Source organism: Desulfosporosinus metallidurans (assembly GCF_001936615.1).
Lineage (GTDB): Bacteria > Bacillota > Desulfitobacteriia > Desulfitobacteriales > Desulfitobacteriaceae > Desulfosporosinus > Desulfosporosinus metallidurans.
In genome coordinates this window covers 173,015-230,685 of the sequence record NZ_MLBF01000003.1, presented here as the reverse complement: position 1 = coordinate 230,685, position 57,671 = coordinate 173,015, and the positions used below count along the sequence as shown (strand labels likewise).

At 45.3% G+C, this 57,671-nt stretch carries 63 protein-coding genes (2 of these 63 running past the window's edge); 62 read left to right on the top strand and 1 reads right to left on the bottom strand.

Features of this window, described 5'->3' with window-relative positions:
• The 61 genes from DSOL_RS03845 to mobB all read left to right on the top strand — a co-directional run.
• Positions 1-255, top strand: the 3' portion of a protein-coding gene (locus tag DSOL_RS03845) for a motility associated factor glycosyltransferase family protein (RefSeq protein ID WP_075363562.1). The gene continues 1,614 nt to the left of window position 1, outside the view; 255 of the gene's 1,869 nt are visible here — the last part of the coding sequence; the start codon falls outside the window, past its left edge; it ends in the stop codon at positions 253-255.
• 107 nt (positions 256-362) lie between these two features.
• Positions 363-1,346, top strand: coding sequence for an NAD-dependent 4,6-dehydratase LegB (locus tag DSOL_RS03840; protein WP_075363561.1), 984 nt, complete (start codon positions 363-365; stop codon positions 1,344-1,346).
• Between the two features lie 20 nt (positions 1,347-1,366).
• Positions 1,367-2,533: a LegC family aminotransferase gene (locus DSOL_RS03835; protein ID WP_075363560.1), complete on the top strand. Its 1,167-nt coding sequence runs from the start codon at positions 1,367-1,369 to the stop codon at positions 2,531-2,533.
• Between the two features lie 8 nt (positions 2,534-2,541).
• Positions 2,542-3,591, top strand: coding sequence for a sugar phosphate nucleotidyltransferase (locus tag DSOL_RS03830; RefSeq protein WP_345788357.1), 1,050 nt, complete (start codon positions 2,542-2,544; stop codon positions 3,589-3,591).
• Positions 3,592-3,595: 4 nt separating this feature from the next.
• Positions 3,596-4,240 carry an acetyltransferase gene (locus tag DSOL_RS03825; RefSeq protein ID WP_075363558.1) on the top strand — a complete coding sequence of 215 codons (645 nt, stop codon included), beginning with the start codon at positions 3,596-3,598 and terminating at the stop codon, positions 4,238-4,240.
• Complete coding sequence (gene neuB / locus DSOL_RS03820; protein WP_075363557.1) at positions 4,233-5,231, top strand: N-acetylneuraminate synthase; 999 nt, start codon at positions 4,233-4,235, stop codon at positions 5,229-5,231. The genes DSOL_RS03825 and neuB overlap by 8 nt, the downstream gene beginning before the upstream one ends.
• On the top strand, positions 5,228-6,394 hold the full coding sequence (neuC, locus tag DSOL_RS03815; RefSeq protein ID WP_075363556.1) for a UDP-N-acetylglucosamine 2-epimerase: 1,167 nt from the start codon (positions 5,228-5,230) through the stop codon (positions 6,392-6,394). The genes neuB and neuC overlap by 4 nt, the downstream gene beginning before the upstream one ends.
• A gap of 4 nt (positions 6,395-6,398) precedes the next feature.
• The gene (locus DSOL_RS03810) at positions 6,399-7,145 is read left to right on the top strand and encodes an acylneuraminate cytidylyltransferase family protein (protein WP_075363555.1); all 747 of its coding nucleotides are present in this window, start codon (positions 6,399-6,401) and stop codon (positions 7,143-7,145) included.
• A gap of 199 nt (positions 7,146-7,344) precedes the next feature.
• Entirely contained in the window at positions 7,345-8,865 is a 1,521-nt protein-coding gene (locus DSOL_RS29435) for a flagellin N-terminal helical domain-containing protein (protein WP_075363554.1), read from the top strand.
• Positions 8,866-8,971: 106 nt separating this feature from the next.
• Complete coding sequence (locus DSOL_RS03800; protein WP_075363553.1) at positions 8,972-9,340, top strand: flagellar protein FlaG; 369 nt, start codon at positions 8,972-8,974, stop codon at positions 9,338-9,340.
• Between the two features lie 14 nt (positions 9,341-9,354).
• The gene (gene fliD, locus DSOL_RS03795) at positions 9,355-10,815 is read left to right on the top strand and encodes a flagellar filament capping protein FliD (protein WP_075363552.1); all 1,461 of its coding nucleotides are present in this window, start codon (positions 9,355-9,357) and stop codon (positions 10,813-10,815) included.
• Positions 10,816-10,829: 14 nt separating this feature from the next.
• Complete coding sequence (gene fliS / locus DSOL_RS03790) at positions 10,830-11,231, top strand: flagellar export chaperone FliS (RefSeq protein ID WP_075363551.1); 402 nt, start codon at positions 10,830-10,832, stop codon at positions 11,229-11,231.
• On the top strand, positions 11,231-11,845 hold the full coding sequence (locus DSOL_RS03785; protein WP_075363550.1) for a hypothetical protein: 615 nt from the start codon (positions 11,231-11,233) through the stop codon (positions 11,843-11,845). The genes fliS and DSOL_RS03785 overlap by 1 nt, the downstream gene beginning before the upstream one ends.
• Before the next feature lie 207 nt (positions 11,846-12,052).
• On the top strand, positions 12,053-14,248 hold the full coding sequence (locus DSOL_RS03780) for a chemotaxis protein CheA (protein WP_075363549.1): 2,196 nt from the start codon (positions 12,053-12,055) through the stop codon (positions 14,246-14,248).
• Positions 14,249-14,315: 67 nt separating this feature from the next.
• Positions 14,316-14,762, top strand: a complete 447-nt coding sequence (locus DSOL_RS03775; RefSeq protein ID WP_075363548.1) for a chemotaxis protein CheW — start codon at positions 14,316-14,318, stop codon at positions 14,760-14,762.
• Positions 14,746-15,918 (top strand): protein-glutamate methylesterase/protein-glutamine glutaminase, encoded by a 1,173-nt coding sequence (locus DSOL_RS03770; protein WP_075363547.1) that lies wholly within the window; start codon positions 14,746-14,748, stop codon positions 15,916-15,918. The genes DSOL_RS03775 and DSOL_RS03770 overlap by 17 nt, the downstream gene beginning before the upstream one ends.
• Before the next feature lie 5 nt (positions 15,919-15,923).
• Entirely contained in the window at positions 15,924-16,412 is a 489-nt protein-coding gene (gene flgC, locus DSOL_RS03765) for a flagellar basal body rod protein FlgC (protein ID WP_075363546.1), read from the top strand.
• 7 nt (positions 16,413-16,419) lie between these two features.
• Complete coding sequence (gene fliE / locus DSOL_RS03760) at positions 16,420-16,731, top strand: flagellar hook-basal body complex protein FliE (protein ID WP_075363545.1); 312 nt, start codon at positions 16,420-16,422, stop codon at positions 16,729-16,731.
• 98 nt (positions 16,732-16,829) lie between these two features.
• The gene (gene fliF, locus DSOL_RS03755) at positions 16,830-18,422 is read left to right on the top strand and encodes a flagellar basal-body MS-ring/collar protein FliF (protein ID WP_075363544.1); all 1,593 of its coding nucleotides are present in this window, start codon (positions 16,830-16,832) and stop codon (positions 18,420-18,422) included.
• Complete coding sequence (gene fliG, locus DSOL_RS03750; RefSeq protein WP_075363543.1) at positions 18,423-19,427, top strand: flagellar motor switch protein FliG; 1,005 nt, start codon at positions 18,423-18,425, stop codon at positions 19,425-19,427.
• Positions 19,411-20,235 carry a FliH/SctL family protein gene (locus DSOL_RS03745; protein ID WP_075363542.1) on the top strand — a complete coding sequence of 275 codons (825 nt, stop codon included), beginning with the start codon at positions 19,411-19,413 and terminating at the stop codon, positions 20,233-20,235. The genes fliG and DSOL_RS03745 overlap by 17 nt, the downstream gene beginning before the upstream one ends.
• Positions 20,192-21,499 carry a flagellar protein export ATPase FliI gene (fliI, locus tag DSOL_RS03740; RefSeq protein WP_075363541.1) on the top strand — a complete coding sequence of 436 codons (1,308 nt, stop codon included), beginning with the start codon at positions 20,192-20,194 and terminating at the stop codon, positions 21,497-21,499. The genes DSOL_RS03745 and fliI overlap by 44 nt, the downstream gene beginning before the upstream one ends.
• Before the next feature lie 63 nt (positions 21,500-21,562).
• Positions 21,563-22,015 carry a flagellar export protein FliJ gene (locus DSOL_RS03735; protein ID WP_075363540.1) on the top strand — a complete coding sequence of 151 codons (453 nt, stop codon included), beginning with the start codon at positions 21,563-21,565 and terminating at the stop codon, positions 22,013-22,015.
• Positions 22,016-22,042: 27 nt separating this feature from the next.
• The gene (locus DSOL_RS03730; RefSeq protein ID WP_075363539.1) at positions 22,043-22,255 is read left to right on the top strand and encodes a flagellar FlbD family protein; all 213 of its coding nucleotides are present in this window, start codon (positions 22,043-22,045) and stop codon (positions 22,253-22,255) included.
• Positions 22,252-22,689 carry a flagellar basal body-associated FliL family protein gene (locus DSOL_RS03725; protein WP_075363538.1) on the top strand — a complete coding sequence of 146 codons (438 nt, stop codon included), beginning with the start codon at positions 22,252-22,254 and terminating at the stop codon, positions 22,687-22,689. The genes DSOL_RS03730 and DSOL_RS03725 overlap by 4 nt, the downstream gene beginning before the upstream one ends.
• Positions 22,690-22,764: 75 nt before the next feature.
• Positions 22,765-23,760, top strand: a complete 996-nt coding sequence (gene fliM, locus DSOL_RS03720) for a flagellar motor switch protein FliM (RefSeq protein WP_075363537.1) — start codon at positions 22,765-22,767, stop codon at positions 23,758-23,760.
• Positions 23,753-24,901: a flagellar motor switch phosphatase FliY gene (fliY, locus tag DSOL_RS03715; RefSeq protein ID WP_075363536.1), complete on the top strand. Its 1,149-nt coding sequence runs from the start codon at positions 23,753-23,755 to the stop codon at positions 24,899-24,901. The genes fliM and fliY overlap by 8 nt, the downstream gene beginning before the upstream one ends.
• Before the next feature lie 14 nt (positions 24,902-24,915).
• A complete protein-coding gene (locus tag DSOL_RS03710; protein WP_075363535.1) occupies positions 24,916-25,278 on the top strand; it encodes a response regulator in 363 nt (120 codons plus the stop codon).
• 1 nt (position 25,279) lies between these two features.
• Positions 25,280-25,753 carry a flagellar biosynthetic protein FliO gene (locus tag DSOL_RS03705; protein ID WP_075363534.1) on the top strand — a complete coding sequence of 158 codons (474 nt, stop codon included), beginning with the start codon at positions 25,280-25,282 and terminating at the stop codon, positions 25,751-25,753.
• Between the two features lie 53 nt (positions 25,754-25,806).
• On the top strand, positions 25,807-26,520 hold the full coding sequence (gene fliP / locus DSOL_RS03700) for a flagellar type III secretion system pore protein FliP (protein ID WP_139314374.1): 714 nt from the start codon (positions 25,807-25,809) through the stop codon (positions 26,518-26,520).
• A 30-nt stretch (positions 26,521-26,550) separates the two neighbouring features.
• Entirely contained in the window at positions 26,551-26,823 is a 273-nt protein-coding gene (gene fliQ, locus DSOL_RS03695) for a flagellar biosynthesis protein FliQ (RefSeq protein ID WP_075363533.1), read from the top strand.
• A 34-nt stretch (positions 26,824-26,857) separates the two neighbouring features.
• Positions 26,858-27,637 carry a flagellar biosynthetic protein FliR gene (gene fliR / locus DSOL_RS03690; protein ID WP_075363532.1) on the top strand — a complete coding sequence of 260 codons (780 nt, stop codon included), beginning with the start codon at positions 26,858-26,860 and terminating at the stop codon, positions 27,635-27,637.
• Positions 27,634-28,683 carry a flagellar biosynthesis protein FlhB gene (gene flhB, locus DSOL_RS03685; protein ID WP_075363531.1) on the top strand — a complete coding sequence of 350 codons (1,050 nt, stop codon included), beginning with the start codon at positions 27,634-27,636 and terminating at the stop codon, positions 28,681-28,683. Before fliR ends, flhB begins: the two co-directional genes overlap by 4 nt.
• A gap of 202 nt (positions 28,684-28,885) precedes the next feature.
• A complete protein-coding gene (flhA, locus tag DSOL_RS03680; RefSeq protein ID WP_075363530.1) occupies positions 28,886-30,955 on the top strand; it encodes a flagellar biosynthesis protein FlhA in 2,070 nt (689 codons plus the stop codon).
• Positions 30,945-32,096: a flagellar biosynthesis GTPase FlhF gene (gene flhF, locus DSOL_RS03675; RefSeq protein ID WP_075363529.1), complete on the top strand. Its 1,152-nt coding sequence runs from the start codon at positions 30,945-30,947 to the stop codon at positions 32,094-32,096. Before flhA ends, flhF begins: the two co-directional genes overlap by 11 nt.
• Complete coding sequence (locus DSOL_RS03670; protein ID WP_075363528.1) at positions 32,089-32,949, top strand: MinD/ParA family protein; 861 nt, start codon at positions 32,089-32,091, stop codon at positions 32,947-32,949. Before flhF ends, DSOL_RS03670 begins: the two co-directional genes overlap by 8 nt.
• A gap of 51 nt (positions 32,950-33,000) precedes the next feature.
• Positions 33,001-33,645 carry a flagellar brake protein gene (locus tag DSOL_RS03665; protein ID WP_075363527.1) on the top strand — a complete coding sequence of 215 codons (645 nt, stop codon included), beginning with the start codon at positions 33,001-33,003 and terminating at the stop codon, positions 33,643-33,645.
• A 3-nt stretch (positions 33,646-33,648) separates the two neighbouring features.
• Complete coding sequence (locus DSOL_RS03660; protein WP_075363526.1) at positions 33,649-34,245, top strand: chemotaxis protein CheC; 597 nt, start codon at positions 33,649-33,651, stop codon at positions 34,243-34,245.
• On the top strand, positions 34,242-34,724 hold the full coding sequence (locus DSOL_RS03655; RefSeq protein WP_075363525.1) for a chemotaxis protein CheD: 483 nt from the start codon (positions 34,242-34,244) through the stop codon (positions 34,722-34,724). The genes DSOL_RS03660 and DSOL_RS03655 overlap by 4 nt, the downstream gene beginning before the upstream one ends.
• A complete protein-coding gene (locus tag DSOL_RS03650; protein WP_075363524.1) occupies positions 34,724-35,116 on the top strand; it encodes a hypothetical protein in 393 nt (130 codons plus the stop codon). Before DSOL_RS03655 ends, DSOL_RS03650 begins: the two co-directional genes overlap by 1 nt.
• A 19-nt stretch (positions 35,117-35,135) precedes the next feature.
• Positions 35,136-35,888 carry a FliA/WhiG family RNA polymerase sigma factor gene (locus DSOL_RS03645; RefSeq protein WP_075363523.1) on the top strand — a complete coding sequence of 251 codons (753 nt, stop codon included), beginning with the start codon at positions 35,136-35,138 and terminating at the stop codon, positions 35,886-35,888.
• Between the two features lie 73 nt (positions 35,889-35,961).
• Positions 35,962-37,710 carry a flagellar hook-length control protein FliK gene (locus tag DSOL_RS03640; RefSeq protein WP_075363522.1) on the top strand — a complete coding sequence of 583 codons (1,749 nt, stop codon included), beginning with the start codon at positions 35,962-35,964 and terminating at the stop codon, positions 37,708-37,710.
• Positions 37,711-37,718: 8 nt separating this feature from the next.
• Positions 37,719-38,174 (top strand): flagellar hook capping FlgD N-terminal domain-containing protein, encoded by a 456-nt coding sequence (locus DSOL_RS03635; RefSeq protein ID WP_075363521.1) that lies wholly within the window; start codon positions 37,719-37,721, stop codon positions 38,172-38,174.
• A gap of 94 nt (positions 38,175-38,268) precedes the next feature.
• On the top strand, positions 38,269-39,105 hold the full coding sequence (locus tag DSOL_RS03630; RefSeq protein WP_075363520.1) for a flagellar hook-basal body complex protein: 837 nt from the start codon (positions 38,269-38,271) through the stop codon (positions 39,103-39,105).
• Between the two features lie 86 nt (positions 39,106-39,191).
• Positions 39,192-39,980 carry a flagellar hook-basal body protein gene (locus DSOL_RS03625; protein ID WP_075363519.1) on the top strand — a complete coding sequence of 263 codons (789 nt, stop codon included), beginning with the start codon at positions 39,192-39,194 and terminating at the stop codon, positions 39,978-39,980.
• 5 nt (positions 39,981-39,985) lie between these two features.
• Positions 39,986-40,384: a flagellar basal body rod protein FlgB gene (flgB, locus tag DSOL_RS03620; protein WP_075363518.1), complete on the top strand. Its 399-nt coding sequence runs from the start codon at positions 39,986-39,988 to the stop codon at positions 40,382-40,384.
• Between the two features lie 30 nt (positions 40,385-40,414).
• Entirely contained in the window at positions 40,415-41,158 is a 744-nt protein-coding gene (flgF, locus tag DSOL_RS03615; protein ID WP_075363517.1) for a flagellar basal-body rod protein FlgF, read from the top strand.
• Between the two features lie 17 nt (positions 41,159-41,175).
• Positions 41,176-41,610: a chemotaxis protein CheW gene (locus tag DSOL_RS03610; protein ID WP_075363516.1), complete on the top strand. Its 435-nt coding sequence runs from the start codon at positions 41,176-41,178 to the stop codon at positions 41,608-41,610.
• A gap of 54 nt (positions 41,611-41,664) precedes the next feature.
• Positions 41,665-42,321: a lytic transglycosylase domain-containing protein gene (locus DSOL_RS03605; protein WP_075363515.1), complete on the top strand. Its 657-nt coding sequence runs from the start codon at positions 41,665-41,667 to the stop codon at positions 42,319-42,321.
• Between the two features lie 32 nt (positions 42,322-42,353).
• Positions 42,354-43,634 (top strand): Ig-like domain-containing domain, encoded by a 1,281-nt coding sequence (locus tag DSOL_RS03600; protein ID WP_075363514.1) that lies wholly within the window; start codon positions 42,354-42,356, stop codon positions 43,632-43,634.
• 174 nt (positions 43,635-43,808) lie between these two features.
• Entirely contained in the window at positions 43,809-43,919 is a 111-nt protein-coding gene (locus tag DSOL_RS03595) for an RCKP-type rubredoxin-like domain-containing protein (protein WP_075363513.1), read from the top strand.
• 17 nt (positions 43,920-43,936) lie between these two features.
• Positions 43,937-44,383 (top strand): hypothetical protein, encoded by a 447-nt coding sequence (locus DSOL_RS03590; RefSeq protein ID WP_075363512.1) that lies wholly within the window; start codon positions 43,937-43,939, stop codon positions 44,381-44,383.
• A 47-nt stretch (positions 44,384-44,430) separates the two neighbouring features.
• Positions 44,431-45,540: a DUF362 domain-containing protein gene (locus DSOL_RS03585; protein ID WP_075363511.1), complete on the top strand. Its 1,110-nt coding sequence runs from the start codon at positions 44,431-44,433 to the stop codon at positions 45,538-45,540.
• A 99-nt stretch (positions 45,541-45,639) separates the two neighbouring features.
• Entirely contained in the window at positions 45,640-46,233 is a 594-nt protein-coding gene (locus tag DSOL_RS03580) for an adaptor protein MecA (RefSeq protein ID WP_075363510.1), read from the top strand.
• A 424-nt stretch (positions 46,234-46,657) separates the two neighbouring features.
• Positions 46,658-48,073 carry an L-seryl-tRNA(Sec) selenium transferase gene (selA, locus tag DSOL_RS03570; protein WP_075363508.1) on the top strand — a complete coding sequence of 472 codons (1,416 nt, stop codon included), beginning with the start codon at positions 46,658-46,660 and terminating at the stop codon, positions 48,071-48,073.
• A gap of 224 nt (positions 48,074-48,297) precedes the next feature.
• Entirely contained in the window at positions 48,298-49,365 is a 1,068-nt protein-coding gene (gene selD / locus DSOL_RS03565) for a selenide, water dikinase SelD (RefSeq protein WP_207649597.1), read from the top strand.
• Positions 49,366-49,406: 41 nt separating this feature from the next.
• Positions 49,407-50,987 carry a bacillithiol biosynthesis cysteine-adding enzyme BshC gene (gene bshC, locus DSOL_RS03560; protein ID WP_075363507.1) on the top strand — a complete coding sequence of 527 codons (1,581 nt, stop codon included), beginning with the start codon at positions 49,407-49,409 and terminating at the stop codon, positions 50,985-50,987.
• A gap of 136 nt (positions 50,988-51,123) precedes the next feature.
• Entirely contained in the window at positions 51,124-52,158 is a 1,035-nt protein-coding gene (locus tag DSOL_RS03555; RefSeq protein WP_083642289.1) for an LCP family protein, read from the top strand.
• 107 nt (positions 52,159-52,265) lie between these two features.
• Positions 52,266-54,203: a FapA family protein gene (locus tag DSOL_RS03550; protein WP_083642296.1), complete on the top strand. Its 1,938-nt coding sequence runs from the start codon at positions 52,266-52,268 to the stop codon at positions 54,201-54,203.
• A 149-nt stretch (positions 54,204-54,352) separates the two neighbouring features.
• On the top strand, positions 54,353-55,567 hold the full coding sequence (locus tag DSOL_RS03545; RefSeq protein ID WP_075363506.1) for a molybdopterin molybdotransferase MoeA: 1,215 nt from the start codon (positions 54,353-54,355) through the stop codon (positions 55,565-55,567).
• Between the two features lies 1 nt (position 55,568).
• The gene (mobB, locus tag DSOL_RS03540) at positions 55,569-56,093 is read left to right on the top strand and encodes a molybdopterin-guanine dinucleotide biosynthesis protein B (protein WP_075363505.1); all 525 of its coding nucleotides are present in this window, start codon (positions 55,569-55,571) and stop codon (positions 56,091-56,093) included.
• 36 nt (positions 56,094-56,129) lie between these two features.
• Here the strand turns inward: mobB and DSOL_RS03535 are convergent, their stop codons facing one another.
• On the bottom strand, positions 56,130-57,116 hold the full coding sequence (locus tag DSOL_RS03535; protein WP_282433521.1) for a Na/Pi cotransporter family protein: 987 nt from the start codon (positions 57,114-57,116) through the stop codon (positions 56,130-56,132).
• A 151-nt stretch (positions 57,117-57,267) separates the two neighbouring features.
• Here DSOL_RS03535 and DSOL_RS03530 point away from each other — a divergent pair, with 151 nt between their 5' ends.
• On the top strand, positions 57,268-57,671 hold the 5' portion of the coding sequence (locus tag DSOL_RS03530; RefSeq protein WP_075363504.1) for a GNAT family N-acetyltransferase. It continues 118 nt past the right edge of the window; 404 of the gene's 522 nt are visible here — the first part of the coding sequence; it begins with the start codon at positions 57,268-57,270; the stop codon falls past the right edge of the window.

Genomic DNA, 57,671 nt, shown 5'->3' with positions numbered 1-57,671 from the left:
GATAGGGAATTTACTAAAATTAGAAATAATAAGTTTTATCAGACGTTTATACTACCAATGAATCGCGTTCAAAATGACTTAACTATAAAAACAATTCAAGATGTTCGCTTTGAACGTGAACAAATTATTAAAGGGGAAAAAGTTTTAAAGGCTATGGGAAGTTATATTTATGAATGCAAGAAAGATTTAGAACAAGTCGTTGTTGCGGCATGGAAACATGTTGCTACGCAATTAAATACGACAAATAAGTTGTAAAAAGGGAATTAGCAACTGGATCTTGGAGTTTCAACCTTTCACAAAGTACTACCTTCCTGTCCATCCTTCCCCCTATGGGATATCATCACAACAAAGGAGGTCAGTATATGTCTAAAAGAATATTGGTCACCGGTGCCGATGGCTTTATAGGTAGCCATCTAGTAGAACAACTTATAAAAAAAGGTAAAAAAGTAAAGGCCTTTGTTTACTATAATTCATTTAATAGCTGGGGATGGCTTGATACGTTCCCAAAAGAGTTGTTGGATGAAATTGAAATATTTGCTGGGGATATCCGTGATCCCAACGGCGTTAGAGCAGCAATGAAAGAGGTAGATGAGGTTTTCCATCTTGCGGCTTTAATAGCAATTCCATTTAGCTATCACTCGCCTGATTCGTATGTTGATACAAATATTAAAGGTACACTGAATGTGCTCCAGGCAGCAAGAGATTGGGGAACAAATAGAGTCCTCGTAACCTCTACTTCAGAGGTCTATGGCACGGCACAGTATGTTCCCATCGATGAGTTGCACCCGTTCCAAGGGCAATCACCTTATTCAGCGACTAAAATAGGGGCTGACAGACTTGCAGAGAGCTTTTATCGTAGCTTTGAAATGCCCATTACCATTGTACGTCCGTTTAACACCTATGGACCGCGTCAATCCGCTCGGGCAGTGATTCCAACCGTTATTACTCAGCTTTTATCGGGAATGACGGAAATAAAGCTGGGCTCGCTTACTCCAACTCGAGATTTTAATTATGTAAAAGATACCGCTCAGGGCTTTATTGAAATTGCCCGGTCGGATAAAACAATAGGGCAGGAGATTAATATAGCATCCCAGCAAGAGATCTCAATCGGTCAACTTGCACAGGAATTAATTGATCAGATTAACCCTCAAGCAAGGATAATTTGTGACGAGCAAAGACTGCGTCCGGAAAAAAGCGAGATAAACAGGCTATTAGGCTCAAATGAAAAAATTAAAGAACTTACAGGCTGGGAGCCCGAGTACAGTTTAAAAGAGGGGCTGGCCGAGACTATTGTGTTTCTTAAGGAGAATTTAAGCCGATATAAAGCAGATATTTATAACCTGTAATAAATGTAGGAAGTGATCCTTTGGATAAGTTCATACCTTTATCAGTTCCCAACCTAAAGGGCAACGAGCTGAAATATGTAACTGATGCAGTAGAAACCGAATGGGTGTCTACTGGCGGGGCATACATTGACAGATATGAAGCAGAATTTGCTAATTATGTAAACGCAGGAACGGCCGTTGCCTGTCAAAGTGGAACCGCGGGCTTACATTTAGCATTAATTCTATCAGGTGTGGAAAAATATCATGAGGTAATAGTGCCAACGCTAACATTTATAGCTGCTGTAAATCCAGTGAAATATTTAAACGCCTATCCTGTTTTTATGGATTGTGATGATTCTATGTGCATGGATATGGCTAAATTGAAGGAGTTTTGTAAGACAGAGTGTACTTTAATAGACAATAAACTAATTAATAATTCATCTGGAAGACATATAAAAGCAGTGGTTGTTGTGCATGTTTTTGGCAACATGGTAGATATGCCAGCTGTTATGGATATCGCTAAGGAATATAACCTCAAAGTCATTGAGGATGCTACAGAGGCATTAGGAACCTACTACCTAGATGGTAGATATAAGGGTAAATATGCTGGGACAATTGCCGATATAGGAGTGTATTCCTTCAATGGCAATAAAATTATTACTACTGGTGGCGGGGGAATGATGGTCTCTAGTGATACAGGCATTATGAAAAGAGCCAAATATCTGTCTACACAGGCCAAGGACGATGCCGTCGATTTTATACATAATGAGGTTGGCTATAATTATAGAATGACCAACCTGCAGGCAGCATTAGGGGTCGCACAACTGGAACAGCTTGAGCACTTTATTTCTATAAAGAAAGAAAACTATAGTATATACAAAAGTAGGATAAATGATGACATTAACGGTTTGAGGATGTTGGGCTTCCGAGACGATATAAGGCCAAATTATTGGTTTTATTCCGTCTATATAGTAAATACTGAAAAATACTCCCGCAAGAAGATAATTGAAAGCTTGGCGAACGATCATATACAAACCCGCCCTATATGGGGACTTATTCATGAACAAAAACCATATATGCATGCCCAAACTTATAAGATTGAGAGGGCATTTGACTATTATAACAGGGTAGTCAATCTTCCCTGTAGTAGCAATTTATCCGCTGACGATGTGTATAAGGTAATTGAAAAGATAAGTGCTATTTCATAAAAGAGGGGGTGGGGCTATTGGATATAGAGACATTGTTTATTGCTGAAGAGCGAAGTGTACTGGAAGCGATGAAACAGATAGAGGCAACAGGTAGGCAAATGCTGATGGTTGCTGAAAACAATACATTGAAAGCAATTATTACTGACGGAGACGTTAGAAGGCATTTGTTGCGCGGAGGAAAGTTAGGGGACAAAGTAAAAGATATTGCCAATTATAATCCGCGGTTTATATATGAAAAAGATAAGGATCATTATCGAGAAATAATGAAGAAATGGTCAATATTATCGTTGCCGATTGTCAATGAAAAGCACGAAATACAATCCATTGTTTTTGTGCATGATTACGAGATTGGGCGTAACCATTCTATCATTGCACCTGTCGTAATAATGGCAGGTGGATTAGGGACGAGGCTTCATCCTTATACAAAGATATTACCGAAGCCACTCATCCCCATTGGAGAAATCCCCATCACGGAGCATATAATTAATCATTTTATGGAGTATCATTGCAATGAGTTTCATTTGATTGTCAATCATAAAAAAAATATGATAAAGGCTTACTTTAACGAAACGGAAAAAGATTATAAACTAGAATTCCATGATGAGAGCATGCCTTTAGGCACGGGTGGAGGGCTTAGCCTACTTAAGGGGAAGGTGGGGAATACCTTCTTTCTTACTAATTGTGATGTACTAATTAGAGCCAATTATAAGGAAATCTATGACTTTCATAAACAAAATGGAAACATGATTACGATTGTTGCAGCATATAAACATTTCACGATTCCATACGGAATAATAAATTTAGACAGCAACGGTGAAATAGATACAATGTTAGAAAAACCCGAATACTCTTTTTTGACCAATACTGGCTTTTATGTTGTGGAACCCGATGTTGTAGATAGGCTTGAGGATGATAAGGCAGTAGGCTTCCCTGATATAATTGAGCAGCATAAAATTTTGGGCGAAAAGATAGGCGTTTTCCCAGTGAGCGAAAAATGCTGGCTCGATATGGGACAGATGGAAGAGTTGGAGGTAATGAGGAAAGAATTGGGGGTGTGAGTCTATGAATAAAATTGTTCTCGTAGGTGCAGGTGGACATGCCCTCAGTGTCATAGATAGCATCCAATCAAATGGGAAATACGAAATCGTTGGAATAACTGACGCGGGCGCTGTTGTCGGTGAGAAGGTATTAGGCTATGAAGTTATAGGTAATGATGCCATATTAACGTCAGTATTTGATAACGGAGTTGAGTATGCTTTTGTTACAGTTGGAAGTATAGGCAACACTTCGTTGAGAGAAAAACTGTTTTATATGCTTAAGAGTAAAGGATTTTGCTTACCTGCGATAATCGATAATTCTTCAAAGATCGGAAGTAATGTATGGCTTGGCGAGGGTATTTACGTAGGAAAGAATACGGTAGTTAATGCAAAGAGTACTATCGGAGATATGGCGATTATAAATACTGGTGCTATTATCGAACATGGTTGTTGTATTGATAATTTTACACACATAGGGCCTGGCGCAGTTATCTGCGGTGACGTTAAAATAGGCGCTGGTACCCATGTAGGCGCAAATGCAACGGTTATTCAAGGTGTAACTATTGGAGACAACAGCTTAATAGGAGCTGGAAGTAATGTTGTCCATGATGTGACAAGCAAGGTCATTGCTTATGGTAATCCGTGTAAAGTGGTGAGAACTATTGAGTGACATTTTTATTATAGCCGAGGCTGGAGTAAACCATAATGGCGATATCAAACTAGCTAAAAAATTGATAGATGCCGCAAAAAATGCAGGTGTAGATGCAGTCAAATTTCAAACTTTTAAAGCAGAGAGTCTTGTGTCAAGAGTGGCGCAAAAAGCTGATTATCAAAAGCAAGCTACTGAGACGGGCGAAAGTCAGCTGGAAATGGTCAAGAAACTTGAGCTATCTTTTTGCGATTTCAGGGAACTCAAAAATTATTGTGACGAAAAGGAGATATCATTTCTCTCGACCCCCTTTGATTTCGAGAGCATAGATTTTTTAGAAAGTCTTGAAATGCCTATATACAAAGTGCCATCAGGAGAGATAACTAACCTGCCGTACCTGATAAAAATTGCAAACACTGGTAAGCCGGTGATAATGTCAACGGGGATGAGTGATTTAGATGAGGTGGGGTTGGCATTAGATGTGCTTCGGGATAATGGTGCAGGGTTGATAACGCTGTTACACTGCAATACACAGTACCCTACTCCTTTTGAGGATGCCAACATCATGGCAATGCTAACCTTGAAAGAACGTTTCGGTGTTGCAGTTGGTTATTCAGATCATACATTAGGGATTGAAGCTCCCATTGCGGCTATAGCGCTAGGAGCTTCAGTGATTGAAAAGCACTTTACGCTTGATAAAAGTTTAGAGGGCCCAGATCATAAGGCGAGCCTTAATCCGCAGGAACTCAAAGCTATGGTGACAGCTATCAGGAATATTGAAATTGCTTTAGGGGATGGTATAAAACGACCATCAGTATCCGAAATACCGAATAAAGAAGTAGCTCGCAAAAGCATTGTCGCCAAACGAAATATAGTTAAAGATGAAATCTTTACTGAAGATAATATAACGGTCAAGCGTCCCGGGAATGGGATTTCTCCTATGAAATGGTTTGAAGTACTAGGGACGAAGGCAGAACGTGATTTTTGCGAGGATGAGTTGATAGAGTTATGAAAAAAACAATTTGTATAGTGACTGGCTCACGAGCTGAGTATGGTCTATTAAGGTCTATTATAAAGCAAGTTATTGCTACTAATAGTTTTGAGGTAAGAATAGTGGCAACGGGTATGCACTTATCTGAAGATTTTGGTCTTACTTATAAGGAGATAGAATCAGATGGCATTTTTATAGATGCTAAAATTGATGTATTGCAAAATGATGATTCAAATAAGGCTATGTCCAAGGCCATTGGGATTGGAGTTATAGGGTTTGCAGAGTATTTTGATAGAAACCAACCTGATATGGTAATCGTGTTAGGGGACCGTTTTGAAATATTTTCTGCAGTTATTGCTGCTTCAGTTGCTTGTATACCAATTGCTCATCTTTATGGTGGAGAAACAACAGAGGGGGCGATTGATGAGTTTTTTCGTCACTCAATAAGCAAAATGAGCTATTTGCACTTTACTTCGACCGAGCAATATAGGCAGCGTGTTATAAATATGGGGGAAACACCGGATCGGGTATTCAATGTTGGAGCAATTGGTGTGGAAAATATTTTGAGTATGCCTCTTTTGACCAAAGATGAGTTGGCACGAAGCATAAGCTTTGATTTGAATCGGCCATATGCCCTTGTGACATTTCATCCGGTAACATTGGAAAAAGATACTTCGACAAAACAAATTGAAGAGATTCTATCAGCTCTTGATGAGACCAACGGGTTGAATTACATTTTTACAAAAGTGAATGCTGATGCAAATGGTCGGGCAATAAATAACAAAATAGGCGCCTATTGCGAGGAAAAAGAAAATGCGATTGCTTTTACTTCGATGGGCGTTTTACGATACCTTTCTGCAATGAAATATTGTGAAATGGTCATTGGCAATTCTTCCAGCGGAATCATGGAAACCCCAAGTTTCAAAAAACCTACTATCAATATAGGAGACAGGCAAAAAGGCAGGATTTGTGCAAAATCTGTCATATCTTGTGAACCGGAAAAGCACGCTATAATCAAGAGTATTGATAAGGCAAGGTCGCAGCAGTTTTTGCAAGAAATTGCTAATCAGATAAGTCCCTATGGCGATGGGAAAACTTCTAAAAAAATTGTAGCTGTCATTAAGGATTTTCTGGATAATGACAAGATAAACCTTAAAAAGAGCTTTTACGATGTGAGGGAATAATGCTATGTTCAATGATCATCGAATAATTGCAATAATACCTGCGCGTAGCGGATCTAAGGGCTTACCTGACAAGAATATACGCATTCTTAATGGGAAGCCTTTGATTGCTTATAGTATAGTTCAGGCCCAGGAGGCGGGTATTTTCGATGAAATATTCCTTTCAACAGATTCCCAAGAATATGCGAATATTGCAGTGCAATATGGGGCAAATGTTCCATTTTTAAGATCAGATAAGCTGGCTACAGATACAGCTTCGACATGGGATTGTGTCAAGGAAGCACTTGACCAATATTATACAATCGGCAAGAAATTTGATATCTTTGTTCTTTTGCAACCGACGTCGCCTCTAAGAACATCTCAGGATATTGTCGCAGCAGTCGAAACATTAATGTTAAGGAATGCGGATGCTGTTGTTTCAGTTAGTGAGGCTGATCATTCTCCCTTGTGGTACAATGTATTGCCAGAAAGTAAATCGCTCAATGGATTTCTGCGTCAGGAAGCTTTAAACAAAAACAGACAGGAATTGCCGACATACTACAGGATTAACGGAGCTGTTTATGTCGTGAAAACAGAGTGTTTTTTGCGATCACAAAATATATATGATTACAACTCTTTTGCTTACATAATGCCAAGGGAAAATTCAGTTGATATAGATACCATGCTTGATTTTTCTATTGCGGAGTACCTCCTTATGCAAAGGGATAAAATGAAAATAAAGCAAAGGAAAAATAAGAAATATTTTATAAAATAGGATGTGTGAGGATCTATTTACTAGAAAATAGGCAAAAAATCTAGAGTTTTAGAAAGAAACAAGGTAATACGGGGTTTTTATATATAGCTAAATCTTCGATAACTAGTGTGTAAGAAGTTCTCCACTTGCCGGCAGGTGGACTGAACGAAAAAACGTTTCACATGGATGTGAGACGAATAAAAACATGGAGGAATATATTATGTCGAGTATCAACACTAATATGGGGAGCATTAATGCTCAATCCAACCTTGCAGCCACTCAAAAAGCAGTTCAGAATTCTTTGTCTAAACTTTCCTCAGGTTATCGTATCACCAAAGCAGCTGACGATGCTGCTGGTCTCGCGATTTCTGAAAAAATGCGGGGACAAATCAGTGGCTTGAAACAAGCATCCAGCAATGCACAAAGCGCAATCTCTTTGATTCAAACTGGTGAAGGTGGCTTGAGTGAAACTCAAAGTATTCTTCAACGTATGCGTGAGCTCGCAGTTCAGTCAGCGTCTGATACCAATACAGCAGATGATCGTAAGAAAATCCAATCTGAAGTAGATCAACTAGGCAAGGAAATCACGCGTATCTCCAACACTACAGAATTCAATACCCAGAACCTCTTAGCTGGTGGATTAAAAAACACGTTCCAAATCGGTGCCAATAAAGACCAAAACATCACGTTAAGTGTTGGAGCTATGGACGCTCAATCGCTCGGAGTAGCTGGCGACTCCGTTTTATACGGTCTAGGCACTGCTACTACAGGTGTTTCAGCCATCACTGCAGCGGGTCATGATTTGGTAGCGGGCGATAAAATTTCTACTCTGGCTGAAGTTGCGGCTACGAAATCAAGTGGTATTATAGCTACAACAGCTACTAAAAGCAATGGTTCTGCTGGAGCTTTAACTGGAACAACTGCAGGAGCTTATAACGGTGCTAGTGATGCAACTTTGACCGTAAGAGTTGACTCGATTGTTACTACTGGTAGCGTTGGCTCCGGAAATCTAAAGCAAACAGTATCGGCGGCTTCTGTATCGACTGACGGCGGTAATAGCTATACAAAAGTTGCTGTCACCGGTTCTGGTGCTTTTTCTTACGCGGGAATGAATTTAGCAATTGCAGCTACTACAAATACAACGGGTGGCGGTAATGCGGTAGGAGATACACAATCTTTCAAAGTTACAGCTGAGTATAAAAAGTTGCAGTTAACTAACAGTTCAGGTACAGCTATCGGAGGAATCGTTAACGTTTACAATAACATGACCAGTGCGGTTATCGGTCAAGGAGACCATACTGCTTCAGTTACGTTTAATTTTACTGGACTTGATAGTGCTGGCGGAAAGAGCGATGCTATTACTAAAACCTCAACGGCATCCACTGCAGCTCAGCTGTCGGCTGATGGAACTGTTTCAAGTAATGCTATCACCCAAAAGGGAATTAACGTTTCTACGCAAACAGATGCCAATCTTGCCATTAAAGCTATCGATCAAGCTATTAACACGGTTTCCCAAGAACGTTCCAAGCTTGGTGCGATGCAAAACCGTTTAGAGCATACGATTGCAAACCTTGGTACCTCTTCTGAAAACCTCACTTCAGCCGAATCCAACATCCGTGATGTTGACATGGCTGCGGAAATGTCGAAGTTCACCAAGAACCAAGTTCTTGCTCAAGCAGGCGTCGCTATGTTGGCTCAAGCGAACCAAGCTCCTCAAACTATTCTCAAACTCTTACAATAATCGCTTATCTAAGAGGGCTTTGGAGCCGGCTGGCGCACTGCCGGTCGGCTTCTCTTGTATCGATTCTTATTAGCTTGATGTGGCATGTAAGTAGGAGGGCTAGGCCATGCTCAATCCAATTCAACCAAATTCTCAGTCCACCACGATCCCATTGGATGCTTTTCCTGGACAAAAGCTGGAACGTTCTCAAGAAGCTCCTCGTCCGGTGGTCGATCGTAAGCAAGAAATTCCCTCTGCACGTGAAGAGATTCCACGCGAAAAAGTAGAAAAGGCCACGGAAAAGCTCAATCGGCTGATGGGAATCATTGATAAGCGTTTAGAGTTTAGTGTCCATGAAAAATCTCATCGTGTTATGGTTAAGATTATTGATCAAGTAACCGGAGAAGTACTGGACGAAATACCGCCGAAAAGGGTTCTGGATATGATGAATTCATTCAGTCAAATGGTCGGCTTGATGGTCGATAAACGAGTCTAAAAGGGGGCTAAACTATGTCCGTCAGCTCATCAACCTCAACAAATGTATCTAATGCTTTGTCTGGGATCTCTGGGTATGATTTTTCTGGAATTGTGGATAGTCTCGTTGCAGCATACAAACTTCCGGAAAACCAGATGGTAACTAAGCAAACTACGATTCAAACACAAAAGGACGCATGGCGAGACGTCAACACGCGGATGTCTGCTTTGGAAGCTACCCTCACAGGTTTATCTGATTCTACGACTTGGACGGCAACACAGGCCTCATCGAGTAATACGAATCTCCTAAGTGCCACTACGGGGATTAATGCCGTACAAGGGGTTTATAATATTAAGGTCATAAATACTGCGCAAGCGCAATCAGTTACAAGTGCACTTCAAAATGTTAGCAGTGCGACTGCGGCAACTACGCTTGCAGCAGGAAGTTTTACCATAACGACAGGTGGAGTCGCCAAAACGGTAACAGTTGCGGCGGGAGACAGCCTACAAACTATTGCTGATTCGATCAATAATGCCAAGGCTGGGGTGAGTGCGACGGTCGTTCAGGTGACTGGGGGATATCAGCTAGCTATCACGGCGAGGCAAACCGGTACAGCGAATGCTGCAAGTTTTGCGAATGTCACTGGCACGGTTTTGACAGACTTGGGGATTCTCAATGGGTCCAATACATTGAATGTAAGTCAAGTAGCTAAAGATGCGTTGCTTACGATTAATGGGATTCAGAATATCACGAGTGCGACAAATACGGTTACTTCCGCTATTCCTGGTGTGACCTTAAATATCAATGGTGCGGATAATGGCGCATCAACCATAACCTTGAATGTCACTGCTGACAATTCAACCGCTCAAACAAAGATTAAGGCCTTTGTCGATCAATATAATTCCACGATGGATTTTATAGCAACAAAACTTAGTTATAACAGCACTACCAAAGTGGCGGGAGATCTGTTCGGAGACCAAACGTTGCAAGGGATTCAAGAACGCTTAAGAGGCATGGTTTCTGGCACGTTAAATAATCCTACAGGACCCTATTTAACACTAAGTTCCATAGGGATTAGTACATCTGCTCAAAACTATGGCAAAGATGCCACCCTGAGTTTTGATACGAGCAAATTTGCAACCGCTATGGCTGCTAACCCTCAAAGTGTAGCGAACCTTTTTGGAGCCGCTGCAGGAGGAGTTGCCCCCTCTTCAGATACCGCCAACACTCAAGGGCTGGCGAATATCTTGGAAAATTACCTCCATCCCATGGTGATGTATGGCGGGACCTTTGCAACTCAACAGACAGGCTATGATACTCAGTTAACGGAGTTAAAAACACAAATTGCTGATTTCGAAACACGTGCAACAGCCTATCAGGCACAACAAAAATTGAAATTTGCAAATCTAGAAACTGCTTTGTCTGCCTTGAATAGCCAAGGTGCTTCACTTACTAGTGCGATTGCTTCTTTAACTTCACAAACTAGCACCAAATAGGGAGGAGTGTGCCAATGTTAAACTCAATACCGAATGCAACTGCTTATGCCAATTATAAACAAGCTTCTGTTGAAACGGCTACACCAGAAAAACTCTTGCTCATGCTTTTTGATGGTGGGATTAGATTCCTGAATCAGGGAAAAATTGCAATTGAAAGGAAAGATTATTCATCAGCACATAAAAATCTTGTTAAAGTTCAAGATATCCTGTTTGAACTGATGGTGACGTTAGATATGGAAAAGGGTGGCGAAATTGCCTCTAATCTTTATAAATTATATGACTTTTACCGCAATGAGGTTATAAAGGCCAATATCAATAAAGATGCAGAGCTTTTGAAGCCCGTTTTAGAGTTTTTACGGCTGTATCGTGATATGTGGGCAGAAGCAGCTCGAACGGTTCGTATAGGTGCAAAATAATGTATAATATTGGAGTTCAAAAGGTTTGTGAACATTATAAGGACATATTAATAGGATATTGTGAATTACTCCATTCTACCCAATCCTTTGAACTAGGGATTAAGCAAGGTTTTCAGGTTGAGGATGTAATGGAGTTCGTAAAAGAGCGGGAACTGCGTATTGTCGCTTTAAACCAAAAAGAAGCCGAGAGTATTAACTTACGAGCGGTTGTGTGTCAAGCATTAGGGTTAAGTGAGTTTACACTGATTAACCTTAGTACCAAAATCTCTGAGGATTCATTGAAGGCACTTAGTGAAGTGATTGGTGAAAGCAAAAGAATTATAGAAGAGATTCAGGAGATCGATAATCGGCTAAGTCAAACTATGCAAATGGAACTGGAAGCTACAAAGCTAGAACTTCATCGATTTCAAAGCGCAAATCGCCTTCACCACGCTTATCAAACCGAAAATGCACGTGAAGCACGTTTCATAGATAAAAAAAATAAACCTTCTTCGTCAGAAAATAACAGGTTGCTCCAAGCATCCTGTTATTTTTTTGCCCAAAGGTCCTATGAAATTCTTAGAATCAACTATATACGACGTTACAACTTGATGCTAGTATTAGAAAATAAGTGAATATAGATGTTTAGGGGTTTTCTTTGGAGGAATTCTAAAATATATGGCGAATTAATTTTACTTTGAGGCAATATATATGTCGATTTTTAGAAAATGCTACATAAGGGTACTTTTTGCGAGACAAGTTATGTATGCGTATCGTTAAGTCAATGACTTACAAAGCTATATCAAATAGAGGTCTTAAGAAAAAGATAGGGGTGGCAAGGTATGAGCCAGGATGATGGTAAAAATCAGGAGGTCGATCTGGGGGAGTTCTTGGAGTTTTATCTGTTGGATTCCCAAGAACAGATAGAAAAGCTCGGGGCAGGACTCTTACAACTGGAGAAAGAGGGAGGAAATATCGGACTCATCAACGATCTTTTCCGTTCGGCTCACAGTTTGAAGGGAGCTTCGGGAACAATGGGGTTTACACCTATTGTAGCTCTGACCCATGCTGCAGAAGATTTATTGGATCGCTTGCGGCAGGGTAAAATGGAAGTTTCTCTAGAAATGATTGACATTTTATTAGCAGTAACTGACAAGGTTAAAGTAATGCTGGCTCAAGTGGAGCAGCGTCTGGAGATCACCATTGACTACGAAGATGTTGTCTCTTCCATGAAAGGGTTATTAAATGGGGAAAAACCTGCTGCATTTGTGAGCACGCTGCCTGAAAAGGGAAACGAAGAAGAAGCGCTGGAAGATTTTGTCCCTTTAGACTTTTCTCTATCAGAGTCTGAATATGAAAAAGTGAACAATGCTCATATTATGGGGTACGGTGTCTATCAAGTAGATGTAAAACTTGCGCCAAATACGATTATGAAGGCGGTTCGTGCGGTCATGGCGACCCAGCGGCTTGAGGGAATGGGCACAGTCATCAAACTTAGTCCGAGTGTTGAAGACCTTGAAGACGGAAATGCAGAGGGTTTTCATTTACTCGTACTCTGTGATGAACCCATCGCAGAGATGCGGAGGGAATTATTAGAGATTTCTGAGTTGATGGATGTCGTTATTCACCCCTATCCGGAGAGCGACGGGGTAACTGAAGAAACGGCAGAGAATGTGGCCGTGGTTACTGAATCATCTGCTTTAATCCCTGATTTAATACCGAATATGGAAACTGTCGTACCCCCTGCCATGTCTTTGTCCAACCCCAAAAAATCAGATAAACCAAAGGGGATAGCTGTTAATTCTACAGCTCCATCGGCTGAAGTTTCTAGTGGGGAAGCTAATACTCAAGTACATACGATCCGGGTGGATACGGCTCGGATGGATAATCTCATTAACCTCGTAGGAGAAATGGTCATTACTCGGACCCGCTTAGTGCAAATTGGGCTAGATCTTAAAACCCAGTACAGTACGGATAATATGGTTAATAATTTAAACGAGGCCAATGTTTATTTGGGTCGTTTAATGAATGATCTTCAAGAGAGTGTCATGCGCCTGCGCATGGTAGCGATTGGGACTGTGTTTAGTAGGTTCCCTCGTTTGGTTCGTGATCTTGCCAAGAAGACCGGGAAAGAGATAGAACTTGTCCAAAAGGGTGAAGACACTGAACTGGACAAGACGGTTGTTGAAGTGATTGGGGATCCATTAATGCACCTCATCCGGAATTCGGTGGATCACGGGATCGAATCTCCGGAAGAACGCCGCGCGGCAGGTAAACCGGAACATGGCACGATTACGCTGGATGCCTATCATGAAGGTAATCATATTGCTATTCTGATCTCCGATGACGGGGCAGGTTTAGATCTCGATAAAATTCGGAAGATTGCGGTTTCCAAGGGCTTGGTGGGAGAGAGAGAGGAACTCACAGAACGTGATATCTCTAATCTCATCTTTCTGCCCGGGTTTAGCACGGCAGATCAGGTAACAGATATTTCTGGTCGGGGTGTTGGAATGGATGTTGTGAAAAAGGCCCTCAATAATCTTGGGGGTATGGTTGATATCACGACCAACAAAGGTAAGGGGACCACCTTTACGATCCGCTTGCCCTTGACCTTAGCCATTATTCAGGCTCTTCTCGTTGAAGTTGGGGAAGAAATTTATGCGGTACCTCTCTCCTCTGTCTTGGAGACCCTTCTGGTCAATCGGACGGACATTAAAACAGTGGGCGGGTTGCCGATGGTTCAACTTCGCGGAAACACGTTGCCTTTAATTTCATTACAAGAAAAATTTGGTCTTCCATCTCCGGAGACGGCTAGTAGCGAAGTCTTCGTGGTTGTGGTTGGCTTTGGGGATAAAGCCCTAGGGCTTATCGTGGATGAACTGCGAGGCCAACAAGAAGTTGTAATTAAATCGCTGGGCGATTTTCTCAATAACCTCCCGGGCATTGCTGGCGCCACGATTCTCGGGGATGGCAAAGTCACCTTAATTCTCGATATCGGCTCTCTAATTCAAGACGTTCTAGTCATGCGCAAAAACTAAAAGATTAGTCCTGTACGAAAAACTTAAGAAAAATTATAACTTCGACAAAAGGGAGGATTTATAAACAATGGCAGAAGAACAATTGGTAACCTTTAGTCTAGGGACTGAAGAATTTGGGGTGGATATTATGCGGGTTCAGGAGATCATCCGTATTCCACCAATTACCCGTGTGCCTAAAGCCCCGAGCTATGTTGAGGGTGTTATTAATTTGCGCGGCAATGTGATTCCGGTCATCAGTTTGCGTAGCCGTTTTGGAATGACTCGCGTCGACGAAACTGATCTTAGCCGGATTATTGTTTTACAAGTTCAAACGAAAGTCTTTGGGATTCGTGTCGATGCAGTCACAGAAGTGTTGCGTTTAGACAGTGAAGCTATCGAGCCGCCACCGCAGGTTGCGTTAGGTATGGATTCCCAATTCATACGTGGAGTAGGGAAAATAGGAGAACGATTACTGATTCTCTTGGATTTGACTCACATCATGGGTGGAGAGATAAGCCATGAATTTAGCTCCTAAAAACCCAATCGGAGTTCTGATCGTGGATGATTCCCCTTTTATGCGCTTAACCCTGCAAAAAATCCTCTCTCAGGACCCTGACATTAAAGTCTTAGATGTCGCGCGTGATGGGCGGGAAGGGATTCATAAACTCCGCATCCATCGTCCCCAAGTTGTGACGATGGATGTTGAAATGCCAGTCATGGACGGACTTCAGGCGTTGGAAGAGATTATGCGTTGGCAGCCGACCCCGGTAATCATCTTAAGTGCAGTAACGACGGAAGGGGCACAAGCCACCTTAAAGGCTCTTGATCTAGGGGCTTTTGATGTGGTGGCAAAACCCTCAGGAAGACCGGGTGCCGATCTGCAGGTGCTTTCTCGCGATTTAGTGGAGAAGGTGAAGGCAGCAGCGGGTGTCAATCCAGAGCGCCTCAGTCGCAATACATCCGGAGCATTGAGTACTAGTGTTCAAACGAGTGGAACAAAGGTGGTTGCATCGTCTGGAGCACCTTCGGCGGTAGGTTCTTCGGTAGGTTCAGTAGGACAAGCTTCGCGTATCTCAGGCACAAACAAAGGGGGCTTAACTCCTAAGCATGCGGTTGAAATAGTGGCCATCGGTACGTCTACAGGGGGGCCATCTGCGTTACAAGCAGTGCTACCGATTCTTCCTAATAATTTTCCCGTTCCGGTGCTTGTCGCGCAACATATGCCTCCTGGATTCACAGGGCCGCTTGCCCAGCGCTTAAATGGGATCTGTCCGCTAAATGTTAGGGAAGGGATACACGGTGAAGTGTTGAAGGCGGGAACCGTGTATGTAGCTCCTGCTGGTAAACAGCTTCAAGTTCAGCGCAAAGCCGGGCAGTTGGCCCTTCAGATTGGGGATGAAGCTCCTATCACCACGCTCTATCATCCTTCTGTGGATGTCATGTTTCTTTCTTTGGCGAAGGAGATTGGCAAAGGGGTCCTTGGGGTGGTTATGACCGGAATGGGAAACGATGGGACGCGTGGGATGAAGGAAATTAAGAGGGTAGAAGGGTTTGGGATCACCGAGGCGGAGGAAACCTGCGTGGTCTATGGGATGCCGAGGTCCGTGGTGGAGGCTGGTTTAGCTGACAGAGTTGTACCGCTCGGAGAAATTGGAAGTTCGATTGTGGAGTGTGTAATGAGGAGGGGATAAACTCAATGAGTCTTTTTGGAGCGATTGATACTAGCGCTTCTGGTTTGACGGCCCAGCGTTTACGCATGGATCTCATTGGCAACAACATTGCCAACATTAACACAACGCGCACGGGAGAGCTGACCCCGGGAGGGAACCCTGTACCTTACAGCAGGCAAGTCGCTGTGTTCGTTCCACGTCCCCCCGAAACCCCCTTTTCCAGTATTTTAGGGGAAACCCTAGGGGACCGAAATGTTGGAAATGGGGTACAAGTGGCGAGTATTGAACGTGACACGCAAGCACCCTTTCGCTTAGACTATAACCCGGATTCACCGGATGCAGCCAAAGTGGCTGAGCCGGGCTTACCAGTGGGGTATGTGCGGCAACCGAATGTGAGTATTGTGACGGAAATGGTGGATATGATTTCCGCATCTCGTGCGTATGAAGCGAATGTGACGGCTCTTAATGCTAGTAAGTCAATGGCAGCCAAAGCCTTAGAGATTGGAAAGGGGTAATGACTAAATGAGTATTCAGCCTATAGTGCCTATTATGCCCCTCGGTCCAATGAGTCCGACGCCGAATGTCACTTCCGGCGATGGGGCTAATAAGGCGGGGACGGATTTTGCTAAGTTTTTATCGGATGCCTTAAGTCAAGTTAATGCTTTGCAAAAAAATGCGGATGTTGCCAGCTTAGGATTGGCTAGTGGTCAGGTACAAGATCTTTCGACCGTGATGGTTGCGTTAGAGAAAGCAAGCTTGTCGATGTCCCTAACCGTTTCAGTGCGTGATAAAGTGTTAGATGCATACAATCAAGTCATGCGCATGCAAATGTAAAGAGTCAGGGTGTTAAATACATATACGTTTGGAGTTGCACTTTTTGAGGGGTATGAGTTATGGGGAAGGTTTACTTTTAATGAAAGGAGGAGCGAAGGATGGATTTTTCTTGGGCGGGAATTCAACAATCGGTAAAGACCTTTTGGAGCAAGCTTTCTAGCCCACAGAAAATAATTACGGTAATTGCTCCTCTTTTGGTGGCAATTGCGATGGTTTACCTGATCACTTGGGCGGGTCGCCCCCAATATGTTGCGATCTTTACGAAACTCGGGGACACAGAGGCAGGGGCCATAACGACGAAACTCAAAGATTTGAAAGCGGATTATCAGTTGGCGGATAACGGGTCAACCATTATGGTCCCACAACAGTCAGCTGCGGATATTCGTTTACAGCTTGCCAATGCTGGGCTTCCTCAACAAAGTAAATTCAGTTTTGATAGTCTCAATACAATGCATTTGGGAGAAACGGATGCTGACCGCAAATTACGTTATGTTCTCGGATTGCAGAATGAATTAGAAAATACTTTAAAGACATTAACTGGTGTGCAAGATGCTCGCGTTCATATTGTGATGCCTGAACCGTCACTCTTTGTCGATGCCCAAAAAGCTGCGACAGCGGCGGTAACCGTGAAACTCATTCCGGGAACAAAACTGGGTGACGATCAGGTACGGGCGATCGCTAATCTGATGGCAGGATCAGTCGAAGGACTGCAACCGGAGAATGTGACGATTGTGGATACCAGTGGAAATGTTTTATCAGATGTGATAGGCAAGAGCAAGGACCTCCAACATCTCACGGGAAGCCAATATCAACTGCAACAAGCCGTCGAAGAGAACACTCGAAAATCCGTTCAGAGTATGTTAGATCAAGTGTTGGGCTCGGGGAAATCGGTCGTGAGAATTAATGCGGCCTTGGACTTCGATCAAATAAAAATTACGAAACAAACCAATGGACCTGGAGCCGTGGTAAGTGAACAAAAATCCAATGAAACGACTACAAACGGTTCGGCGACCGGAGGAACACCGGGAGTGACTGCCAATGGGGTACCTACGTATCCTGCCGCGACATCAGGTGTAACTTCCTCCTCCACGAAGGGCAGTACGACCACTAACTATCAAGTTGATACAACGCAACAAGAACAAGTGGTGAGCCCTGGCGCCGTTAAACATCTTTCGGTGTCTGTAATGGCGGATGCGGATACTGTTACCCAGGCTCAGCTTGATCAGATTAAGACGATCGTGGGTTCTGCCGCAGGTGTGGATCAAACTCGAGGGGATCAAATTCAAGTTGCGGCAATTCCATTTAATAAAACAGATCTACAGCAAGAAAAACTTGCGATGGAAAATGCGCAGAAACGGCAACAACTTGTCACCTACGCCGAAATTGGAGCTGCAGTGTTGTTGGGTCTCGTGTTTTTCCTCGTGTATCTTCGCTCGCGTTCGAAGAAAGCACGTGCGGAAAAGATGCTGGGGTTAAACGGTTCCCAGCCTGTAACCCTCGCTTCGGCTGAACTTCTCATGGCGCAACAGTTGGCTGAAGAAGAGGCAAAATTTCAACTCGCTCAAAAAAATACGAAAACAGTCGAACAACTACAGAAACAAAAGACGAAAGAAGCCGTCGATACCTATTCACGCAATAATCCAGATGAAGTCGCTCGTCTGATGAAAACTTGGCTATCGGAGGAGAGTTAGATGGAGAAGACTTTAAGCGGAATTCAGAAAGCTGCAATTCTCATGATTTCCCTGGGCACGGAGAATTCCGCTCAAGTGGTTAAACACCTCAGCGATGCCGAAATCGAACAGTTGACCTTAGAGATGGCCAATGTCGGTAAAGTCTCGACAGAACAGCGGGATTATGTCGTGGAAGAATTTCACCAGATGTGTATTGCTAATGACTATATTTCTCAGGGTGGCATTGAGTACGCCCGGGAAGTCTTGGAAAGGGCTCTCGGAGAAACTCGGGCCTTTGACATCATCAGTCGCTTATCGACATCGTTAAAAATGCGGCCGTTTGATCTTGTGCGCAGGACGGATCCTAAACAACTCTTTTCCTTTATCCAAGGGGAACACCCACAGACGATTGCACTTATAATGACCCATCTTGCTGCGGATAAAGCAGCGACTTTGCTAGCTAGTCTCCCCCCAGAACGACAGGCAGATGTGGCCAAGCGCATAGCGACTATGGGGCGAACGAGCCCGGAAGTGCTCAAAGAGATAGAGAAAGTCTTGGAACGCAAAATTTCGAGTTTGGCCCCGACGGATTATACAACCTCGGGTGGGATCCAAAGCATTGTTGATGTTCTCAACCGGACGGATCCAGGAACACTTAAAGTGGTTATGGATTCCTTGGAGATAGATGATCCTGAGTTGGCAGAGCAGATCAAGCGTCAGATGTTTGTCTTCGAGGACATTGTCATGCTGGACGACCGTGGAATTCAATTGGTCTTGCGCGAAGTGGAAACCAAGGATTTGGGACTGGCCCTGAAGGGATCCAATCCCGAAGTTGCGCAAAAAATTCAGGCCAATATGTCGTCAAGAGCTGCTCAGATGCTCAAAGACGATATGGAGTTTATGGGTCCCGTTCGGTTGCGTGATGTCGAAGAGGCCCAACAGCGTATTGTTAAGGTGATAAGGAAACTCGAAGAAAGTGGCGCGGTTGTCATTTCTAGGGGGGGTAGCGATGAAATCATTTATTAAGGGACGAGTCGTCAAGAACTACGATGTGGAGATATCCACCCCCCGGATGGTGGAATGGAATGAGGGATTTCAAGAGTTGGGCCCATGTTTGACCGTGCTTACGGTTGACGAAGAGGAGGCGCAACAAAATCCGGCTCACCCTTCTTGGCTGGACACTTCTGAGCTTGAAGCAGAGGCGGAACGGAAAGCTGAGCTGATCCTTGCTGACGCAGAAGCTCGTGCCCAAGAAATCCTTGCCCAGGCTCAGACTGATCTAGACAGTTTGCGTCAGGAGGTTAGAGAGACTACGCGGGCTGAAGTATATCCCACAGCACAGGCGGAAGGATATCAAGCAGGGTATGAGGTTGGAGAAGCAGAGGGAAGACGCATAACTGAAAATGCTCAGCAGCTTTTTCAGCTGGCTCAGAGGGCGGTTCAAGAGGAATATTCTAAAGTCGATGAGGATTTACTTCATCTAGCCATAAAAATTGCCGAACGCTTAGTGCGTTCAAGCTTGGCCTTTGAACCTCAGCGATTGGTGGGAATTATTCAAGCATTAGCACTTTTACCCCAAGAACGCTCGGACTGGAGGCTTCACGTCTCCTCTGAGGATGCTCTTTGGCTGGAAAAACTCCCAGCAGGAACACAGCCTCCTTGTCCTTGGATTATAGATGAGTCACTCAATTCAGGAGATTGTTTCTTAGAGTGTCAAGAAGGGGTTTTTGATGCTCGGCTCGAAGCTCAGTTAGAGAAATTAGAACTCACTTTACGAGAGGAGCTCGAACATGGCGGCTTGGAATCAATTAATTCCGACAGTGGAACAGATTAATCCCATTTCCGCTCAGGGCCGGGTCTCCAAGATCGTTGGTTTGATGGTTGAGGCAGACGGTCCGCGAGCTAGTGTTGGAGAATACTGTCATATTATGACACGTGGCGGAAATGAACTCCCGGCCGAAGTGGTCGGTTTCCGAGATTCAACGACCCTTCTCATGCCGCTGGGAGAACTGGAAGGGATTGCTCCAGGAGACCGTGTGATTCCTCAGCGTCAAAAGCTGACCGTGCCTGTGGGTCCGGGATTACTCGGGCGGATCCTTGACGGACTAGGGAATCCCATGGATAGTCGTCCACTTCTGACAGAAACTGTGTACCCTCTGCAAAACAAACCACCTAATGCCTTATTGCGCCCTCGAATTCAGGATGCGCTCAGTGTTGGAGTGAGAACCATCGATGGGATTCTCACGATTGGGCGGGGCCAACGGATGGGAATCTTCGCGGGTTCTGGAGTTGGCAAGAGCACGTTGCTGGGCATGATGGCCAGAAACACCGTAGCGGAGGTTAATGTCATTGCCTTAGTGGGGGAACGGGGTCGGGAATTGCGCGACTTTATAGAAAAGGATTTGGGACCTGAAGGATTAGCACGTTCGGTAATCATTGTAGCGACGTCAGATCAACCTGCACTTGTTCGTTTGAAGGCGGCTTTTACGGCGACAGCCATTGCGGAATATTTTCGTGACCAGGGTAAAAATGTACTTCTGATGATGGACTCTGTGACACGCTTTGCCATGGCCCAGCGAGAAGTGGGGTTGACGGTTGGTGAACCACCGGCGACCCGGGGATATCCGCCCTCCGTCTTTGCCCTTTTGCCCAAGCTTTTAGAACGCTCGGGCATGGCGGAGACTGGGAGTATAACTGGAATCTACACGGTGCTGGTGGACGGGGACGATCATAATGAGCCAATCGCGGATTCGGTTCGTGGAATTCTCGATGGGCACATTGTCTTGACTCGGGAACTGGCTATGCAAAATGCTTTTCCGGCTATTGATATTTTGCAATCGGTTAGTCGGGTCATGGATGATGTCATTAGTCCTGAACACAAGGGCTTGGCTGGGCAAGTGCGCGAATATTTAGCAATATACCGCGATGCTAAAGATTTGATAGATATCGGGGCGTATACACCGGGAAGCAATCCGAAGATTGATGCTGCCTTGGCGCATATGGATCGTATTCAGACGTTCACGCGGCAAGGGGTGGGCGAACATGCCGGATTTGAAGAGATGATTCAACAAATGCAGGGGATTTTTACGGGAGTATAAATGATCAACTTGAACACTAGGATAAGGTACTAGAGTTTGTGTCGGACTAGGAAGTGGAAACGATTGGCACGATTTCGGTTTCGTTTGGAAACAAGTCTCCGACTTGCAAAAAAGGCTTTAGAAGCAGCCCAGCGAGAGTTTGCACAAGAGGAGCAACGTTGGCAAGTGTGTGTTCGAGCCTGCGCTCTTCAACAAGAGCGATTTAATGAAGCGGAAGTAGGGCAACGTGACGCGGGTCGACACCGGCCCGAGGAGCTAGGAAATTGGCAAATTTTTGCTTCGGAGCAGTGGCGACGACTGCGCCAATGTGAGGTTGAGCAAAGAGAGCAACAATCGATTATGGAAGACGCGCGTCGCCTATTATTGGAAACCCATCGTGAAGTTGAGAAGTTTCGGCGTTTAAAGGAGAAGCAAGCCAAGGCCTTTCAGTGGTCTGAGTTGCAGAAAGAGCAAAAGTTATTGGATGAAACGGGTCAGATTCTTTACTGGCGGCAGGAAAAATCAATAAAATCATAAGGTTGGAGTAACAGAAGGGGGGATTTCATGATTTACGTAACACGCTTAAAGGGCACTGAATTCGCTATTAATTCTGACCTGATTGAAATTATGGAGGAAACCCCGGATACGGTCATTACCTTAACGGGTGGAAATAAATACGTAGTGTCCGAGTCCATCGAGGTTCTTATTGAGAGGATTGCCGAGTTTCGTCGGCGCTGTCGCCAGATTTGCAAAGTGGAGGAGCAACAGAATCTATGAATCGAAAAAAACTCATGACTACGATACTCACAGTGCTCTTGGGTGTGGGCTTGGGCGTAGGTGGCACAATAGGGGCACAAAAGTTTATTTTTAAAACACCGACATCTAGTTCAGCAACCGTGGCCGCAAGCGCGTCGAAAAAAGCCGGACCACTTTTGCCCATCGGCGAGTTCACTGTGAATTTGCAAGGAGGAGCTTTTTTAAAGACGACGATTACAGTTGAAGTGACGGATGCCAAGGCAGAAGTTCAGTTGAAAACGGAGGACGCGTTCTTGAAAGACCGGGTCAATACGGTCTTAGCAAACAAATCTCTTACGGATGTGCAGACACCCGTTGCGCGCGAAAAACTGAGAGAAGAGTTAATTAAGAAACTCAATGAAGTAGCAGATAACAAAATTACGGATGTGCTGTTTTTGTCTTTAGTTTATCAGTAAGATCGATGCTCGAGGCGCGAGGCTCAAAGTTCGAATATCGCGTCTCGCGCATTCATAAATGAGAGGGGGGATTCTATGGGAGACGTCTTGTCCCAATCAGAAATTGATGCTCTGCTGAGTGCACTGTCCGACGGGCAAGTCGATGCAGAGGAAATGAAGACGACAAAGACTCAGAAGCGGATTCGAGTGTATGATTTTAAACGCCCAAATAAGTTTTCCAAGGATCAGATTCACTCCCTCCAAAATATTTACGAAAATTACTGTCGCGGACTGACAACGTATTTTTCTGGGCACTTGCACTCTGTGATTGAAAGTAAAGTCCTTTCGATTGAGCAAATCACTTATGATGAATTCATTCGTTCTCTTCCCAACCCCACTGTGCTTGGGCTTTACTCCTTGAACCCTTTGGAGGGGACGGTCTTAATGGAGGTGAGCCCTACACTTGCGTTCACCATTGTGGATCGACTTTTGGGAGGGCAAGGGCAAGATGTGGAAAAGAACCGAGATTTGACGGAGATTGAAAGAACCATCGTGGAACATCGTCTGACCCAAATTATTGACCTCACAGGAGAGGCTTGGGCAGAGGTTTATGAGCTTAAACCTCAGTTTGTGGCGATGGAAACAAATCCTCAGTTCACGCAAATTGTGGCGCCCAACGAGATGATTGTGCTGGTAACTCTCGAAGTTAGTATTGGGGAAGCAATGGGAATGATTAATATTTGCATGCCTTATCTCGTGCTCGAACCCATCCTGGATAAGCTAAGCACATTCTTCCTTTTTTCCACTCAAGCAAAGGTGACCTCTCCGGAGCAAGTCGAAGCGATTCGACGAAAAATCGAATGGGCAAAAGTAGATATGGTTACTTTTTTGGGTCACTCGGAAATCCTTGTCCGAGATCTCTTAGACCTTGCTGAGGGGGATGTCATCCCACTGAATCAATCCGTGAATGATTCGTTGCCGATTTATGTGGGGGAATTCATGAAATTTAAGTCTATCCCTGGACTACACGCAGAACATCTTGCCGTTCAGATTACGGAAATAGTAAAGGAAGGAGGGGAACAGGATGGGTAGCGGCATGCTTTCCCAAGAGGAGATTGATGCGTTGCTCCGGGGTACACTGGAACCAGAACCGGAGACCACGCAGGAAGAAGACTTTTTGAATGAGATGGAACAAGATACCCTCGGGGAGATTGCCAACATTTCGATGGGTACTGCTGCAACGACTTTATCCCAACTTTTGGGTAAGAAGGTGGATATCACCACACCAAAAGTTGATGTGACTACCTCAGAACAAATTCGCGATGATTATCCTATCCCTTCTGTGATTTGTGATGTCAAATACAAGGCCGGGATCGAGGGCTCGAACCTCTTGATTCTTTCACAACGGGATGGCTCAGTCATTGTCGATTTAATGATGGGGGGAGACGGAAAAAATCCATCCCCCGAGCTCTCAGAACTTCAAATCAGTGGAATTTCCGAAGCTATGAATCAGATGATGGGGTCAGCGGCCACCTCGATGTCGACGATGTTTAATGCTATGGTGGATATTACCCCGCCAAATCTCGTGCTCAATGATCTGTCGATGACAGAAGATATCATACAGGACTTTCTAAATGCCAAAGAACCCCTCGTGAGGATCTCCTTCCGCATGGTTGTAGAGGATGTCATTGACAGTACTCTTATTCAAGTGATCCCACTCAGTGTGGCTAGGGGGATGGTCAATAAGTTGATGGCTGCGATGGAGCAACCTACGACAGTCTCACAACCACCTCAACCCCCGCTTTCGCACCCTTCACCCCCCACGCAACCAGCCTATGAAGAGATCCCCTTTTCGGCAGAACCGAACTACCCTCCTCAGGGAATGGGGCAGGGGTATGCTCAAGGAAGAATACAGACCCCTGTTCAACCTGCTCAGTTTGCACCGCTTCAGCCGGGGCACCCATTGATCCCGCCGGACAATCTAAGTTTGATTTTGGATGTGCCTTTGCAGATCAGCGTAGAATTGGGGCGTGCGAAAAAAACAATCAAGGAAATCCTGGAAATGGGCCCGGGTTCCGTCATAGAACTCGATCGCTTAGCCGGAGAATCTGTAGATATGATTGTCAATGGCAAGTTGATTGCCAAATGTGAAGTTGTGGTCATTAATGAGACCTTTGGAATTCGCATTACCGATATTGTTCACCCTATGGAGCGGATGAATTCGCTTAAATAAAGGAGGTAAATTGAGTGAGTGCTAATGTAATGATTGTCGATGATGCCGCGTTTATGCGTATGATGCTGAAAGACATCTTGACAAAGAATGGCTTTACTGTTATCGGGGAAGCCGAAAATGGGGCCGTCGCCGTGGAAAAGTATATTGAATTGCAACCGGATTTGACGATTATGGATATCACCATGCCGGAAATGGATGGCCTGCAAGCAGTTAAAGAAATCCGCAAGCGGGATTCTAAGGCCCGTGTGATCATGTGCAGCGCCATGGGCCAACAGTCTATGGTTATTGAAGCTATTCAATCTGGAGCTAAAGACTTTGTGGTTAAGCCCTTCCAAGCGGAACGTGTGGTCGAGGCTGTCACGAAGGCGTTGAAGTAAAATGCCCTCGTTCAATGAAGACCAACTGCTTCCTTCAAGTAGTGCCGCTCCGGCTGTCACGCAGTCTGTTTTCTCGTGGTGGGGGCTTCTGGGAACGTTGCTAGTTTTCCTCATAATTTTGCTTGTGTCTCTTTGGATTATCCGTCGCCTAAATCAAGCAACTTTACGAAATATGGATACGCCGTGGGCAAGGGTTCTCGATCGCCAAGTGTTAGCAGGTCAGCAGAATCTCTACCTTGTGGAGATTGCTGGTCAATTGCAAGTCCTTGGGGGAACAGATCATCACTTGGTGAAAATCAGTGAGATTAATGACCCAGCCGTTGCTGCTGAAATTTTAGAAGAGATTGCGACCCGTCCGACAGAACGAGTGGGAGGGTGGGTCAAACGCATACAAGAACTTTGGCGCAGACCGTCTCGGCAAAAAGAGCCCTTTTCCAGGGAATTAGAACGTTTGCTTGAGGAGGTAGAAAAATGAGGTCTTCCTCGAGCCGCTTAGCGAGACTCTTCACGATTGGGTTGCCCTCTGGGATGGCTCTTGGACTAGGGATGTTTGTCAATCCTAAAACCGCATGGGCAGCAGGACTCACGTTGGATCTGGGAACCACTTCAACTCAACAAACGGGTACGTCTCTGCAAATTTTGCTGCTCATGACCGTGCTGTCCTTGGCACCGGCAATTCTCATGCTGATGACGTCCTTTACCCGCATTATTATTGTGTTATCGTTTGTGCGGAATGCACTCGGAACTCAGCAACTTCCGCCAAACCAAGTGCTTGTGGGCTTGGCATTATTTCTTTCTTTTTTTGTGATGGCGCCAACGTGGAATCAGATAAATACTAATGCTGTTCAGCCCTATATGAAGAATCAGATCACTCAGACGGAGGCCTTGGACAAAGCTGAGGAGCCGCTCCGGATTTTTATGTTTAAGCAGACTCGGGAAAAGGACCTGGAACTTTTTGTGGGGTTATCCAAAATGGCGCAACCCAAAACCTATCGTGACGTTCCGACGTATGTTCTCATTCCGGCCTTTGTTATCAGTGAATTGAAAACCGCGTTTCAAATGGGGTTCGCGATCTTTATTCCGTTTATCGTTATTGATATGATTGTCTCTAGTACCCTGATGTCGATCGGGATGATGATGCTCCCCCCCATGATGATCTCGTTACCTTTTAAATTACTATTGTTTGTGTTAGTTGACGGTTGGCATCTCGTGGTTCAGTCGTTAGTGACGAGCTTTCATTAGAAAAGTATATACGTGAAAGGGGGGATGTGTGTGAGTCAAAGTCAGGTCCTATATATGGCAAAGGAAGCAGTAGGTGCCGTGCTGCTTGTGGGTGGGCCCATCCTGGGGGTGAGTTTGTTGGTCGGACTTTTAGTCAGCATCTTTCAGGCCATGACTCAAATTCAGGAGCAAACGCTTTCCTTTATTCCCAAGGTTGTCGCAGTGGTTGCTATCCTTATCTTGCTTGGTCCATGGATGCTGTCCGTTCTGACGGTGTATACCACCAATTTATTGACACAGTTAGCGTCGTTCGGCGCCTTATAAATCGAACATCGCACATCGAGTAGGGGGGACAAATGTGAGTCTGCAAGCACTGCTCCAGTGGAACCTCTCTTTATTTCTACTGATTTTGTCCCGTTGGACTGGTATGATCATGTTAGCTCCAGTTTTTGGCGCTAGGGGTGTTCCAGGAGTCGTTAAGCTTGCTTTGGCTGGAAGCCTGTCTGTGATTGTCTATCCCTTGATTTCTGCTGGTAAGCCGTCAATTCCTGTTGAGTTGTTGCCTTACATTGCGGTGGTCATCAAGGAAGTCTTGGTTGGACTGGTCATAGGGTTTGTGATTTATACTCTTACAGCCGTTTTACAAGGAGCAGGACAACTGATTGATTTTCAAATGGGTTTTACCATGGGGGCAGCGATTGACCCAGTTTACGGAGTGCAAAGCCCTATGATGGGGAATTTTCAGATGATATTGGCTACGATGCTTTTGCTTGTGACTAATTCTCATCACTTTCTCATTGCTGCTATGGTCAAGAGCTATGCCTATATTCCTCTTAACCCATCGAACATGCCCAGTAACTTTTCCTTTTACACCCTGCTTGTTACACATGTCTTTGCTCTAGCGATTCAATTGGCCATGCCTGTTTTTGGGGCACTTTTAGTTTCGGATGTCGGGGTAGGGCTGTTGTCTAGGACAGTACCCCAACTTAATATTTTCTCGGTGGTTTTCCCAGTGAAGATTATTTTCGGATTTGTCCTTTTGCTTCTCTCAGTTCCCTTCTTTGGGGAATCCGTTACGCATCTCTTTAATACCAATATGTCTTGGGTCCTACAACTTTATCAGGGGTGGAAGCAGTGAGTGAAAAAAAACATGCAGCCACGCCTAGGCGCAAAGAAGAAGCACGTAAAAAAGGTCAGGTTTTCAAAAGTCAGGAAGCTATTTCTGCGTTTATGCTCTTGGGTCTTGTGGCGGTGCTTAAATACTGGCTTCCAAATATGTTGCAGCGTATGGAACAACTCTTTCCTTATGTCCTAAGTCTTTCTTCGGACTGGACGGAACGATCGGTCGCTAGTCTAATGATGAATATTCTTTGGCTAGGGATTCAAATTATGGCGCCAATTTTCGGCGTAGGGGTTTTGATTGCTTTGGCTGCGAATTATATCCAAGTTGGAGTCCTCTTTACGGGGGAATCTATGAAACCACAAATTTCCCGTTTAAGTTTGATGAGTGGCGCGAAAAGGATGTTTGGGGTTAAGGCCTGGGTTGAACTGGCAAAATCCTTGACGAAAGTGATCTTAATCGGGTATTTCCTTTACGCGAGTGTTCGGGACCGTCTTCAGATCTTTCCCGCTTTACAGCAATTGGATGTGGGACAGGGAGCTATTTTTCTAGGTCAGGCCTTGATGGAACTCGCTTGGAAGATCTCGATTTCTTTTTTTGGCATTGCTGCTTTGGATTATCTCTATCAGCGGTGGGACTATGAAAAGAACTTGCGCATGTCTCACGAAGAATTAAAACAAGAATTTAAACAAACAGAAGGAAATCCAGAACTGAAAAGTGAGATTAAGAAACGACAACGGGCCATGGCCATGAGTCGGATGATGCAGGATTTAAAAAATGCGGATGTCGTTGTCGTTAATCCAACTCACTTCGCAGTCGCCCTTCGATATGACCAAAATGTTCAAAAAGCACCTTATGTCGTTGCTAAAGGACAGGATCAAGTTGCCCTGCGCATACGGGAATTGGCGAAGGAATATGACCTTGTGATTATGGAAAATAAGCCGCTGGCTCGTGCCCTCTATGCTCAGGTGGAAATTGGACAGGGCATTCCGGCGGATCTTTATAAAGCGGTTGCTGAGGTATTGGCTTTCGTTTATCGGCTTAAGAAAAAGAAAAGGGCATGAATGCAAATGAATTGCACGTTCACCAAAGCTTCGGAGCGGCTCGTTGTTGGCTCAGCTAACGCACGTAACCACTGGGCTTCTCTGTAAGTGAACCAATGTGCGTCTTCACGCTTCGCCAACTGCACTCGCTTGATGGTTCTATTTGCAATTTCATTTCAATCATTAACTGAGACACGACGAAGAAAGAAAGGGGGTAACCCTCATGGCCACTGTGTTAAAGCGTCGGTTTCTGGATAATACAGATATCTTAGCGGCAATGGGAATTGTGGGCATCGTGGTTATGATGGTCGTTCCCTTGCCAGCGAGTTTGCTGGATATTTTGATCACCTTGAATATTTCGGGTTCTGTACTCACTTTGATGCTTGCAGTTTTTGCTGAAGACCCGTTGGAATTTTCTGCCCTTCCTTCGCTTTTGTTGATCATGACCTTGTTCCGCTTGTCGTTGAATATCTCTACAACTCGGCTCGTTCTCTTAGATGGCTATGCGGGGCAAGTTATCCAACAGTTTGCTCAATTCGTGATTCGTGGCAATATGGTGGTCGGGTTTATCGTCTTTGCAATTTTGGTGATTGTTCAATTTATCGTCATCACCAAAGGAGCTGAGCGAGTCTCAGAAGTGGCTGCGCGCTTTACCTTAGACGCCATGCCAGGCAAGCAGATGTCCATTGATGCAGACCTGAATGCTGGGATGATCAACGAACAACAGGCACGAGATCGGCGAAAAGCAATTCAACAGGAAGCGGATTTTTATGGTGCCATGGATGGTTCTACGAAGTTTGTCAAAGGGGATGCCATTGCCGCAATTATCATTTTGTTTATCAACATTGTTGGAGGTTTTATTTCCGGGGTAGCAATGCAGGGAATGCCATTGCTTGAAGCCCTTCAGAAGTATACGATGCTGACCATTGGGGACGGGTTGGTTTCCCAGATTCCGGCGCTCTTAATCTCCACCGCGACGGGTCTTGTCGTTACCCGTGCTGCCTCGGATAAGAATCTTGGGGAAGATTTAAGTAAACAGCTGTTTCGGAATCCGAAAGCGATGTTTATTACAGCCGGAGTGCTAATCTTGTTAGCGTTTCTTGGTTTGCCGAAATTACCGATGTTTATTGTCGCAGCTGCTTTACTTGGCGCAGGAGTGTTGCTCCAAAAAAGCTCAAAGGTGTCGGTTGTCGAGGAAACGGAGGCCGCTCGCGAGTCAGAGATCGAGGCAAGTAAGAAACCAGAGAATGTTCTTAGCCTTTTGCAAATTGACCATATGGAACTTGAGCTGGGTTATGCCCTGATCGCCTTGGTCGATGTCCAACAAGGGGGGGATTTACTCGATCGTATTGTTCTGATTCGGCGTCAAATTGCCAGTGAGCTTGGGTTTATCGTTCCGGTGATTCGGGTACGAGACAATATGAATTTGCAACCTAATCAATATGTGATTAAAATTCGTGGTTCAGAAATTGCCACGGGTGAACTTCTGGCAGATCATTACATGGCCATGAGCAGTGGCTTTGACGATGACAGTATCCCGGGCACTCCGACCAAAGAACCCGCCTTTGGACTCGACGCCAAGTGGATTAATGCGAAGTATCGGGAACAAGCCGAGTTGAACGGATGGATGGTGGTGGATGCCCCCACAGTTTTAGCAACCCATATTACGGAGGTCATAAAGAGACAGGCCTGGGAAATCCTAGACCGTCAAGATGTCAAGACCCTGATAGATCACGTTAAGGAGCAAGCCCCATCCGTTGTTGAGGAGTTAATACCAGAAATACTAAGCCTTGGCCAAGTGCAAAAAGTTCTTTCAAACTTGTTGCGCGAGAGGGTTTCGATTCGGGACATGGTATCCATTCTGGAAACGCTCGCCGATCAGGCACAGGTCACAAAAGATCTGGATCGTTTGACGGAACATGTCCGTCAAGCCTTAGCGCGGCAGATTTTACAACCGCTCGTTGGAAAAGACAAAGTATTATCCGTGATCACGCTTGATCCTCAGATTGAGCAACAGATCCTCGACAGCATTCAGCAGTCGGATTATGGAACTTATTTAGCCCTTGATCCAAAGATGTTGCAAGTGCTTGTTCAAGGTCTCACACGTGAGGTGGAGAAGGTTGTGCTTAAGGGGTTGACTCCGATCGTTGTTTGCGCTCCGCTGGTGAGAATTAATTTAAAACGGGTGACCGAGCGTCAACTGCCGCAACTCATGGTGCTTTCATATAATGAATTAGTCCAAGGAGTACAAGTGCAAGCTGTAGGAATGGTGGGGATGAATCATGCGAGTTAGGCGCTTTGTAGGGGATAATGTTGCTGAAACCATGGGGAAAGTGAAACGAGAACTGGGTTCTGAAGCAGTTATTCTTCAGACTCGTGAATTTACTGAGGGAGGTTTCTTTGGCCTATTTGGCAAAATGAAGGTGGAGATCACGGCTGCCATTGAGGAGAACCCGGTGACTGCCCAAAAAGTTTTGACCCCGGATTATCGTGCGGATGTCGACAAGGTCATTGCTCCTTTAGCAAGGGCAGCGTCTGATTCACCTGGAGAACTTCAAGCAGAATTGAAGTCTATGCGTTTGATGCTGGAGAAAATGAATAGGCAAATGGAGGGGCTCGGAGAGGAAAAAAGTGTTTGGCCACAGGTGCTTCAGAGATGGGCAGATCATTTACAGGACAGAGGGGTAAATGAAACTATGGTAAAACGTTTGATGGGTCACGTTCAACAAACTCTGTCTCCAGCGGAATGGACCGATGATCTCCAGGTGTATGCTCGGCTTGAAGCGAATGTGCGCCAAATTTGCGGCCAGATAGGCCTGATTCAGCCAGGGCTTGATAAACCTCGGATTGTCGCCTTGATCGGACCCACTGGGGTGGGAAAAACGACGACGATCGGTAAGCTGGCGGCTGGATTTAGTATTGTTGATAAACGCAAAGTGGCTTTGATTACGGCCGATACGTATCGGGTAGCTGCTGTCGAGCAACTCAAAACGTTCGGCGAAATTATCGGGGTACCGGTTGAAGTCGTCATGACACCGTCAGGGTTGAGCGAGGCCCTTGAGCGTCATGCGGATAAAGAACTTATTTTTGTCGATACGGCTGGACGAAGCCCTCATCACGAATTACATATGTCTGAGTTGCGTGCGTTTTTGGATGAAGCGCGACCAGATTTCACGATGCTGGTCATGAGCGCCACCACGCAGTCGGCGGATCAACTTCGGATCTATCAACGCTTCGAAGGCTTGACAACCCATCTCATTTTCACTAAGTTGGATGAGACAGGGAGTGCAGGGTCTTTACTCAATCTCTTGGGACAGACAACACTACCTACGGCCTATTTGACGAACGGGCAAAATGTTCCAGACGACATTGAAGCAGCAACACCCTATCGTTTGGCGCGCTATGTGTTAGGGGAGGAGATGCCCCATGCATGATCAAGCGAGTGTCTTGCGCAATTTGGCTTCGCGCGAAAAACACAAAAGCAAAATGAGAGTTATTGCCGTGACCAGCGGCAAAGGGGGAGTTGGAAAAACGAATTTCACGGTTAATCTAGCCCTAGCCCTAGCTGAATATGGGCAACGGGTTATTATCCTCGATGGAGACTTGGGTCTCGCTAACGTCGATATTGCCTTCGGCCTTACGGCACGTTATACAATCGAACATTTATTATCGGGTGAAAAAACGATTGAGCAGATTCTTCTAACTGGACCGCTTGGGATTGGAATTATCCCAGGGGGTTCTGGTGTGCAAGGACTTGCCAATTTAGAACATGATCAATTGGCAAATGTTGTCGTCAATCTCGGCCGACTTGAAAGAATGGCGGATTTATTAATTATAGATACTGGAGCGGGCCTCGGTCATACAGTGATTAATTTCTTGCAAGCAGCGGACGACATTATCATGGTGATAACTCCGGAACCCACCGCCTTGACCGATGCCTATGGTTTGCTGAAAACTTTGAGGAAAGAAGCGGGCGAGGTACCCATTCATATCGTCATTAATCGGGTAAAGACTGAGGCAGACGCCCTAGCAACGTATAAACGGTTGGAAGTTGCAGTCAGTAAATTCTTACACGGATCGCTTAATTTACTAGGGTGGGTTTACGATGACCCCCTCATGGGACGCGCTGTCATGCAGCAGGTACCGCTGGGAATCAGTTACCCGGAAAGTTCAGCCTATCGGTGCATTCAATGGATTGCTGGTACTGTTACCGGGATTTATCTTAGTCCACCTCGCCAAGCGGGTGGCATTCGGGGCTTTCTTAGCACCTTACTCCGTTCATTTTGAACCATATCATAATTGTATTGCCCATGTTCTTCTTCAAAAGGGGGGATAAATTTGTCGTATAAGAAGAAGCTTCTGCCGGGGGTATCCGTTGAACTCGCAGTTTTGGAAGGCGAGTATGCAGGAAACTATCGGACACGGATTGAGGAAGTTGGGGAGAGACTTCTTGCGGTTGGTGCGTTGTTTGATAAGGGAGAGGTGGTCCCTTTGCGTGAAGGGACGAAAGTGAAACTGACATTTTGGGATGAAGTGGCTGCTTATTCTTTTGAGGCCAAAATTATGCAACGGATAGCGGTTCCGGTCTCACTGTTTGTCTTAGAGTTGCCGGATTCAATATCCAAAGTCCAACGCCGTAACTTTGTTCGAGTCCCTGCCTTCTACCCTATTACGTTTCGAACTGTGACTCGGGAAGGGCTTAGTGATCTATATAAAGGGACGATGCTTGATTTAAGCGGTGGTGGAATGCGCTTTTCAACGAAGGAACGTGTGGAGAATAAATCGTTACTCTATGTTCAGTTAACCCTGCCCATCGGAGAGATTCAGTCTCCAGTCCGTGTGTGCCGAGCTGAACAGATTGAGGATAGCAACCGGTACAGTGTTTCGGTGCAATTTCATGAGATCTCGGAACGGGAGAGAGATCGTATCATACGCTGTGTCTTTGATATTCAAAGGGAGATGCGTAAGAAAGGATTGGTTTAAATCATGGAGATCACTCAAATCCAATTGGATGCCTTGCGTGAAATAGGAAACATCGGTTCGGGACATGCTGCTACAGCCTTGTCGACCTTACTCCAGCGCCGCATAGAAATGTCGGTGCCGGAGGTTTGGGCGATCCCGTTTGAACAAGTCAGTGCCCTCGTGGGTCAACTTGACACACCTCAGGCAGTAATCTATGTAAAAGTTGAAGGTTCAGCCCCGGGAAAAGCCGTTTTCTTCTTTCCAGTGGAGAGTGCTGAAATCATAGTGCAGGCTTTATTTGGTACGAATGATCCGATGGATCTCTATGCGGATGAGATGCCCCAATCCGCTTTGAGAGAAATTGGGAATATCTTGGTGAGTTCCTTCTTAGTTGCCTTAACTCAATTTTCCGGGATTCCCCTCCAACCTTCCGTACCTGCTCTAGCAGTCGATATGATCGGTGCAAGTTTGGATGCAATTTTCCTGGAGGAGGGCGTGCTTGATGACACAGTGTTATTTATTGACACACAACTTTCTGGAATACCGAAGATTGAAGGGCAATTTATGTATTTGCCAGACGAAGGGTCATTGAAAAAATTGTTGGGAGCTATGGGATTATGAGTAATGTAATCAGTGTTGGGATGGCTGATTTCAAGACGGCAAAAACTCCCGACATTTTATTAACGGCTGGGCTAGGGTCTTGCATCGGAATTTGTATTCATGACCCGATTCTAAAAGTGGGTGGAATGGCTCACATTATGCTGCCCACCGCTAGTGGGAGTTTAGGGGGAAATCCGGCAAAATACGCGGATACTGCACTTGGCTTACTGCTAAAAGAGATTTTTGGTATGGGAGCTAATACTTCTCGCCTAAGGGCTAAAATGGCGGGTGGAGCTCAGATGTTTTCTTTCCCTGGAAAACCACCCGTACTTAAGATTGGGGAGCGCAATGCTGAAGCAGTAGAGCAAGAACTGAAAAAACACGGAATTCCACTTCTGACCACGGATGTTGGAGGAAGTTTTGGGCGCACGATTCACTTTGACGTGGGAACAGGGGAACTACATATTCGAACAATTAATCAAGGCGAAAAGGTGATTTGATGACTTCCCAGAACAGTGAACTAGTTCGAGTTTGGGCTTTCCGTCTCTCCTTAGGTACAACATTGATTGTCGTTGTGTTGAGTTGGAGCAATGCGGTGAAACTGTTTGATTTAGTAGTTCGGGCAGGGGTGTCCTTTGGGGTTATGTTTCTTTTGTTGGCAGGAATCTTGAGCTTGTTTGAAAAGACTGCACTTCCTGTCTCTCAGAATGGTACGTCTGATTCGGTTTCTGGACGGGGTAGCTTTATTGACGTCTCTGTTGGAGAGGAAGACATCTTAGGGTCACAGGCATCCGATTCTGGTTTTCCTGGACAGGTTGATCCAAGTTTAAGTAATGGCATACTGGATGGTGAGCAACAGGCAGAAATTGTGCGTCGTATGGGTTGGGGATAAATTCGGAGGTGAGTAAGACTTGGTACCGAACGCCTATGGATCTGCCGCGCGTGGACCGTGGAAACAAGAACTGATTGAACAATACTTGCCTTTGGTTAAGCGCATTGCCGGTCGTCTAGCAATGTCCCTCCCGTCCCATGTTGAGGAGGATGATATCATTGGCTATGGTGTCTTTGGATTACTCGATGCTTTGGAACGGTTCGAAGCTGCTCGGGGCTGGAAATTTGAAACGTACGCCTCGATACGCATTCGCGGGGCCATGATTGACGGACTCCGGATTATGGATTGGGTTCCTCATTCGGCAAGGCAGAAGGTGAAACGGGTTCAAGATGGCTTTGTTGAGTTGGAATCCCGGCTAGGACGGGCGGCGACAGTGGAAGAAGTGGCTGAGTTGCTTAAGGTAGAGGTGAAGGAAATCGAAGGTGTTTTAGCTCAAGCTCAAATCTTAACACTGACTTCCTTTGATGAGACGACAACAGATCAAGAGGGGGACGGAAGTGGTACGCCACTCAATTTGTTAAGGGATGCTGAAGCCCAAGAAGCGTTTCAAGATGTAGAGAAAGAAGAACAGAAACTAATTCTTGCACGAGCGGTGGAGAAATTACCGGATAAAGAAAAATTAGTGATTGCACTTTATTATCAAGAAGAACTGACCTTGAAAGAGATCGCGGCAGTTTTAAAACTCTCTGAATCTAGGATTTCTCAACTGCATTCCCAAGCAGTTTTGCGATTAAGGGGAAGGCTTAGCAGACAGAAGAAGAACTTGTTTTAGAAAATAATCGTCCTAATGTTTTATTAGGATTTTGTCGATAGAGTTAATAGAAGTAAGTAGGAGGTGACGATGGATGGCAGGTATACATGTCCTTTTGGATTCCCTCAAGGGTGGAAACAAACTGGAGAAAGCAACAACCCCAAAGGGAAAAGACGTTATAGTCAGCCCTGAAAACGCTGCAGAAGTTTTTGCAGCGATTCTTAGTGGCTCCATGAATCTAAACTCAAATCCAAAAGGGCAGAACTCCTCTTTAGCAGGCCAAGATATGGAAGGGACGCAGAGTGCTGGTAATTCTGTACAAATACCACAAAAACAGAGTACAAAGGGAAATGTGCTGCTAGGGTACGGTAATTTTGCACTTCCATTTCTTACACAGCTTATGCTTCAGAGTGATTTTCCGGCAGGCAAGGAGGCCAATTCCGGAAGTGTTGTGAGCCAGGGAACGGGGGGGCTATTAACAGCGGATGCCCAATTGACGAATGCGAAGGCAGCGATGGTCGACATCAACTCGAGCTTAGTTAATTCAGGTGTTGTTAATTCAAGCGAAGTTCCTCAGGTCTCAGACGAGAGTTTAGCGACTACAGGGATGGCGTCGCCAAAACCTCAGGGGGAAAATACCGGAATTACGGAATTGGATAAATATAGACTGGTTATTTCACAACTTTTAGAAGTACTCTCAGGAGAGATAACCTCTCCTCAAGGGAATCCTTTAAACTTGGGAACAGGAACGGAGGCCCTCAGCCAGGATGTGACGAAGCTCTTCCAGGGAGATAATCTCATAACCCAAGCTCTGAGTCTGGAGGGGGATAAGGCTCGCCAAGCTGGAGGTTCGGCTATTTCGAATTCAGCGGTCGCCAAGGTATTGAGTCCTTTGAAGGGATTTTCCACGAACTCACTTAATCTGGATGTGGCCAAGAGCGTTCAGGGAGACAAGGCACAAGGACTCTTAGCAGGGCTTCCTAAAGAGATTACAGCCTTAGCTTCCAAAGAAGACACCTTAAGTTCAGGAATTACTGGAATTGAGGCTCTTAGTCAGGATATCTTGAAAGTAGTTCGGGATTGGAAGATGTTAACAAGTGACCTCAAAGGGACCAAATCGTTGCTTGATGCTCTTGGTCCAGGGATCAAGGGTGATATTGTTCCTACAGTTCAAGGGAGCTCGGACTCCCCTGTGAAGCAATTGAAGGGCACTGACGTAGACCAAGTTGCAACACAGGCACAGGTAAAAGATACCGTATTTCCTACTAATGTTCGGCTAAAACCTGAGAAGATGGACTTTCATGCTTCGCAATTCCCGGAACAACCTCATGCTGTGAACGACGCACAAAACCAGAATGCAAGCACTGCTATTGGGGTTGCAAGCAATACTGTAGTGGCTAACGTTGCGAGCGGGAAAACAGTTGCGATTCCTGTATGGGAGCAGATCTCTACGGGATTTCGCGAACAAATTTTAAATAGACATCAAGAATTGAAGGAACTGGATATTCAACTTCATCCAGCTGAATTAGGTAAAGTTCAAATCAATCTTCGTTGGGAGAATGGGCTTGTCCATCTTCAAGTTCAGGCGTCTGAGGCAGCGACCGGGACGATTCTTCAAAATCAACTCTCGGATTTGCGCCATACCCTTACAGACCAAGGCGTGAACTGTGGTACGTTACAAATGGGGCAGGGTGGAGACCAGCGTCAGAATCAACGGGGGGATGAATCCCGTAAAATGTTTAATCAAAACAGTAACTCTAATGCGGATGAGGAACTCATCCCAGATACCAGTCCCTTTTTGGGGGGTCAGGATGAGATCAACCGGATTAATGTCACAGCATAGGAGGAAATATGAGTAATACAGTTAGTGGGACGAGTTCCACATCGACTTCAGCCAGTACGACGAGTACAGCTAAAGTGACCAGTAATGCTACACTTGGAAAAGAAGATTTTCTCAAGTTATTGGTGGCGCAGATGCAAAATCAAGATCCCATGAATCCAACGGATAACAAAGAATCCATCGCGCAATTGGCCCAGTTCAGCTCTTTGGAGCAGATGAACAATATCTCTACCTCCATGGACGCATTAAATAAAAGTATGACTAATTTCATGCAACAATCTGCACTTACACAAGGGTCCGCCATGATTGGAAAGTCGGTGAGTGGGGTTGATACTGATGGCGTGACCCCAATCGAAGGCACAGTTGAAGCGGTGAAATGGCTCGACGGCGATCCCAAGCTGCAGATCCGCAAGGCGGATGGAACTCTTGTAGATTTGGAAATGAGTCTGATCACATTAGTGAAGTAACAACCAACTTCTACTTCAACTGCTGCTGCGGTGACTCCATAAACACGAAGATCCAATTTTAGGGTACACTAATTCACAAGGAGGAATATGCGCTATGATGCGTTCGCTATATTCGGCAATTTCGGGTTTAAAAAATCACCAGATCAAAATGGATGTTATCGGGAACAACATTGCCAATGTAAACACAACGGGTTTTAAACGGAGCAGGGTGACGTTTTCCACAATGCTTAGTCAGACTTTGAAAGGGGCATCTGCACCGATAACCACAACGCCAATAGTAGGGGGTACTAATCCAATGCAGGTTGGCTTAGGGGCTTCACTTGGTTCAATTGATCAGATTATGACTCAGGGAAGTTCACAGTCAACAGGGAACCCCACGGATATGATGTTACAAGGACCGGGTTTCTTTGTTTTAACAACGAACGGGACGGATAGAGTTTATTCTCGCTCGGGTGCTTTTTCATTAGATGCCAATGGAAATTTAGTGGATCCAGCATCAGGGGCACAGGTATTAGATAGTAGTAGTACGTCTACTACTGCGACACCAATTAAAATTACCCCTGACACATATAGCAGCTATACCGTAGATAAAACAGGTACTATTACAGGTGTTCCTATGGCAGGAGGTGCTACGGTAACAATTGGGCAGGTTCAGATTGCTACGTTTCCGAATGATGCTGGACTAACAAGTTTAGGTGGTTCTTTTTACCAAGAATCGAATAACTCCGGGGCTGCTTCTACAGGGACAGCAGGTGACGCTACTCATGCGGGAACAACCATTGTCTCAAACGCTGTAGAGATGTCTAATGTCGACCTTTCTACAGAATTTACAGATATGATCACGGCCCAGCGGGGCTTCCAAGCCAACTCTCGGGTTATTACAGTATCGGACACGCTCTTGCAAGAATTGATTGACCTCAAACGTAATTAATCGTTGAGATTAATGACTAATATGACGTGAAGTAAGTTCAAACGAGGATAATGGAAACTTATTTCGAGAAGACGGAGGGCTACTTCATGCGCCTAATAGGAACCGCCGCGTCGGGGATCCGTGCGCAGCAGATAGCGATAGATACCATAGGGAATAACCTGGCTAATGTTAATACACCTGGATTTAAAGCGAATCAGGTGGACTTTGCGGAAGCTTTGTCGACAGAGGTGGGTTCCGTAAACACAAAAGCCGGAGGAACTACGGGTGTGGCTACTCTTAGCGTTGGGTCTGGGGTAGTGTATAACGCCATTGGAACGAATTTTCAACAAGGCACTCTGGCACCTTCAGATCGTCCTTTGGATTTAGGAATTGATGGATCGGGTTTTTTTCAGGTTAAGATGTCGGACGGAACGACGGCCTATACGCGTGTAGGCGCCTTTCAAGTTGATGGGTCTGGGAAACTTTCCGACATGCAAGGAAATGTTGTACAACCAAGTATCTCGATTCCATCGGGGGCGACAGACTTGTCTGTTGCAACGAATGGCGAAATAAAAGGAGTTCTTGATGGAGCAGAGACGCTATTTGGTCAGATCTCTCTGGTAGGATTTCAGAATCCTCAGGGATTACAAAGAAACGCGAACAACCTCTTTGTGCCCACCGTTAATTCTGGTGCACCCCAGGTTGGACTGCCGGGTAGCACAACTGCGGGTCAGGTGTTAGGAACGATTCGTGGTCAAGCTCTGGAACAATCAAATGTGGACTTGGCCGTCTCTATGACGGATCTCATGCAAGTCCAGAGAGCTTATCAAATGAATGCTAGGTTGGTTCAGGACGGAGATCAGATGTGGGGTATTGCTAATTCCATTAGGAGGTAAGGAGAATGTCGGGTTGGTTAGATGGGCCAGTTTTAAATGTTTTGCAGAAGGAACTTAATGCATCAAGTTTGAGGCAGCAGGTGTTAGCAAACAACGTCGCCAATATAGATACTCCTAACTTCAAGCGCTCAGATGTTGATTTTCAAGCGGTGTTGAATGCTGCTTTAGGTCAAACGAACGGAGATCTGTCGCTGAAACTGACGTCACTGCGGCACATTCCTGGTGTCGCGGAAGGCGATGGGACAGGGATAGTGACGGATCAAACGACATCGTTGCGTAATGATGGTAATAATGTGGATGTTGATCGTGAAATGTCGAATGTGGCTGAGAATGGCCTATACTATAACTCCCTTACCCGTACGATCTCTTCACAATTAGGTTTGCTTCGGATGGTTATAAAGTAGGGGTAATAATTTACAAAGGCGGGGTATAAGGTGATTCGAGGACTATACACATCTGCTACAGGTATGTTGGCCGCCCAAACACAAAGCGAAATTATTGGGGATAATGTTGCGAATGTGAAGACGCCAGGGTATAAAGAAAAACTTGCTAGTAATGTTTCGTTTCCCTCAATGTTGATTGAACGCATGGGAGGAAACCAAGCGACTGAAGCCGTTCAGATTGGTGGACTAGGGACGGGAGTGGGCGTTGATCGTACCGTCCAGTCTACTATACAGGGGGCTTTAGAGACGACGGGTGTCAAAACTGATCTAGCGTTAACGTCACCGGGATATTTCACAGTTCAGACGCCAGGGGGAGATCGATATACGCGTGATGGACGGTTTCAACTAGACGCAAACGGGATGCTCCAATCTCCAGATGGATATGCATTATTAGGTGAGAATGGTCCCATCGGTCCTCTCAGTTCAGAATTTAGCGTTAAGGCCGACGGAACGATAATGGATAATGGACGAGTTGTCGATCGTTTGCGTGTTGCAGAGATTTCAGCAGATGCTTTAAAACGCGAAGGGCAGTCGTTGTATAGTTCGTCACAACCGGTTCAAGCTTCGGTTGCTACTCAGGTTCTTCAGGGTTCGATTGAAGCTTCAAATGTCGATCTTCCCGGCCAAATGGTTCAAATGATGACGGTCATGAAAGCCTATGAGGCAAATCAAAGAGTGATCCAGACCCAGGATGAGATGATAGGCAAGGCTGTCAATGAGGTCGGGAAGATTTAAAAGAGGATGTGGTCAAAATGACGATTCAAGTTGTCATTTTCACTTTGGGAGAAGAAGAGTATGCCATACCCATCGAAGTGGTACGAGAAATTACACGCTTAGGAGAGGTGCATGCGATTCCGCAAGCTCCTTCCTACGTGGGGGGGTTAATTAACCTTCGGGGCAAGGCGATTCCTCTCATAGATTTGCATGTGCGGTTTGGGCTTAATGAAACAAATCAAAATTCGTTTGCTTTAATCACTGAGATACATGGAAATTATGTAGGTTTTGCTGTAGACCAGGTGCGGGAGGTTCGAATCTTAGAGAGTATTGATTCCCCTCCGTCGTTGGTTACGGCTCCCTTTATCGCTGGAATTGCCAATCTTTCGGAGCGGATGATCATTCAACTCATTCCGGAACAGATTCTGGAAAACAACGAGCTTCAAGGTCTGAGTCTATTAACGTCAAGCTAGAGTACCTTGCGCTTTTTGCTGCGGAGTTTAGGGTTGTGAAAGGAGGCTTTTTAAATGAATGCCGCCCAAATACTTCTGTTATTTCAATTGCAACAAATGAATGCTTGGCAGAATACCTTAACAGATAAGACTAGTCTGTCTGAAACCGGGGAGAGTAACAATTCAAGTTCACTTCTTTTTTCTGCTTTACTGCAATCGGCGCTTGGGGGAGATGGTACTACTTCCCAAGGGAATGGCGGACAATTGAAAGACTTTCCTGCCACTAAGCAAGTTAATAGTAATCAGGGAGCCTGCGTTTCTCAGACAAAGGGCGAAAATGTAGGTTCTCTTGAGAATGTTATTTATTCGATGGGTCAGAAATACGGTGTTGATCCGAGCCTAATAAAACAGGTTGTCAAAGCAGAGTCGGGGTTCGATTCTAATGCAGTGTCACCAGCAGGAGCAATGGGCTTAATGCAGTTAATGCCAGGAACTGCAGCTTCATATGGGGTCCAGAATGCTTACGATGCGGTACAAAACCTAGATGGGGGAACGCATTTCTTAAAGGATTTGCTCGACCGTTTTGAGGGAAATATTCCACTGAGTTTAGCAGCGTATAATGCGGGCCCAGGGGCTGTTGACAAATACCAGGGGGTACCGCCGTATAAAGAAACGCAGGCCTATGTGCAGAAGATTATGGCGGGATTGAATCAAAATGATTGGAAAGCGTAGATGTGATATTCTCATCGAGGAAGGATGGTAACGTGATCAAAAAAACTTGGTGGATTGCTTGGCTTTTAGCAACCATTTTAATACTCCTATCCGTTTCTTCGGTGTTTGCGGCTGCTTCTACTACGGGTTTCACGATATGGCCGTCTAAAACAACGACTGATGTTAATAAGGTTTGGACGATTTCGTTTAATAACTCGCTACTGAGCACGAGTGTAAATAGTAATACAATTTATGTAACAGACAGCAAACAAACAAAAGTAGCAACAACGATTAAAATGTCCTCAGATGGTGTTTCCGTTACAGTAACACCGTCCAAAGCCTACTCTGATGGGGATTATAATTTATATATTACAAATGGAATAACGTGTCTAAACGGCGTAAAACTTGGTGAAATGATCATTGTCCCGTTCACAGTGGTAGTACCATCGCTGATTAATGGGGCAAATATAGTTGTTACAGTTACAGACGATTTAAAATCCGGAAAGCTTGGTGATCTTTCTGGTACCTTATCGATTGAAGGCCCCAATGGTTATCGTAGCTCTCCGTATTTGAATGATACTGTAAATGGGAAATATACCTTTAATATTTTTGAAAATGGCGATTATTTGATCAAATATTTCAGTGTGTCTAATGGCTTGCTTAATACTCAAGCATTAAAAATACCCGGTATTAAACTACCAACAACATCAACAACAGGATCAACGACAGCTACAACGGTAAAGACCGCAAATTTAGTAATTGCCACAAAAGATGGTGTTGAGGGCGGTAAGTCAGGTTCTATCGGTGGTAGTATACTTCCAGAAAAATGGGGTGTTCCTGTAAAAGTAATTAACTCTACTACGACATGGACAACTACAACAGATATTAATGGGAACTTCATGGTTTATCTGCCTACTGGAAGTTACTCGTTAGTTGTTGATGGCAATGATGCTCAATATAAAAAACATAGCTACAAAATGACAGTAACTGCAGGTCAAATGGCGACCCCACTAGAAACGATAAAAGGAGAGGACCCCTTAAATAAATTAGGTCTTCAGCTTGATGCACCTGCAGTAGAAATAGGATCAGGCATATTAGGCGGTATTGATGCGACGACGAAAGAAATAGATGGAAATGTTAACAGTGATGCTACGGTGTATATCTATGACACGGTCCCAGCAACTCCGGTTTTACTCAAAACTGTAAAACCGGATACAAATGGGAAATTCGCTGCGAAATTCACCACTGCTTTGACTGGTAAGAAACTTCAGATCAAGGTTATTGATCCTGCTGAAAACGTTTATATATTGGATATGGCCTCTGCTATATCCTAACAACAATCCCATCTGCCACGCTTAACAATATAGCTGCCATTGAAAAGTCAATCAATACAATAAAGAGCGATATGGGGAAATTCAGCGATGGAGTAAAAATATTGACATTGAAAGAGAAAGTATATAGAATCTGAATAACTTAAGAATTATTGCTGTATTATGGAGGGATTTTTTATGGCGATTTGGAAATGTACCCAATGTAACGCAACTTCTGAAGGCCGTTGTCGCCCAAAAGTTTGTCCGAGCTGCGGTGCCAGCAAAGAACAAATTGCGAAAGCGGAGTAGAACACAAGGGGTAGAAAATGGTAGGCTACTATTATTATCTATGGAGCACGACCTGGCCCAATCTGATCGTGCTCCTTTTGATATGGGGAATCGTCCTCTTACGACTGGGCTGGAAGTTTGTGGGTACTTGGCGCTATGCTCGTGATGCTTGGGGTTTTTTGCTGCTAGCGGGAAAAACCTTGATTTGGGTTGTGGTTCTGGGAATTTACACAAATTTACTATTTTTTTCTCAACCAGATTGGTTATTTCAACCGGGTTTCATGCAAGGGTCAGTTCAGGGTAAGGCCATTGATTCTGGATCAAGGTTCTATCTTTTAGATGTTCGAAATGGCACGGAACAGAAACAGTTCTACATCGACCAAAATGTTTATGAACAGCTTAAGTTGGAAGATCAGGTTAAACTTATGTATCTCCCGTCGCGACTGGAAGTCGTGCGTTGTGAGCTTGTGGGAAGTTTGCGTTAGAATGAAAATTCTATTAAACTAGGAGAGGGTAAAGAAGGAGTGCTACAATGAGCTCAGAAGTTTACTTTACGAGTATGAAGACAAAGCGGGGCGAAAGCCTTTTAACAAAACTTGAACATTTAGTGACACGGGCAGGATTACTTGATGCGATTTCCCCCAAGGACCTCGTGGCGATTAAACTGCACTTTGGGGAACGAGGGAACCTCGCGTATGTCCGTCCTCAGTATGTGCGTCGCGTTGTTGAACAGGTTAAAAAGAAGGGTGGAAGTCCTTTTCTAACGGATTCCAATACGCTTTATGCAGGTTCTCGCTCCAATGCCGTTGACCATTTAGAGACGGCGATTGAGAATGGTTTTGATTATTCTGTCGTGGGAGCCCCTTTGGTGATTGCCGATGGTCTCAATGGGAAAGACTATGTTTCGGTGCCTGTAAATCTTAAACACTTTAATAACGTGAAAATCGGCAGCGCTGCGGTCCAAGCAGATGCATTACTGGCTATTACCCATTTAAAAGGGCATGAGGCGACCGGGTTTGGTGGAACCTTAAAGAATTTAGGGATGGGTCTGGGTAGCCGTGCTGGTAAACAACAGCAACACTCGGATCTGTTGCCCAAGGTCAGTGAGGAAATCTGCATAGCCTGTGGAAAATGTGCTAAATGGTGTCCGGAAAATGCTATTGTCGTGGAAAGTAAAGCGAAAATTTCACAGGACAAATGCATTGGATGTGGGGAATGTACGGTTACTTGCCCAGTTCGGGCTATTGCGATAAACTGGAAGACGGAAGCCGACATTATTCAAGAAAAAATTGCAGAGTATACCCTTGGTGTTCTAAAAGGGAAAGAGGGGAAAGCTGGATTCATTACCTTTGTGACGAACGTTTCCCCGCTCTGTGACTGTTGTGGTTGGAATGATGTACCTATTGTTGGAGACATAGGTATTCTCGCTTCTAAAGATCCGATTGCTATTGACCAAGCTGCAGTGGATTTAATTAACCAAGCGCATGGAAATCCGCTTTCAGAGCTGGGCGAGCGTCATGCTGAACATGATAAATTTCGGGTACTATTCCCAGATGTAGACTGGACAATTCAGCTTTCCTATGGTGAAAAGATTGGTTTGGGAAGCAGGGATTATCAACTTATTCAGTTGGGCAATAAATAGGCTTCAATTATCAAAATTTCACGGAAAAACTAATTGCTTAATATGCTATAACTAGAATAAGATAGAGTAAGAACTTGATGCGGAAAGGAGAGTGGGATTATGCGTGTTCAAAAAGTTAACGAGCACACCATCCGCATCTTTATCTCTTTGACAGAATTAACTGACAGGGATATTACGATGGCTGATCTATTTCAGCGATCAGCAAAGACGGAGCAATTGTTTTGGGAACTCATCGCGCAGGCACGAGAAGAAGTCGAATTTAATTTAGATCAACCTTTTTGGATTCAGGCAACCGTGGCATCAAATGATGAATTTGTCATCACGATCATGAAACAGGAAGAATTTGTCGAGGGTTCTGTTAAAGAGAAGCCAGTTCGTAAGACCTCTAAAGGTCGTGCGCTAGAATCGGTTTATGCGTTTGCAGATTTTGAAGATGTGATTTCCGCAGTAGGGCGGTTACCCGAATTTAACCAGCTGCGCTCAGGCCTCTTTGAGTTCGAGGGAGAGTACTATCTTGTCCTAAGCCGTATGGGGACGGGCAAAAAGAGGCTTTTGGCAGAGGCAATTCTGGACGAATACGGAGAAATTGTTGCCACAACCGGAGCCTTCCTGTCTGAACACGGGAAAAATATTATTCTAGTGAAGGCTGTGCAAACGCTTAATGCTTCTTTCAATAAGCCTTCACACGGCTAAAAGGGAGAAGAAGGAACAAGAAAAGGGAAGCGTTTGCTTCCCTTTTTCTATGTTTCGGGTACGTCTACACTTGGGTACGGGTAACTAATTTTATCCAAAGGAAAAAATTGCTGGAATTTGGTGCAAACAGTGAATGCACACCGTCTTACCTTTAAACTTATGAACCTTTATTGTTTTACCGCAAAAGATACAAGGTTGGAACTGTCCTTTTGTGTGCGAGAGCCTATCAAAGGGAATAATAACAGCTTGATGAGCTGGCGCATTTATGGGGAGAATTGGGCTGAAGCTGGACATCGAATACCTCCTCGAGCTAACTTATGCAGTTATCATATGCCAAATGGGATGTCGAAATCCTAAAAAGCGTGCGGGCCGGATTATGGAAAATTGGTCGATAATCGTTGTGGCCCATAAGGAGTGACAATCGATGGATCAAGAGAAACAAAGGCGATTACGGGTACTTCCGGCTGTTCACGAAGTGATTTCTAGGCTAAAGTATGAGGCGGAATTCGCTCCGTTTTTGACGAATGAGAGGCTGTTGTCTCGCTTAACTCAGAGCGTTCGACAGGTTCTACAAAAAGCTAGGGAAAATATGAGTGAAAATAGTTCAGGTTCATTGGACGAGCTTGAATTTTCTCTTTGGCCGTGGCTGAAAAGCCAGCTTTTGAAGGATCTGACACACTCTGAGACTAGTTTGCGACGTGTTATTAATGCTACTGGGGTTGTTTTACATACGAATTGCGGGAGGGCTTTGCTTGCGCCAGAGGTCTCACGTTTTGTTGCCGACCAAGCGGAAAGGTACAGCAATCTTGAGTTGGATATTGAGAATGGGGAACGCGGTTCGCGCTATGTCCATGTGGAAAAGCTTCTTTGTCATTTGACAGGGGCGGAAGCAGCAATGGTGGTTAATAATAATGCTGCAGCGGTTCTTTTGATGATGAACACGTTTGCTCAAGGGAAAGAAGTGGTTGTCTCACGCGGTGAACTGGTGGAAGTTGGGGGATCTTTTCGGATTCCTGAGGTTTTGAAAGCCGGAGGGGCCCGACTTGTCGAAGTCGGAGCCACAAATAAGACCTGGCTCAGGGATTATGAAGCTGCCATCGGCCCAGAAACGGCTCTGTTATTAAAAGTACATACGAGTAATTACCGAGTTGAAGGATTTACCCATTCTGTTTCAGGGGCTGAGTTGGTGGAACTGGGGGAAAACCGGGGTCTACCCGTTATGGAGGATTTGGGGAGCGGAAGTTTCTACGATGGGACAAGTCTTGGTTTTCCTCTTGAGCCGACTATTCAACAAACCGTGAAAGCAGGAATTTCGCTTGTTTCCTTCAGTGGAGATAAATTGCTTGGCGGCCCACAGGCCGGGATTATTGTGGGTAAAAAGGTGTATATCGAACGTCTGAGGGCAAATCAACTGACTCGAGCTTTGAGAATTGATAAATTGACCTTGGCTGCGCTTGAAGGGACTCTTCGTTTATATGAAAGTGGAGGAATAGAAGATATACCTGTCTGGAGGATGCTTTCCTATCCACTGGAAACACTAAAAGTAGCAGCGTCTGAGATTGTGACGGCACTTTCGGCAAATCCGGCGCTCTCTGTTGAACTAAAGGAAGATGTTTCTCAGGTGGGAGGCGGAGCTTGGCCTACAGTTGATCTCCCCACCTGGGTGTGCGCGATTCGCCCCAAGCAAGGAAGCGTTGTTGAATTAGAATCATTTTTGCGCCTAGGGCCGGTGGCAATTCTAGCGCGTATACATAAAGATTGGGTGGTCATTGATGTGCGTACTCTGTTGAATGGAGATAGCGAGGAGATTGTTCGGCGTTTAGAAGAGTGGGATGGGTAAGAGACGTGAGGAAGTTTCTATGCTCGTTCGCACACGCTGCATTGCTTTTCGCTTGACGCTAGCTGAGTGCAAGTGGTGAAAGTCGCGGGTTCACTAAGGAAGCACAAGAACCGTCCCCTTGCTTCCTCCAGGGAACTTGACGTATATAATAAAAGAGTGATATTATGAACTCATGAATTAGTAATGCTTAAACAGTGGGTGGTGCGATGATGGATCTTAATATGATGCAAAATAATGTTCAAGACAAAGTTCGATTGACTCAATTATCCACGAAAGCAGGCTGAGGATGTAAGATAGGTCCAGCGGACCTGGCGCAAGTTTTGCGCTGTTTACCTCCAAACCAAGAGAATGCCAACCTTTTAGTTGGTATGGAGACTTCGGATGATGCTGGTGTTTATCGTTTAAATGATGATCAGGCTATCGTTCAAAGCGTTGACTTTTTTACCCCGGTGGTGGATGACCCCTATGCATTTGGGCAGATTGCAGCGGCTAACGCTTTAAGTGATATTTTCGCGATGGGTGCCAAACCTCTGACTGCAATGAATTTGGTTTCTTTTCCGATCGGAAAGTTAAAAATGGATGTTTTGGCCAAGATTCTTCAAGGCGGAAGTGATAAGATTCGGGAAGCTGGTGCGGTCCTTGTTGGAGGACATTCGATTGATGATCCGGAGCCTAAATACGGGCTGTCAGTCACAGGAGTCGTGCACCCTGACCATGTGCTTTCGAACGCTAAAGCTGAACCGGGGGATGTCTTAGTGCTCACCAAGCCGCTGGGGGTGGGGATCATCACGACCGGGATTAAACGGGGAATTGTCTCACCGGAAGCAGAAGCAGAAGTTATACAGGTCATGGCTACGCTCAATAAGGGAGCGGCTGAAGCAGCGATTGAGGTGGGGGTCCATGCGGCAACGGATGTGACAGGCTTCGGGCTTCTGGGGCATTTGCACGAAATGCTTCAAGCAAGTGGTTATAGCGCAGAAGTTTATGCAGGAGCTGTGCCTGTATTGAATAGCGTGTGGGATTGTATTCAGCAAAAGGCGATTCCAGGAGGGTCGCAAGCAAACCGTCGTCACCTCGAGGATAAGGTGGATTTTGCACCAGACGTTACTGAGGAGTTGCGGGTTGTGCTCTGTGATGCGATCACTTCAGGAGGGTTACTATTGGCTGTGCCGGAAGAACGTGTTGATTTGCTAATTAGCCAGTTAAATGTGGTCAAGGCCCCGGCCGCCGCGATTATCGGTAGAGTGAAAAATGGCGAATCAGGAAGAATTGCGGTTTTTAGTCACGCATGATAAAATACCCACTGTACTGGAAAGGTAGCGGGGGGATAGATATGAAAGATCCAATGCAAACCATGGCTACTTGTTTTGAACAAGTAGCTTTATTTTTTCCGAGTGGAAATCCTAAGATTCAGGAAAATTTTGAACGACGCGCTGAGTATTTGGATACTAGGGATTATTCCAGAGAAAGTTTGGCTGATACTTTAAGAACGTATCACACGCATTTGGGGGCGAGTGCCCTAACCCAACAGATGATTGAAGAGCTGAGAAAAAAGGAAACCCTTGTAGTCATCACGGGCCAGCAGGCAGGAATTTTGACCGGACCGTTGTATACCTTATATAAAGCGATGACGACTATTCGCTTGGCTCAAGAGCAGCGTGAAAAGCTTGGCCGTCCGGTTGTGCCGGTTTTTTGGATTGCCAGTGAAGATCATGATTGGTTAGAAATTCAGACTACCTATATTCTTGATTCGGAAGGAAAACCGGCCGCTTGTCGTCTTACAGGAGACGGGGGAGGGGAATCTGTCGGCAATCAACCGGTTCCCGCTTGGGAAACGATTGAAACTCAACTTATGGAAGCCATGCCTGACAGCGAATTTCGATTATCCGTTTTAAAGCAATGCAAGCGATTTGTGGAACAGGCGGAGAATTTGACGCAGTGGTTTGCTCTAACGTTGCAGTGGCTCGTCCAAAAGTGGGGACTTATTTTCTTTGATCCCATGTTACCAGAATTCAAACGGCTTGCTGCCCCTATGTATGAACAGATTTTGAAGATGAACGTTGATGTTCGCGACGCTTTAACAGAACGGACGAAGGAATGGGTTGACCTTGGGTTTGAGCCTCAAATCCAGCCAACCGGGGGAGAAGTCAACCTTTTTCTTTCTGTACCTGAGAGGCGGGCAATAATGCGTAATGAGCAGACGTTTTATTTAAGAGGTCAAGAGAAACAGTGGGATCTCGATACCGTTAATAGCTTGTTAGCACAAAGCCCAGAACGCTTTTCCCCAAATGTGGTGACTCGTCCTGTTGTTCAGGAATACCTATTCCCGACTTTGGCCTATGTTCCAGGGCCGGGGGAATTGAATTACTGGGCTCAGTTAGGGAAGGTTTTTACTACTTTCGGATTCGTCATGCCCATTCTTTACCCGCGCTTGTCGGCCGTGGTGTTAACAGCTTCCTGGCAAAAATCCTTAAATAAGGAAGCGCTGACTTTGGAGGATGTTTATGGTGGGTTGGCGAAACAGCGAGATCGTTGTGTGCGGGAACGCGACAATTTAGATATTGATGATCGATTAGAGCATTTGCGTGCTCAGATCGAAAAGGGATATGCAGAACTTGCACCATTAGAAGAAATTCACGTCAATGTGCATGAATGGCTAATCCGCAATGAAGAGAAAGTGAATTCCCAACTGGATTATTTAAGGAGAAAGCTTTGGCAGGCGCAACGCAAACGATGTCGGGCGGAACTCATTCGCTTACAACAATTAGAAGATGGAATTACACCGAATCATTCTCGACAAGAACGGGTTTTGAGTCCCTTGAGCTTTGTGGTTCGTTATGGACTTAGCTTTGTGGATCAGGTTGCAGAAATCCCTTTGACGGGTGATTTTACAGAACACCAAATACTCTTATGATAACTTAAAGTTCCCCGTTAATTTCTCAGAAAACTTGTTTTCTGAGATTTCCTTTGTAGAATTTAGCAAATCTTCTTTCATATCATTTAAAGTTGGGTATAATAGTACAAAGATGTTAAATGATGGAGTTGGTGATATGTGGCGCAGGTTGAGCATAATCCTGGTGGCCATTACGGTATTGGGGGGGATGGCTGCTGGGTTCGTTTGGAATAAAGGACTTTTTGGAGTGGGGAATCTGACGCTCAATGCGGGTATGCTGGATCCGGCAAATGCCGGACTTCAAAATCGGGTTAATGTCTTACTTATCGGAGCAGACCAGCGTCCCGAGGAGACAAAGTTTAATACCGACTCCTTGATTTTGGCCATGGTCGATCCGAAAACCCAGCGGGTTAGCCTGCTGTCGATTCCTCGGGACACACGAATTTCCCTTCCAGGGCATGGCTACATGAAAATTAATTCAGTCGCTGCCTTGACGGATTTGCCGACCTTGCAAAAGAGCGTGGAAGATCTAACCGGCCAAGCGATCGCAGGGTATGTCCAGACCAACTTTCAAGGATTTAAGAAAATCATCGATACCTTGGGAGGGGTTACGGTCGATGTCGAGAAGGATATGTACTATGAGACCGGTGATACTGAGGATGGGTATATTAACCTGCATAAAGGTGTGCAGCGCTTAGATGGGGCCAAAGCCTTGCAGTATGCTCGTTTCCGTCACGATGCTTTAGCAGATATTTCGCGGACGGCAAGGCAACAGGTGGTACTCAAAGCTGTTGCCAAGGAGATGTTTAAGTTGAGCACTCTTCCGAAGCTTCCGTTTCTCATTCCTCAATTAATGCAGGCGGTGCATACGAATTTATCGGCCAAGGACATTTTGGCGTTAAGCAAAGTTGCTGTTGGGTTTGAAAGCTCGAATGTGGTTTCTCAGACCCTTCCAGGAACATTCCTTGATCTGGATGGGGTAAGTTACTGGAAAGTGGATCAAATCGAAGTAAAGAAAGTCGTCAAAAACTTATTGCTAGGCCAGACGACGGATAAGGTGATAGACCAGGATAATGTGGATTTGTTAAAACCAGTTGCTCCGACGCCCAGCAAGCCGCTGCCTAAAGTACCTGGTAATAGTCAAGACCCGAATGGGACAAGATCTTCGGGATATCAAGTTTTTAAACCGTAGAAATGAGTGTCAAGGCGGGTTTAATAGGACTAAAGACCTATGGGGTTTAGTTGAAATTGCTGATATTATTAGAAAAATGGGCAATTTTCATTAAGTGGGGCGATTTTATGCCAGAAAAAGTAGTTCAGGGACATTCCTTGGAAGAAATTCGACAAGAGTGGGCGGTTAAGCTCAAGCTTTTACCGGAAGATATTACGTTCGAAATAATGGAAAAACCCGGCTTTTTTTATCGTCAGTGGAAAGTTCGGCTAATTTGGAATGAGCACAATTTGCAAGCCCCTGTTATAACCTCTAGCCAAGCTTTCTGGGATGGAACTAAATACGTTTTGGCCTTAGGAGAAGGGGTTAAACGGCTTATCCCTTTTGACCAAGTCGGCGAAATTTGGGTTAATGGTATGTTACAGCAAAAAGCGTTCGACGTCAGCTTAGGGGATCAGGTGAAATTCCACCCCAAGACCCAGACGGGTCATTTGACATGGGAACTACAAGTCTTGTTACAGGGGCTGTCTGTTGTGGCAAAGGTAAGACATGATTTAGCAGGACATTATACCCTTCCTCAAGACCTTCCTGCTGGGGAAGAAATTGATATAGCACAGTGTACTACCTGGGAGAGCCTACCGGTCCAAGAGGAGATTTGGGATGAGGCTAGGTTGAATGCGGACTTGGAGCAATTGAAGATTGTCCATGGATTACGCAAGGGGATTTGGTCGGAGATTTTGGCTGTAAAGGGCGTTGGTGAGGTTGTCATTGCGGAAGCAACTCTTCCGGTGCCGTGCCAACATGCTCAACTGAAAGATTTTGTTGGAGCTCCTCAAGTGCTTTATGAAGCAGCAGAAAAAAGCGTGGACTTCTTTGCCTCAAAAGTCCCACTGGTTAAGGAGGGGGCTGTCCTCGCTCGTAAAATTCCTGGTAAACCAGGGGTTCCTGGGAAAGACGTGCTAGGTAAGGTTCTTCCCGCTGCTACGTTTAAGGATTTTCAATTCTGCTTAAAGAAGAATGTTTGTCTTTCAGCCGATGAACTCGAAGTGATGGCTGCGTGTGATGGACAGCCTGTGCGTTTGGATGAGAGGACGTACATGGTTGAGAACGTTTATGTTCTTCATAAGGACGTTGATCTGGCTACGGGAAGCATCGAGTTTCCGGGTGATGTTTTTATTGATGGTAATGTGCAAGATGGGCTTCGTATCTTTGCTGGGGGAAAGATTGAAATTAGGGGATCTGTTTCTCATGCAGAGATTAGGGCAGAAAAAGGGGCCAAGATTCATCAGAATCTTATAGGTGGTAAGATCGTTATTGGGGAGAATTTTGTAGTTCGATCCCAACTCCTCCGCAATGTGTCCGAGTTACGGGATCAACTGAGCGTATGTTTGCGTCAGACGGTTGAGTTGATTGAATCCGCAGGAGCGAGTAATATAAAACCGGGACAATATTTAAAACTGGTCATGGAAAAACGATTTCCCGAACTTCCTAAACTCGCTAGCCAAGTGGAGAATTTTGTTTTAGATCATAAAGATGACGAAATGGTCACGGAGGGCATCATTGTATCAATTCGAACTGCAAAACGCTTTTTAGCAGGTTTAGGACCGTTAGATCTTCAATCCCTACCCTTTTTGCAACGTGTCGAGCAGGCTCTTATGAAATTTATTGAAACTATTTCGGTTGAGATTCCAGAAAAACTAAGCTTTGCGGTTAGTTATGTACAGGGGGCATCCATTCAATGCGGCGGAACATTTGAGTGTCAGAAAGGGACATATAACTCTGATATTCGGGTAGAAGGAGACGTTAAGATCGAGGGTGTATGCCGGGGAGGAAAGATCTTTGCTGGAGGACAGGTCCATATCCGTGAACTTGGGGGTTCAGAGGTCAGTTCAACCTTTGTCCAAATGAGTTCCAACAGCCGTTTGGAGGTAGATTATTGCCATCCCCATGTCATTATTGCCGTGGGAAAGGAGATTATTCGTTTAGAAGAAGCCTATCGACAATTAGTAATCTATCGGAAGAAGGGCCAGGTTCAAGTCGAAAAGATTCGGGCAAATCCCCTATGATAAAACTACAGAGAAACCTGCCAGTTCGGCAGGTTTTTTGACAACGACAACGATTATAGCTACACTAACAGGAAAGATGGATTCCTTAAGGAGAGACCGTTATTTGTAAGATAACTTAGTGTGGAAGGAATAGAGATGGGTATGAGCGTATGAAAGTAATGATTGAATTAGAAGAGGCAAAGGAGTTAGTCCTTACCCGCATACAACCGGTCGAAACAGAGAGCGTTTCACTTTCTGACGCGTATGGTCGCGTATTAGCACAGAATGTGACATCTCCAATGGCCATGCCTCCGTTTGCGCGTTCGCCCCTTGATGGGTATGCCTATCGTGCTGCGGCGTTTGATTCTCAACCGCTCTTGCTTAACATTGTGAGTGAAATACCCGCGGGAACATTCTCGGAACGCGAAATTGTCATCGGAGAAGCGGCTAAAATATTTACAGGCGCACCCATTCCGCCCGGCGCTAACTGTGTGGTTCGGCTGGAAGACACTGAGTCTGTCGGGGATGAAGTGACGATTTTGCGTCCTGTGTTATCCGGTTCTAATATCATACCAAAGGGTGAGGAAATCAAAGAGGGGGACCTTCTTCTTGAGCAGGGTTTCTATTTAACCCCTCCTGCGATTGGGCTCTTAGCAGCAGTTGGTCTAGATCAAGTGAACGTCTACCGCCGTCCTCGGGTGGGATTACTCTCTACTGGAACTGAACTGATGGATGTGGGGCAACCTTTGCACCCTTCTAAGATTTATAACAGTAATAGTTATACACTGCGAGGAATGCTCCAGGAAGCGGGTTGCGAGGTTCTGGTGATTCCTATTGTCGCGGATCAAATTGATAAGACGCTGATGGCTTTGCGCAGAGTTGCGGACGCCGATGTCGTTATTTCGACGGGTGGAGCATCTGTGGGAGATTATGATGTCATGCGTCATGCGCTTACCCAGTTTGAGTGTGAAATGTTGTTCTGGAAATTAAACCTCAAACCGGGGACTCCGGCTTCAGTGGGGCAAAAAGGAAAGCAGTTCTTTTTCTCTCTTTCAGGAAATCCTGCGGCGGCTATGGTTACGTTTGAACTCTTGGTTCGACCGGCACTCCGTAAATTAGCGGGACGCTCCACAATCGAAGACGAGAGATTTTTGGTTAAAATGGCCCAAGGTTTTGGCAAGACAGGGAAACAACGACGCTTTTTGCGCGCTCAGGCGGTGTTCAAAGATGGGGAAATTTGGGCAGATCCTGCACTGGCTCAAGGATCGGGAATTCTTCGCTCTATGATCGGTAGCCATCTTCTGGTGGATGTACCAGCGAACCATGGGTCGGTAGAACCTGGAGAGCTCCTGATGGCAAGTTGGATTGCAGACTGGGAGCATTAAGATGAATGAAAACGATGAACGGTCCCAAATTCCCGTCATTTCAATTGTGGGTGGTAAGTCGAATTCTGGAAAGACCACGCTCTTAGAGAAAATTATTCGAGAAGCCAAACACCGCAACTGGAGGGTGGCGACTCTCAAACATGATGTCCATGGCTTCGAGATGGATCAACCGGGCAAAGACACGTGGCGCCATACCCAAGCGGGTGCGGATGTTGTTGCCATTAGCTCACCCCAAAAGATTGCCATCTTAGAGAAGGTGGCTGATGATCAGCCACTTGATGAGGTTCTCGCCCGAATTCGGGATGTCGATGTTATTTTCACCGAAGGATATAAGCATGGGAACAAACCAAAGATTGAGGTGTTTCGCTCGGCTGTACATCAGGGACTTTTCTCCAAGCCGGAGGAACTCATGGCTATTGCGAGTGATGTCTCGTTTGATAACGGAATTCCCTGCTTTGGGTTGGATGATGCCTCAGGAATTTGTGATTTAATTGAAGAAACGTTTGGGGTAAAGGGAAAAGCCTAAGAATGGGCTGTGGGAGTGCTTTTTAGAGAGTGTCTTTTATGGAAGGATTTTCTTAAGGAACCGTGTTGCCCAAGGTAAAAGCGGAAAGGCCAATAGGGAGGATAAGACATTAAAGAGGGTATGGGCGTTAGCGACCTGTCTCGATAGACTTCCCCCCATGATTGTGAGTCCAGAAGCCAGTGGTCCGACAAAGGGTAAGAAGAGTAGGACTCCAAAGACATTCAGTAAAACATGGAACAGAGCTACACGCTGTGCAGCCCGTGAAGATGCTAGAGCTGCCAATACGGCGGTGAAACAAGTGCCAATGTTAGCACCAAAGATGAAGGCGAGCGCAGTTGGGAGAGTTAACCATCCGTCTTCGGTGAGCAGCATGACAATGCCCGTTGTGGCGCTGGAAGAATGAAGTAGGGCCGATAGCACTGTCCCAGCGATGACCCCTTGGAGATGGTTGTCTCCCAGTTGTCTTAGAAAATGTTGGATTGCTGGAAGATCAGCGAGCGGGGCCATACCTGCTTTCAGTAAACTTAGTGCAAAAAATAGCATGCCAAGACTGAAGAGAGACAGCGAGAGAAATCTCCCTCGATTTGGTATAAGGAGATATCCAAGGGAGCCGAGAAGCATAAGGTAAGGGGTTATCTGCTCCAGGGGAAAAGCGAGAAGTTGGGTAGTCAACGTGGTTCCGATATTACTCCCTAAGATGAGGGCAAGAGCATTTCCAAAGGGGAGTAGATCGGCATCTACGAAAGACACGGCCATTACGGTTAGGGCGGTACTCGATTGGAGCAGGGCGGTTGATATTGACCCACTCCAAAATCCTCGCCATGGTGTCTCGGTCATCCTAAGGAGTATTTGTTGGAGACGATGACCGGCAAACGACTGAAGTCCTTGGCGCAGTGTTCGCATCCCCCAAAGAAGGAGGCCGAGGCCGAAGACTAGGCTGAATAAATACAGTGGGTTCACCTTCTTTCTGGAGGAAGTCGTGCAAGTTGGGGACGGTTCTCGGACTTGCATTATCTCGATCATTGACGCAATTCCCTCTTCAGTATTAATGTTGAATACATAGTGCCTTAGATATGAAAAAAGAACACTGTTGATTTAGTGCTCTGAAAAATATTATTTGCGGTTAAAAGCGACATGACTGGTGCTGGCATAAGTTAGCCTAAGAGGTGATTTTATGCAAGTACGTCAAGGGGATGTTCGTGATTGGCCTTTTATGTATGCCCTTGGGAAGATTGGTATTCCAGATAGTATTTCGCCGTGGCGTAAACAGCCAATGGAAGAAACCCTTAAATACAGAGAGGGTATTCTTAAAGGGTTTTGGACTTGGATTCAGCAGTCTGGATCCGTTGTCTTTATCGCGGAGGCACCAGTCGAGGGGGAAAATTCTAGTTCAGTAAAGGGAAAAAGTCAACCGATTGGGTATTTGGTTCTTCATCCATCATTAAGGGAAGAGTTAACAGGTGTAAATCAAGGATGGATTATGGATTTCGGAGTGGTCCCAGTGTGGAGGGGTAAAGGGGTTGGTCGAATGTTGCTTAGTGCAGTAGAAGACTATTGTCGAGAGCAAGAAATTCCATA

Coding starts and splice junctions, on each gene's coding strand:
- DSOL_RS03840 (WP_075363561.1), top strand. CDS start 363: ATGTCTAAAAGAATATTGGTCACCGGTGCCGATGGCTTTATAGGTAGC.
- DSOL_RS03825 (WP_075363558.1), top strand. CDS start 3,596: ATGAATAAAATTGTTCTCGTAGGTGCAGGTGGACATGCCCTCAGTGTC.
- neuC (WP_075363556.1), top strand. CDS start 5,228: ATGAAAAAAACAATTTGTATAGTGACTGGCTCACGAGCTGAGTATGGT.
- DSOL_RS03810 (WP_075363555.1), top strand. CDS start 6,399: ATGTTCAATGATCATCGAATAATTGCAATAATACCTGCGCGTAGCGGA.
- DSOL_RS29435 (WP_075363554.1), top strand. CDS start 7,345: ATGTCGAGTATCAACACTAATATGGGGAGCATTAATGCTCAATCCAAC.
- DSOL_RS03800 (WP_075363553.1), top strand. CDS start 8,972: ATGCTCAATCCAATTCAACCAAATTCTCAGTCCACCACGATCCCATTG.
- fliD (WP_075363552.1), top strand. CDS start 9,355: ATGTCCGTCAGCTCATCAACCTCAACAAATGTATCTAATGCTTTGTCT.
- fliS (WP_075363551.1), top strand. CDS start 10,830: ATGTTAAACTCAATACCGAATGCAACTGCTTATGCCAATTATAAACAA.
- DSOL_RS03785 (WP_075363550.1), top strand. CDS start 11,231: ATGTATAATATTGGAGTTCAAAAGGTTTGTGAACATTATAAGGACATA.
- DSOL_RS03780 (WP_075363549.1), top strand. CDS start 12,053: ATGAGCCAGGATGATGGTAAAAATCAGGAGGTCGATCTGGGGGAGTTC.
- DSOL_RS03775 (WP_075363548.1), top strand. CDS start 14,316: ATGGCAGAAGAACAATTGGTAACCTTTAGTCTAGGGACTGAAGAATTT.
- DSOL_RS03770 (WP_075363547.1), top strand. CDS start 14,746: ATGAATTTAGCTCCTAAAAACCCAATCGGAGTTCTGATCGTGGATGAT.
- flgC (WP_075363546.1), top strand. CDS start 15,924: ATGAGTCTTTTTGGAGCGATTGATACTAGCGCTTCTGGTTTGACGGCC.
- fliE (WP_075363545.1), top strand. CDS start 16,420: ATGAGTATTCAGCCTATAGTGCCTATTATGCCCCTCGGTCCAATGAGT.
- fliF (WP_075363544.1), top strand. CDS start 16,830: ATGGATTTTTCTTGGGCGGGAATTCAACAATCGGTAAAGACCTTTTGG.
- fliG (WP_075363543.1), top strand. CDS start 18,423: ATGGAGAAGACTTTAAGCGGAATTCAGAAAGCTGCAATTCTCATGATT.
- DSOL_RS03745 (WP_075363542.1), top strand. CDS start 19,411: ATGAAATCATTTATTAAGGGACGAGTCGTCAAGAACTACGATGTGGAG.
- fliI (WP_075363541.1), top strand. CDS start 20,192: ATGGCGGCTTGGAATCAATTAATTCCGACAGTGGAACAGATTAATCCC.
- DSOL_RS03730 (WP_075363539.1), top strand. CDS start 22,043: ATGATTTACGTAACACGCTTAAAGGGCACTGAATTCGCTATTAATTCT.
- DSOL_RS03725 (WP_075363538.1), top strand. CDS start 22,252: ATGAATCGAAAAAAACTCATGACTACGATACTCACAGTGCTCTTGGGT.
- fliM (WP_075363537.1), top strand. CDS start 22,765: ATGGGAGACGTCTTGTCCCAATCAGAAATTGATGCTCTGCTGAGTGCA.
- fliY (WP_075363536.1), top strand. CDS start 23,753: ATGGGTAGCGGCATGCTTTCCCAAGAGGAGATTGATGCGTTGCTCCGG.
- DSOL_RS03705 (WP_075363534.1), top strand. CDS start 25,280: ATGCCCTCGTTCAATGAAGACCAACTGCTTCCTTCAAGTAGTGCCGCT.
- fliP (WP_139314374.1), top strand. CDS start 25,807: ATGGCTCTTGGACTAGGGATGTTTGTCAATCCTAAAACCGCATGGGCA.
- flhA (WP_075363530.1), top strand. CDS start 28,886: ATGGCCACTGTGTTAAAGCGTCGGTTTCTGGATAATACAGATATCTTA.
- flhF (WP_075363529.1), top strand. CDS start 30,945: ATGCGAGTTAGGCGCTTTGTAGGGGATAATGTTGCTGAAACCATGGGG.
- DSOL_RS03670 (WP_075363528.1), top strand. CDS start 32,089: ATGCATGATCAAGCGAGTGTCTTGCGCAATTTGGCTTCGCGCGAAAAA.
- DSOL_RS03660 (WP_075363526.1), top strand. CDS start 33,649: ATGGAGATCACTCAAATCCAATTGGATGCCTTGCGTGAAATAGGAAAC.
- DSOL_RS03655 (WP_075363525.1), top strand. CDS start 34,242: ATGAGTAATGTAATCAGTGTTGGGATGGCTGATTTCAAGACGGCAAAA.
- DSOL_RS03650 (WP_075363524.1), top strand. CDS start 34,724: ATGACTTCCCAGAACAGTGAACTAGTTCGAGTTTGGGCTTTCCGTCTC.
- DSOL_RS03640 (WP_075363522.1), top strand. CDS start 35,962: ATGGCAGGTATACATGTCCTTTTGGATTCCCTCAAGGGTGGAAACAAA.
- DSOL_RS03635 (WP_075363521.1), top strand. CDS start 37,719: ATGAGTAATACAGTTAGTGGGACGAGTTCCACATCGACTTCAGCCAGT.
- DSOL_RS03630 (WP_075363520.1), top strand. CDS start 38,269: ATGATGCGTTCGCTATATTCGGCAATTTCGGGTTTAAAAAATCACCAG.
- DSOL_RS03625 (WP_075363519.1), top strand. CDS start 39,192: ATGCGCCTAATAGGAACCGCCGCGTCGGGGATCCGTGCGCAGCAGATA.
- flgB (WP_075363518.1), top strand. CDS start 39,986: ATGTCGGGTTGGTTAGATGGGCCAGTTTTAAATGTTTTGCAGAAGGAA.
- DSOL_RS03610 (WP_075363516.1), top strand. CDS start 41,176: ATGACGATTCAAGTTGTCATTTTCACTTTGGGAGAAGAAGAGTATGCC.
- DSOL_RS03605 (WP_075363515.1), top strand. CDS start 41,665: ATGAATGCCGCCCAAATACTTCTGTTATTTCAATTGCAACAAATGAAT.
- DSOL_RS03595 (WP_075363513.1), top strand. CDS start 43,809: ATGGCGATTTGGAAATGTACCCAATGTAACGCAACTTCTGAAGGCCGT.
- DSOL_RS03590 (WP_075363512.1), top strand. CDS start 43,937: ATGGTAGGCTACTATTATTATCTATGGAGCACGACCTGGCCCAATCTG.
- DSOL_RS03585 (WP_075363511.1), top strand. CDS start 44,431: ATGAGCTCAGAAGTTTACTTTACGAGTATGAAGACAAAGCGGGGCGAA.
- DSOL_RS03580 (WP_075363510.1), top strand. CDS start 45,640: ATGCGTGTTCAAAAAGTTAACGAGCACACCATCCGCATCTTTATCTCT.
- selA (WP_075363508.1), top strand. CDS start 46,658: ATGGATCAAGAGAAACAAAGGCGATTACGGGTACTTCCGGCTGTTCAC.
- bshC (WP_075363507.1), top strand. CDS start 49,407: ATGAAAGATCCAATGCAAACCATGGCTACTTGTTTTGAACAAGTAGCT.
- DSOL_RS03555 (WP_083642289.1), top strand. CDS start 51,124: ATGTGGCGCAGGTTGAGCATAATCCTGGTGGCCATTACGGTATTGGGG.
- DSOL_RS03550 (WP_083642296.1), top strand. CDS start 52,266: ATGCCAGAAAAAGTAGTTCAGGGACATTCCTTGGAAGAAATTCGACAA.
- DSOL_RS03545 (WP_075363506.1), top strand. CDS start 54,353: ATGAAAGTAATGATTGAATTAGAAGAGGCAAAGGAGTTAGTCCTTACC.
- mobB (WP_075363505.1), top strand. CDS start 55,569: ATGAATGAAAACGATGAACGGTCCCAAATTCCCGTCATTTCAATTGTG.
- DSOL_RS03535 (WP_282433521.1), bottom strand. CDS start 57,116: ATGATCGAGATAATGCAAGTCCGAGAACCGTCCCCAACTTGCACGACT.